Origin of the sequence: Streptomyces violens (assembly GCF_000717745.1) — a bacterium.
Classification (GTDB): Bacteria; Actinomycetota; Actinomycetes; order Streptomycetales; family Streptomycetaceae; genus Streptomyces; species Streptomyces violens.
The window spans coordinates 285,196-342,866 of the sequence record NZ_JOBH01000010.1; the positions used below are offsets into that span (position 1 = coordinate 285,196).

Genomic DNA, 57,671 nt, shown 5'->3' on the forward strand with positions numbered 1-57,671 from the left:
CCAACGAGAACCCCTACCCGCCGCTGCCCGGCGTGCTGGAGACCGCGGTGGCCGCCGCCGGCGCCTTCAACCGGTACCCGGACATGGCCTGCACCGGGCTGATGGCGGAGCTGTCGGAGCGGTTCGGGGTGCCGGCCGAGCACCTGGCGACCGGCACCGGCTCGGTGGGCGTGGCCCAGCAGCTGATCCAGGCGACGGCCGGGCCGGGCGACGAGGTGATCTACGCCTGGCGCTCCTTCGAGGCGTACCCGATCATCACCCAGATCTCCGGCGCCACCTCCGTGCAGGTCCCGTTGGACGACAACGAGGTGCACGACCTCGACGCGATGCTCGCGGCCGTCACCGAGCGGACCCGGCTGATCTTCGTGTGCAACCCGAACAACCCCACCGGCACCGTGGTGCGCCGCGCCGAGCTGGAGCGCTTCCTGGACGCGGTGCCCTCGGACGTACTGATCGTGCTGGACGAGGCGTACCGCGAGTTCATCCGCGACGCCGACGTGCCGGACGGCATCGAGCTCTACCGCGACCGCCCGAACGTCTGCGTGCTGCGCACCTTCTCCAAGGCGTACGGGCTCGCCGGGCTGCGGGTGGGCTTCGCGGTGGCGCACGAGCCGGTCGCGGCGGCGCTGCGCAAGACGGCGGTGCCCTTCGGCGTGAGCCAGCTCGCGCAGGACGCGGCGGTCGCGTCGCTGCGCAGCGAGGACGCGCTGCTGGAGCGGGTCGACGCGCTGGTGGCCGAGCGGACCCGGGTCGCCAAGGTGCTGACCGATCAGGGCTGGACCGTGCCGGAGTCGCAGGCCAACTTCGTGTGGCTGCGGCTGGGGGAGCGCACCGTGGACTTCGCGCGGGCGTGCGAACAGGCGGGCGCCGTGGTGCGGCCGTTCCCCGGCGAGGGCGTGCGGGTCTCGATCGGCGAGACCGAGGGCAACGACATCTTCCTGCAGACGGCCGAGGCGTTCCGCAAGGAGCTGTGACCGGCAGGCGTGAGTGCGGCGGGGTGGCCGCGGTCCTTGTGGGCCGCGGCCACCCCGCCGTTTTTCTTGGATGCAGCCTTACGCGCCTATGGAGGCGTCAGGCGCGCTCCACCCGGACGGGGTCGCCGTCGCGGACGGTGGCGAGGCGGCGCGGGTCGCCGTCGACGCGGCCGAGGATGTTGCAGGGGGAGGCGAGCCGGGACTCGTCCCCGCGGGAGATGGGCGTCGGGCCGTACGGCAGGGCCAGCGCGTCGCCGTCGGTCCAGAACGCGACCGTGCCCGGCTCGACGACCTGCTGGGCGCCGGGCTCCAGCGCGGGGGAGACGGGAGTGGCGAAGTAGACCTCCTCGCCCCAGGTGCGCGCGGTGGAGGCGAGCGGGAGCGCGGCCTCCAGGGCGGTGGTGGTCGGCGTGTCCTCCAGGGTGGCGGTCAGGTGACCTGCGGGCCATGAGATGCGTATCTGCATGGCGTCAAATTCAACAATATGTTGAAGGTCGGCGGAAGAGGGGCCGACGAAAAACGGCGTGTACACGTTCACTAACAGCCCGTCCGGCGGCCGTTCGGTAGGCCTTACCGGGGTTTTCCGCACCACGGAATACCGCGTGACCACGGTCACGTACCCCCCGATCCGCCGGGCGGAAAGCCATGGGCGATAATTGCTTGTGAATGTGAACGCGTTCACAAGCACCTCCCTTTTTATCCCTCTTTATGTAGGACAAAAGGTGCGGGAGGTGTGGCGAGAACGGCGACCGTAAGGAGACATCGACGTGGAACTGGCGTTGGCGCCAGAGACCCTGGCGCGATGGCAATTCGGCATCACGACCGTCTATCACTTCCTCTTCGTGCCCCTGACGATCTCTCTCGCCGCCCTGGTGGCCGGACTGGAGACGGCATGGGTCCGCACGGGCAAGGAGCGGTACCTCAAGGCGACGAAGTTCTGGGGCAAGCTCTTCCTGATCAACATCGCGATGGGTGTCGTCACCGGCATCGTCCAGGAGTTCCAGTTCGGCATGAACTGGTCCGACTACTCACGCTTCGTCGGTGATGTCTTCGGCGCCCCGCTCGCGTTCGAAGCCCTCATCGCGTTCTTCTTCGAGTCCACCTTCATCGGCCTGTGGATCTTCGGCTGGGACAAGCTGCCCAAGAAGATCCACTGCTTCTGCATGTGGATGGTCTCGATCGGCACGATCCTGTCGGCGTACTTCATCCTCGCGGCCAACTCCTGGATGCAGCACCCCACCGGCTACCGGATCAACAAGGCCACCGGGCGCGCGGAGCTGACCGACTTCTGGAAGGTGCTGACGCAGGACACCACCCTGGTCGTCGTCTTCCACACCCTCACGGCGGCCTTCCTCGCGGGCGGCGCCTTCATCGTCGGCATCGCCGCGTACCACCTGCTGCGCAAGAAGCACGTCAAGGTCATGCGGACCTCGCTCCGCCTCGGCCTGGTGACGCTGGTCGTGTCCGGCCTGCTCACCGCCGTCAGCGGTGACCTGCTGGGCAAGGTGATGTTCCAGCAGCAGCCGATGAAGATGGCCTCGGCCGAGGCGCTGTGGGACGGGCAGGCACCCGCGCCCTTCTCGGTCTTCGCCTACGGGGACGTGTCCAAGGGGCACAACACCGTGGAGGTGGAGATACCCGGCCTGCTCTCGTTCCTCGCCCACGACGACTTCTCCTCGTACGTGCCCGGCATCAACGACGTGAACAAGGCCGAGCAGGAGAAGTACGGGCCCGGGGACTACCGGCCCAACATCCCGGTCGCCTACTGGGGCTTCCGCTGGATGATCGGCTTCGGTATGGCCTCCTTCGCCCTCGGCGTGGCCGGCCTCTGGCTCACCCGCAAGAAGTTCTGGCTCTCGCAACGGCTGCGGACGGGGGACGACGAGGTACCGCACCTCGCGCTCACCAAGGACAAGGCGCTCGGGGACGGGCTCTCCAAGTGGGCCTGGCGGCTCGCCGTGGTCACCCTCGGCTTCCCGCTGATTGCCAGCTCCTGGGGCTGGATCTTCACCGAGATGGGCCGTCAGCCCTGGGTCGTCTACGGCGTGCTGCGCACCTCCGACGCGGTCTCCCCCGGCGTCTCGCAGGGCGAGGTGATCACCTCGATGGCCGTCTTCACCGCGCTGTACGCGATCCTCGCCTGGGTCGAGGTCCGGCTGCTCGTCAAGTACGTCAAGGCCGGACCGCAGGAGCTGTCGGAGTCCGACCTCAACCCGCCCACGAAGATCGGCGGCAATGACAGCGACGCCGACCGGCCGATGGCCTTCTCGTACTAGGGGGCAGCTGTGCACCTTCATGACGTCTGGTTCGTCCTCATCGCCTTTCTGTGGGTCGGGTACTTCTTCCTCGAAGGATTCGACTTCGGGATCGGCGTCCTCACCAAGCTGCTCGCCCGTGACCGGAGCGAGCGGCGGGTCCTCATCAACACCATCGGCCCGGTCTGGGACGGCAACGAGGTGTGGCTGATCTCCGCGGCGGGCGCGACCTTCGCGGCCTTCCCCGAGTGGTACGCCACGCTCTTCTCGGGCTTCTACCTGCCGATGCTGCTGATCCTGCTCTGCCTCATCGTGCGCGGTGTGGCCTTCGAGTACCGCCACAAGCGGGACGAGGAGCGCTGGCAGAAGAACTGGGAGAACGCGATCTTCTGGACCTCGCTGCTCACTCCGGTGCTGTGGGGAGTGATCTTCGGCAACATCGTCGGGGGCGTGAAGATCGACGCCGACAAGAACTACGCCGGGACCCCGCTCGATCTGCTGAACCCGTACGCGATCCTCGGCGGCCTGGCCATGCTGGCGCTGTTCACCTTCCACGGCGCGGTCTTCGCCTCGCTGAAGACGGTGGGCTCCATCCGGGAGCGGGCGCGCGTCACGGCCTCGTTCCTCGGCATGATCGCCATGGGGCTGGCGCTCGCCTTCATGGTCTGGACGCAGATCGACACGGGCGACGGCAAGAGCGTGGTCGCGCTGGTCGTGGCGGCGGTCGCGCTGCTCGCCGCGCTGGCGGCGAACATGTTCGGACGGGAAGGCTGGTCCTTCGCGTTCTCCGGCGTCACCATCGCGGCGCTGATCGTGATGCTGTTCCTGACGCTCTTCCCGAACGTCATGCCGTCCTCGCTGAACGAGAGCTGGAACCTCACGGTCAGCAACTCCGCGTCCAGCCCGTACACCCTGAAGATCATGACTTGGTGCGCAGCCATCGCGGCCCCGCTCGTGATGCTCTACCAGGGCTGGACGTACTGGGTGTTCCGCAAGCGCATCGGCACGCAGCACATCGCCGACGCGCACTGACCCCCTTCCGTTACGCACGCCAGGACGGATGTTTCACGTGAAACCGATCGACCCGCGCCTGCTTCGGTACGCCCGTGCCACCCGGTTCTTCCTCGCCGCGGTGGTGATGCTCGGCCTTGCCGGAGCGGGCCTGGTCATCGGCCAGGCGATGCTCATCGCCGAGGTCGTCGTCGGCGCGTTCCAGCGCGACCTCGACCTCGGCGGCCTGAGCACGCCGCTCCTGCTGCTCGCGCTGGTCTCGGTCGGCCGGGGGCTGGTCTCCTGGCTGACCGAACTGGCCGCGCATCGGGCGAGCGCGGCAGTGAAGTCCGAACTGCGCACCCGGCTGCTGGAGAAGGCGACCGGGCTCGGCCCGTCGTGGCTCGGTACCCAGCGGACCGGCGAGCTCACCACCCTCGCCACCCGCGGCATCGACGCGCTGGACGACTACTTCGCGCGCTACCTCCCGCAGCTCGGCCTCGCGGTCGTCGTACCCGTCGCCGTGCTCGTCCGCATCGTGACCGGCGACTGGATCTCCGCCGCGACCATCGTCGTCACGCTCCCGCTCATCCCGCTGTTCATGATCCTCATCGGCTGGGCGACCCAGTCGCGGATGGACCGGCAGTGGAAGCTGCTGAGCCGGCTGTCCGGCCACTTCCTCGACGTCGTCGCGGGACTGCCCACGCTGAAGGTCTTCGGCCGGGCCAAGGCCCAGGCGGACGCGATCCGCACCATCACCGGCGAGTACCGCCGGGCCACGCTGCGCACACTGCGCATCGCCTTCCTGTCCTCCTTCGCCCTGGAACTGCTCTCCACGATCTCGGTCGCGCTGGTCGCGGTCGGTGTCGGTATGCGGCTCGTCCACGGCGACCTCGACCTGTCCACCGGGCTGATGGTGCTGATCCTGGCGCCCGAGGCCTATCTGCCGCTGCGGCAGGTGGGCGCGCAGTACCACGCGGCGGCCGAGGGGCTGGCGGCCGCCGAGGAGATCTTCGCGGTACTGGAGACCGAAGCGGCGGCCGGCCACGGCGGTACACGCGAGGCGCCCGCCGGCACCGGGATCGTCGTGGACGGCCTGGTCGTACGCCACCCCGGGCGCCCCGAACCCTCCCTCGCGCAGACGTCGTTCGAGGTCGCGGCGGGAGAGACGGTGGCGCTCACGGGCCCGTCCGGTGCCGGCAAGACCACGTTGCTGAACGTCCTCCTCGGCTTCACCGCACCGGCGGCGGGCCGGGTGCTGATCGACGGCGTGGACCTCACCGACCTCTCCCCCGGCGACTGGCGCAGCCGTATCGCCTGGGTGCCGCAGCACCCGTACCTCTTCGCCGGCACGGTCGCCGAGAACGTGCGGCTGGCCCGGCCGGACGCCGACGACGCGGCGGTGCGGGCCGCACTGCGCGACGCCGGCGCGCTCGGCTTCGTCGACGCGCTCCCCGACGGCCCCGACACCCGGCTCGGCGAGTCCGGCGCCGGCCTCTCCGCCGGCCAGCGCCAACGACTCGCGCTCGCCCGCGCGTTCCTCGCCGACCGCCCGGTACTCCTGCTCGACGAGCCCACCGCGAACCTCGACGGCGCGACCGAGGAGTCCGTAGTGGACGCGGTAAGCCGCCTGTCGGAGGGCCGCACGGTCCTCCTGGTGGCCCACCGCCCGGCCTTGCTGCAGGCGGCGGACCGAGTCGTCCACCTCGCCGCCGGACACCGCAACGCACCTGCACCCGCCGTGACAACGGGAGGGGCCGGGGCGGAGGGGGCCGTCGCCGGACGACAGGCGAAGCAGTCCGACGACCACCCCCGGAGCCCCGGCACCGACCACGACGCCGAGACGCAGGCGCAGGCCCCCGCGCTGGCCCGCCTCCGGCGACTGGCCCGCGCCCACCGCAGCCGCTTCGCCCTCGCGCTGCTGCTCGGCAGCTGCGCGCTGGGCAGTGCCGTAGGCCTGATGGCCACCTCCGGTTGGCTGATCTCCCGGGCCTCGCAGCAGCCGCCGGTGCTGTACCTGATGGTCGCCGTCACCGCGACCCGCGCGTTCGGCATCGGCCGGGCCGTCTTCCGGTACGCCGAGCGGCTGGTCGCGCACGACGCGGTGTTCCGGATGCTGGCGGACGTGCGCGTGGCGGCCTACCGGCGGCTGGAAAAGCTCGCGCCCGCCGGGCTGCGCGACCGCAGCCGCGGCGACCTGCTGTCCCGGCTGGTCGCGGACGTGGACGCCGGGCAGGACTACTTCCTGCGCTGGCTGCTGCCGGCGGGCGCGGCCGTCGTGGTCGGCGCGGGTTCGGCCGGGTTCACCGCCTGGCTGCTGCCCGAGGCCGGCGCGGTGCTCGCCGCCGGGCTGCTGCTGGCGGGCGTCGTCGTACCGCTGGCGTCCGGCGCGCTGGCGCGGCGGGCCGAGCGGCGGCTGGCCCCGGCCCGCGGCGTGCTCTCCGCGCGCGTCGTCGACCTCCTCACCGGTACGGCCGAACTCACGGTCGCGGGCGCGCTGCGGGAGCGGCTGGCCGGCACCCGGCGCGCGGACCGCGACCTGACGGCGGTGGCCTCCCGGTCCGCCGCGGCGGCCGGTGCCGGCGCCGGGCTGATCGCGCTGCTGACCGGACTGACCGTCGCGGCCGCCGCGGTCGTCGGCGTACAGGCCGTGCACGACGGGCGGTTGAACGGGGTGAGCCTGGCGGCGGTCGTACTGACGCCGCTGGCCGCGTTCGAGGCGGTCGCCGGGCTGCCGCTGGCCGTGCAGTACCGGCAGCGCACCCGCCGCGCCGCCGAGCGGGTCTTCGAGGTACTGGACGCGCCGGCGCCGGTCAGCGAGCCGGCCGAGCCGGTGGCGGTACCGGAGTCGCCGTTCCCGGTGGTGGTGAGCGGGCTGACGGCCCGGCACCCCGGGCAGGCGCGGCCGGCGCTCGACGGGGTGGGCTTCACGCTCGCGCCCGGCCGCCGGATCGCGGTCGTCGGCCCGTCGGGCTCGGGCAAGACCACGCTCGCGCAGGTGCTGCTGCGCTTCCTGGACCGTGAGTCCGGTGCGTACACCCTCGGCGGGGTGGACGCGCAGCAGGCGGACGGCGACGCGGTACGGCGGCTGGTCGGGCTGTGCGCGCAGGACGCGCACCTCTTCGACAGCTCGGTGCGGGAGAACCTGCGGCTGGCCCGGCCGGACGCCGACGAGGCGGCCCTCTGGGCGGCGCTGGCGGGCGCCCGGCTCGCGGACTGGGTGCGTGGGCTGCCGGACGGGCTGGACACGCTGGTCGGCGAGCACGGCGCGCGGCTGTCCGGCGGGCAGCGGCAGCGTCTCGCGCTGGCCCGTGCGCTGCTCGCGGACTTCCCCGTGCTGGTGCTGGACGAGCCGGCCGAGCACCTGGACCTGGCCACCGCCGACGCGCTGACCGCCGACCTGCTGGAGGTGACCAGCGGCCGGACGACGGTCCTGATCACGCACCGGCTGGCCGGTCTGGAGGCGGTCGACGAGATCCTCGTACTGGACCGCGGGCGCGTGGTGCAGCGCGGCCCGTACGAGGAGCTGGCCGCGGCCGACGGACCGTTCCGGCGGATGCGGGACCGGGAGCGGGCGACGGACGCGCGGTACGCCGCGGCGGCCCGCCCCTAGGGCAGCGGGCGAGCCGTGCAACGGCCGCGACTTTCCCTGACAAAAAGGACTTACTAGGCTCGGGGCATGGCAGCCACGGCAGGTTCAGCGAGCGGGCCCGGAGCGCCGGAGGGCCCCGCGCGGGACTCCGATGGCGACACCATGGACGCCGCCACGGAGGCGACGCGCAGCCTCCAGGGGGTGGCCCCGCAGATCACCGCCCGGCTGCCGCGCCTCCTCGAGGCCATGCGGACCGTCGGCGCGGGCCTGGACCTGCACGTCACGCTGGACCGCATCGTGGAGACCGCTGCCGAGCTGGCCGGCGCCCGGTACGCGGCCATCGGCATCGTCGACGAGGCGCGCGAGGGTCTGTCGGACTTCGTGACGTACGGCGTGACCGGGGAGGACCACCGGCGGATCGGCGCGCTGCCCGACGGCCAGAAGGGCCTGCTCGGCGCGCTCATCCACGATCCCCGGCCGGTGCGCCTGACCGACCTCACGCAGGACCCGCGCGCGGCCGGCTTCCCGCCCGGGCACCCGCCGATGCGCACGTTTCTCGGGGTGCCGATCCGCGTACAGGGGGAGATCTTCGGCAACCTCTACCTGACGGAGAAGCGCGGCGGCGGCGAGTTCACCGAGGGCGACCTGCACATGGTGCGGGTGCTCGCGACCGAGGCGGGCCTGGCGATCGGCAACGCCCGGATGTACGCGGCGACCCGGCAGCGCGAGCGCTGGATCGACGGCGCGGCCGCCGTCACCACCGCGCTCCTCGCGGGCAGCAACGTGGACGAGTCGCTGGCGGTCGTCGCCGAGCAGGCCCGGCGGCTGGCGGACTCGGCGGCCGGGATCGTGCTGCTGCCCGAGGCGGACGGCGGGCTGGAGATCGTGGCCGCGGCCGCGGACGACCCCGTACGGCTCACGGGGACGCACATCCCGCCCGACAGCCCGGTGACCGCCACCCTCCTCGCCGGTGAACCGGTGTTCGTGGAGGACTCGGCGACCGATCCGCGCATGGTCACCGAGGTCGCGCCGTACTTCGGGCCCAGCATGCTGCTGCCTCTGAAGAGCGGCGGCCGCGTCCTGGGGACTCTCGCCACGCCGCGGGCCCGGGGCGCGCGCCAGTTCACCGCCGCGGAGCGCACGCTGGCCACCCAGTTCGCCCAGCAGGCCGCGCTGGCGCTGGTCCTGGCGGACGCGCGGCGCGACCGCGAGCGGCTGGCGGTCTACGAGGACCGCGACCGGATCGCCCGGGACCTGCACGACCTGGTCATCCAGCGGCTGTTCGCGACCGGGATGATGCTGGAGGGCGCCGCGCGCAAGGCCGTGGTGCCCGAGGTGCGGGAGGGCGTCGGCAAGGCCGTCGACGAGCTGGACGTGACGATCCAGGAGATCCGTACGGCGATCTTCGCTCTGCAACAAGGGCCCGCCGAGGCGCCCGCGGGGCTGCGCACACGGGTGCTGCGCGAGATCGGCACGGCGGCGGTGCCGCTGGGCTTCCAGCCGTCGGTGAACTTCGTCGGCCCGGTGGACGCCAGGGTCGGCGAGTCGGCCGGCAAGAACCTGATCGCCGCGCTCCGTGAGGCGCTGTCCAATGCCTTCCGGCACGCCCACGCCTCCCGTATCGAGGTCGTCGTGGACGCCACGGCCACGCTGCCGGACGGGCGGGACGCAGTACGGCTGACGGTCGCCGACGACGGCGTGGGCATCCCCGAGGGCGGCCGGCGCAGCGGCCTGAAGAACCTCGCCCGGAGGGCGGAGGCGCTGGGCGGGTCCAGTACGTACGGGCCGGGGCTCGGCGAGGAGGGTGCGGGCACGATGGTCACATGGGAGGCGCCGCTCTAACGGGCTGCGCTGTCGCTGCTCCAGGTGGTGCGTACGTCCGGCTCCCCCAGGTGGCCGGACGCGTGTGCTCCGTTCGGTGGCTTACGCGCGGGAGCAGGAACCACGCTCCCTCGCCCCGCGTCCTGATCGCGCCACTATCTGCCCATGCATCCAGGTCTGTCGTGCCGTCCGGAGGCACGCGCGCCACGTAGGGGCCGCGCCGGCCGGCCGCGCGCCCGCCGGCGCGGTGCCGTCGTGTGCGCGTTCACGATCGTGCTGGGCGGGCTGCTGCCCGGTGGTCTGCTCACGGGCGGCGCGCCCGTGGGCCCGGCCGTGGCCGCCACCGCGTACGAGGGCGCGGCGCCGCCGGGGCACGTGTCGCGCCACGAGAGCGCGGCGCGACACGGTACCGAGGTACAGCGCGCAGGCGGCGCGCGGTACGAGAGCGGCGGGTCCGGCCGCACGGCGGCGCGCGACCGTACCGCCGCGCGCGGGCGAGCCGGTCGGCTGGTCCGGGCGCGCCTGGAGGTGCAGCGGCTCGACGCGGCCGCGAGCCGGGCCGGCCGGTCGTACAAGGAGGGCCTGCGCGCCGCCAGGGCGGAGCGGGCCCGCGCCGGGCGGCTGGCCGAGCGGCTGCGCCGGGAACGCCGTACCGCGGCGGCGCTGCGCCGTACCGCCGGGCGGATCGCGGCCGAGCAGTACCGCACCGGCAGCGGGCTGTCCTACGCCGTGCGCGTGCTGGCCGCGGCGTCCCCGGAGGACCTGCTGCGCGGCCACCGGCTTGCCGAGCGGCGGGAGCGCGCCGTGGCGGCCCGGGCGCGCACGGCGCTGCGCGCGAGCCGGGAGCTGGCGGCGGGGAGCGCGGCGGCGGCCGGCCGTACGCGGGCCCTGGACGCACGGCAGCAGCGGCTGGCCGGCGAGCGGGCGCGCATCGGGCGCAGCCTGGACCGGGCGCGCGGGCGGCTGTGGCGGCTGGTGACGGGCGCTGCCGGGTCCGGCGGCTGCGCCGGTCCGCCGGACCGGGTGGCCTCGGCCGCGCGGCTCCTCGCGCCCGCTGCCGCGCCCGGGCGGGGGTGGACCCGGCCGGTGACGGGGTACGCGCTGTCGGCCTCGTACGGCGGCGCCGGTGCGCACTGGTCGCACCGCCACACGGGACAGGACTTCGCGGTGCCGGTCGGCACGCCCGTGCGGTCGGTGGGCCGGGGCCGGGTGACGGCGGTGGAGTGCGGGGGCCCGTTCGGGATCAGCGTGGTCGTGCGGCACGGCGGGCGTACGTACACGCAGTACGCGCATCTCTCGGCGGTACTGGTGCGCCCGGGGCAGCGGGTCCGCGCCGGGCAGCCGATCGCCCTGTCCGGGAACACCGGGAACTCCACCGGGCCGCATCTGCACTTCGAGGTGCGGCGCGGCCCCGGTACCGACGAGGCGATCGAGCCGCTCCACTGGCTGCGCGGGCGCGGCGTACGAGTGTGATGCGCTGACCGTCAGCGGTACGAGCGGGTCAGCCGGGAGCCGGCGTTCCGCCGGATCGTTCCTTCAGCAGTCGGTCGATCAAACGTTCGATGACGAGGGCGACGCCGTCCTCGTTGTTGCCCGCCGTGCGGTGGGTGGTCGCGGCCAGTACGTCCGGATGCGCGTTGGCCATGGCGTACGACGTACCCGCCCAGGTCAGCATCTCGAGGTCGTTCGGCATGTCGCCGAACGCGACCACCTCGTGCGGCGCGATGCCGCGTTCGGCGCAGCAACGGGCGAGCGTGCCGGCCTTACTGACGCCCGCGCCGCTGATCTCCAGAAGCGCAGTGGGGCTGGACCGGGTGAACGACGCGAGGTGGCCGGCGGCCTCGCGGGCCAGCGCGAGGAACGCGTCCGGGTCCAGCTCGGAGTGGTGCGCGAGGACCTTCAGGACGGGCTCGCCGGCCTTCTCGAACCCGTCGTCGAGCAGTTTCTCGATGGGCGCGATCAGTGCACCCGGGTCGAGGTGGAACGGCGGGTACTGCGGCTCGTAGTGGATGCCGCCGGTGCGCTCGACGGCGAACGACGTACCCGGTGCCGCGGCGCGCAGCGCCTCCACGACGCCGAGCGCCGCGGTCCGCTCCAGCGCGCGTACCTCGACGATGCGGCGGCCGCGGTGCAGGTCGACGACGGCGGCGCCGTTGGCGCAGATCGCCAGGCCGTGTCCGTGCACATGGTCGCTGACCACGTCCATCCAGCGGGCCGGCCGGCCGGTGACGAAGAAGACCTCGATACCGGCCTCCTCGGCGGCGGCGAGCGCGGCGATCGTACGGTCCGAGACGGTCTTGTCGTCGTGCAGCAGGGTGCCGTCGAGGTCCGTGGCGATCAGCCGGGTGCGGCGGCCGGGCAGCGGTGGCTCGGCGGCGGGATCGTCTGTCACAGGGCCATCAGTCACCAGGCCATCTTCCCGCATATGCGCGCACAGGCGTGCGCTGGGTTGCCCGCATGAGCTTTACGCGCTCTTGGTCCGTGCCCACCGTAGGCTCGGTGACATGCGACTGAGCACCGTGATTCTGCCCGTCCGCCGCTGGTCCGAAGGCGGGCGGGAGGTGTGGCAGCGAGCCGAGGAGCTGGGCTTCCATGCCGCGTACACCTACGACCACCTCTCCTGGCGGGTGCCCTTCCGGGACGGGCCGTGGTTCGGCGCGGTGCCCACGCTGACCGCGGCCGCCGCCGCGACCTCCCGTATGCGGCTGGGCACCCTCGTGACCTCCCCCAACTTCCGGCACCCGGTCACCCTCGCCAAGGAGCTGATCTCGCTGGACGACATCAGCGACGGCCGGATCACGCTGGGCATCGGCGCGGGCGGCAACGGCTTCGACGCGTACGCCCTGCTCGGCGGCGGCGAGGAGCCGTGGACGCCGCGCGAACGCGCCGATCACTTCGCCGAGTTCGTCGCCCTGCTGGACCGTCTGCTCACCGAGGACGCGGTCACGTACGAGGGCGAGCACTACAACGCGCACGAGGTGCGCAACGTCCCCGGGTGCGTGCAGCGGCCGCGGCTGCCGTTCGCGGTGGCGGCCACCGGGCCGCGCGGACTGCGGCTTGCGGCGCGGTACGGCCAGGCGTGGGTCACCACGGGTGACCCGAAGGTGTCCGCCGCCGGGACGCCCGAGCAGTCGCACGCCGCGATCGCCGGGCAGATCGAGAAGCTGGGCGCGGCGTGCGAGGCCGTCGGCCGGGACGCCGGGAAGCTGCCGAAGACCCTGCTGACCGGCTTCACGCCGGACCGGCCGCTGGACTCCGTCGACGCGTTCGTGGACTTCGCGGGGCGCCATGGCGAGCTGGGCATCGACGAGATCGTGCTGCACTGGCCGATCGACGACACGATCTTCGCGGCGGACCTGTCGGTGTTCGAGCGGATCGCGACGGAGGGCATGGCACAGCTGGCGGCGTAAGGGCGCCGACGGGCGAAAGCCCGCCGAGGGCGGCGAAAGGGCCGCCGGTGGCGGTGCAAGGGCCGGGAAGCGCCCGGAGCGAGGGAAATGATCACGGCCCTTTGCCCCGCCAAGAGGAACCAAAGCGGAATCAAGAGGGAGAATCGGGGCAGAGGCGTCGTCGTACGGGTGGCCCGCTGGACCGTCCGGCTGGAGGACCTCATGGCAGAGACCCGATTCGCCCCGGACCGCGGGCTGACCTCGCGCATGGTCGTGACGATGTTCCTCATCGGCCTGCTGTACGTCGTGGTCGTCGGCGTGCTGGTGGTGCTGCTCAAGGGCGCGTGGCTGTTCGTGCTGTTGATCTCGGCTGTGCTGTTCATCGGGCAGTTCTGGTTCAGCGACCGGATCGCGGCGTTCGCCATGGGCGCGCGTGAGGTCACCCCCGAGCAGGCACCCGAGCTGCACGGCGCCGTGGACCGGCTGTGCGCGCTCGCGGACATGCCCAAGCCGAAGGTCTGCATCGCCGACAGCGACGTACCGAACGCCTTCGCCACCGGGCGCAACCAGAAGAACTCCCTGGTCTGTGCCACCACCGGGCTGCTGCGGCGGCTGGAGCCCGAGGAGCTGGAGGGGGTGCTCGCGCACGAGCTGTCGCACGTCGCCCACCGCGACGTGGCGGTGATGACCATCGCCTCGTTCCTGGGCGTACTGGCCGGGATCATCACCCGGGCGGCGCTCTGGAGCGGTGTGGGGCGCAGCAACCGGGACAACAACGCCGCCCTCGCCATCGTGATCGTCACGGCGGTCAGCGCGGTGGTCTATGTCATCAGCTTTCTGCTCACCCGGCTGCTGTCCCGCTACCGCGAGCTGTCGGCAGACCGGGCCGCCGCCCTGCTCACCGGGCGGCCGTCCGCGCTGGCCGCCGCGCTCACCAAGGTCACCGGCCAGATGGCGAAGATCCCGACCCGTGACCTGCGCAAGGCCGAGCCGTTCAACGCGTTCTACTTCGCCCCGGCGTTCTCCAAGGCGAACGCCGTCCAGCTGCTCTCCTCCCACCCGACGCTGGAACAGCGCCTGGACCAGCTCGGCCGTATCTCCGCCCAGCTGGGTCGCCCGTGAACGGGCCGGGACGGCACCACTCCTCCAGCCTCTAGGAGCCACCGCATGGGTTTTCTGGACGTGATCCTCGGCCGCAGCAAGGCGGTGCGCCCCGACCTCGACCAGCTCTTCGCGTTGCCGTCCGCCGCGATCACCCTGCAGGCCGCGACCGGGTTCACGCCGACCGGCCGGGGATCGGTCTGCTTCGCGAGCGTCGAGGGCGGGGCGTTCGCCCGCATCCGGGCCGATGTACGGGCGCTGCTCGGCCCGCCGGTGGAGTTCAGCCAGGACCAGTACGGCTACACCTGGATGCTCGCCCGGCACGCCGCGGAGGACACCGCGGGCCTGGTCAACGACCTGCACGCGGTCAACACCACGCTCCAGGACGGCGGCTTCGGACCGCAGCTGCTCTGCTCGCTGATCGGCTTCCGGGACGAGCGGGACCGCTCGCTGGCCCTGGTCTACCTCTACAAGCGCGGCACGTTCTATCCCTTCGCCCCGCTCTCCGGCTCCGGCGAGAAGCGCGACAACCCGCTCGAACTCCAAGTACGGTCCCTGCTCGGCGACGACCTGACCGTGGAGAAGGACCTGAGCCGCTGGTTCCCGGTGTGGGGAGCGCCCGGGCTGTAGATCCGCAGGCGGATGTTTCACGTGAAACGGACGGGGCCCGGCCCTCTCATCAGCCGTCCGCCGGGCCGGCGGGGCCCGTGCGGTCGGCGTGCGACACCAGGGAGTCCATCCGGCGGGCGTTCACCTCGCGCTCGGTGGCCGCGGCAATGAAGGCCGCGACGCCCGCCGGGCCGACGAGGTCGCGGACGGACTGCACCGTGGCGGCCGGCAGCGCCACCTGCTCGGTGGCGGCCTGCCGCTCCGGGACCTTGCTGTGCAGCTGATGGCGCAGATAGCGGCTCGCCAACGTCCGCATGGCACGCGCGAGTTCGGCATCAACGGTCTGCTGGGCCAGCGGCCGCAGCCGACGGACCAGGCCCGCCGCCTCCTCCGCCTCGGCGTCGCTCGGCGGGTGGTCGAAGTACTGGTGGAAGACATGCTCGGTGGTGAAGTCCAGAAAGCGCGAGGCTATGTGCTCCACCTGCACCCGCAGCTCCCGCAGATGACCTGAGATGGCGGGCAGTGGCACGCCCGCGGAGTGCAGCTCGGCCGCGACCGCGAGCTCCTGCGGGCTGGGCACGAGGAACTCCTCCGGGCTGCCCGGCACCGGCTCCAGCACCCCCAGCTCCACCGCGTCGGCCACCGCCGCCTCGTCGGGGCTGCCGCCGAAGGCCGCGTTCAGCTCCTCGCGGGAGATCCGGCCGGTCTCCTCGTCCGTCCATGGCCCGTCGATCTCGGCGACCAGGCCCAGCACCCCGCTCAGCCCCCGACCCGCGTCCCACGCCTCCAGCAGGTCCTTGATGCTGGCCAGGGTGTACCCGCGGTCCAGCAGGTCCGAGATCTGCCGCAGCCGGGCGAGGTGCGCGTCGGCGTAGACGTTCGCCCGGCCCCGGCGCTCCGGCTTGGGCAGCAGCCCACGGTCCTGGTACGCGCGGATCGTACGGACCGTGGTGCCGCTCCGGTGCGCCAGCTCCTCGATGCGGTACTCGGCCGCGGGGCCGTGCTGCTCGGTCAATGCGGTGCTCCTCACGAGATGGCCGCGCGCCCACCGTGCCCGCGCCGCCCGGACGGCCGGGGAGTACGCGCGGTACCGGGCGGCCCTGCGCAGCGACCCTTCCTGCGAAGGATCGTACGACCGTGTGCGGCGGCGCGGTAACGCCCCGGCCGACTCTCGCCACCCCGGCAACAGCCCCTCCGGGCCCGCCGCCATCGCACGGCACCGGCCCCTCCGGCCGGTGCCGTGGCGACGCCTACAGCGGCTCTATCCGGGCTATCGCGCGCAGGGCGCGCGGCGCGAAGCGGGACAGGGCGCGGGAGCCACGCGCCTCGGGGGTGACCGGCACGACCGCCTGATTGCGGACCACCGCGCGCAGGATGGCGTCGGCGACCTTCTCCGGGGGGTAGTTGCGCAGACCGTAGAGGCGCGCGGCCTTGGACCGGCGGCGCTGCTCCTCCTCGGCCGAGACCCCGGCGACGTGCGAGGTGGTGGTGATGCTGGTGTTCACCAGGCCGGGGCAGATGGCACTGACCCCGATGCCCTGCCCGGCCAGCTCGGCGCGAAGGCACTCGCTGAGCATCAGCACCGCCGCCTTGGACGTGCTGTACGCGGACAGCGTCCGGGAGGGCTGGAACGCGGCGGCCGAGGCGGTGTTGACGATATGGCCGCCCTGGCCGCGCTCGGCCATCTGCCGACCGAATATCCGGCAGCCGTGGATGACGCCCCAGAGGTTGACGTCCAGGACCTTCTTCCAGTCCTCGGTGGTGGTCTCCAGGAACGAGCCGGACAGGCCGATGCCGGCGTTGTTCACCAGAACGTCGACCGTGCCGTACTCGGCGGCGACCTTCTCGGCGAGCTTTTCCATGGCCGCCTCGTCGCTGACGTCCACCGCCTCCGACCAGGCGGCACCCGCCCCGATCAGCCGCGCCAGGTCCGCCGTACGCGCCGCCCCCTCGGCATCGCGGTCCACCGCGACCACCCGCGCGCCCGCCTCGGCGAACGCGAACGCCGTGGCCCGCCCGATGCCGCTCGCCGCGCCGGTCACCAGCACCAGGCTGCCGCCGAACCGGTCCGCGTACCGCCCGCGCGGGGCGGCCCCTCTGGCCGGATCGCCCTCCTCCTTGGCCGTGACGAACTCCTCGATCCAGGCGGCCAGTTGGTCCGGGCGGGTCCGCGGCACCCAGTGCTTGGCGGGCAGCGTGCGGCGGGTGAGCTGCGGGACCCACTGCTCCAGCTCGTCGTACAGCCGCTCCGACAGGAAGGCGTCACCGGTCGGGGTGATGAGCTGGACCGGGCAGTGCGCGAACGCGTCCGCGCGCGGGCGGCGCAGCCGGGACCGGACGTTGTCCCGGTACAGCCAGGCGCCGTGCGCGGCGTCGGTGGGCAGGGACGCGGTCGGGTACTCCCCGGCCGGGACCTTCTCGACGCGCTCCAGGATCTTCGGCCAGCGCTTGCCCAGCGGGCCCTTCCAGGCCAGCTCGGGCAGCACCGGGGTGTGCAGCATGTAGACGTACCAGGACTTGGCGCCCTGGTTCAGCAACTGGGCCGCACGGCGCGGGGTGGGCCGGGCCATGCGCTTCTTGATCCAGTGCCCGAAGTGGTCCAGGGACGGGCCGGACATCGAGGTGAAGGACGCGATCCGGCCCTGTGTGCGCTCGACCGTCGCGAACTCCCAGGACTGCACCGAACCCCAGTCGTGCCCCACCAGATGGACGGGCCGGTCCGGGCTGACGGCGTCGGCCACCGCCAGGAAGTCGTCGGTCAGCTTCTCCAGGGTGTATCCGCCGCGCAGCGGCTGCGGCGCCGTGGACCGGCCGCAGCCCCGGACGTCGTACAGCACCACATGGAAGCGCTCGGCCAGCAGCGGCGCGACCCGCGACCAGACCTCCTTGCTGTCCGGATAGCCGTGCACCAGCAGCACCGTGGGCCGGGACGGGTCGCCCAGCTCCGCCACGCACAGCTCCACGCCGCCCGTGCGCACCCAGCGCTCCCGCGCGCACTCGAGTCCCGTACTCATCGCTTCCCCGCTCTCACCACGTGCCCTGCTCACGCCGCCTTCTCCTCCTGCCAGCGCCGCACATGCGGCAGATCGTCGTCCAGCCAGAAGGCGCTCTCCTCGGGGTCCCGGGAGTCGGTGACGACCAGGATCTCCTCGAACTTCGCGCCGGTGCCCCGGAATCCGAGGTGCGGTTCGACCGCCCACAGCCCGGGCTGCGGCGGATGGTCGGAGAAGCGGTACGGGCTCCACAGCGGGGACCAGCCCTCGCGGTGACCGTGCAGCGCATCGGACGCCAGGCCCTTGAGCGACTGGGTGCCGAACCCGAACAGCGTGGGCGACCAACGACGTTCGCGCACGCGGTCGACCTTGTGGGCGATCACGCCGAAGGGGTACGCGCGGTGCCTGTTCGCATATCCCTGGCGGATCATGAGGCGCTCGACGTCCTCGTATATCTCGCGCAGCGGCCGGCGCTCGCGCACCTCGCGCAGGATCAGCTCGCGGTGCGCCTCCAGGTCGGCCAGCAGCCGGTCGTGCAGCGGGCTGAGGCCGAGGCAGCCGGAGTACCCGATGTCCGCGGTGTATCCCTTGTACACCGGAGCCATGTCGAGGATGAACGGCATCCCCGGCTCCAGCACTCGATTCGTCGGGAAGAACTGCAGCGGGACGCGGAAGTTCGCGAAGGCCGTGCGGTCGCCGAACCAGGCGAAGGGCAGGTGGAACCAGTCCGTGACGCCCCGCTCGCGCAGCCAGCGGCGCTGCATGCGGGCCGCCTCGCGCTCGGTCACCCCCGGCTTCAGCTGCGCGGCCACCGCCTCGGCGCAGGCGTACGCCAGCCGCTGGACCTCCCTGAATCCCTGGAGATCCGCGCCCGGTCCCGGGGCTGCGGCTCCGCTCCTGGTCGCTGCTGTGCTCGCGGTCGCTGCTGTGGTCATCGCCAACCGTTCCGTCGCGGTACGTGCGCGTAACTTGACACTGATGAATGTGACAATGGTCGACGGCTGCGTCAAGGGTCCGTCACGGCCTGTGGAAAACTCCGCAGCGGCCGCGAGAGATCACCACGGTCCGCACCACCGGCCCGGCTCGCCTCAGCCCCTCAGCCCCTCGCAGGACCCCCTACGGGGCGCTACGCCTGGAGTCGGACGGACATCCAGCCGTCTGGGGTGACGCCCGGTGTGGCGCGCGACACTAGCGTCGACTGCGTGACTGTGATCGCGACCGAAAGCCTCAGCAAGCGGTTCCTGCGGGTGACCGCCCTGGACCGGCTCTCCGTTGACATCGCCCCCGGCGTGACCGGCCTGGTGGGTGCCAACGGCGCCGGAAAGTCCACCCTGATCAAGATCCTGCTGGGCCTGTCGCCCGCCAGCGAAGGCACCGCCGCGGTCCTCGGCCTGGATGTGGCCACCGAAGGCGGCGCCATCCGCGAGCGGGTCGGCTACATGCCCGAGCACGACTGCCTGCCACCGGACGTCTCGGCGACCGAGTTCGTCGTCCACATGGCGCGGATGTCCGGGCTGCCGCCGACCGCCGCCCGGGAGCGGACCGCCGACACCCTGCGCCACGTCGGCCTCTACGAAGAGCGCTACCGCCCCATCGGGGGCTACTCCACCGGCATGAAGCAGCGCGTCAAGCTGGCCCAGGCGCTCGTCCACGACCCCCAGCTGGTCTTCCTGGACGAGCCCACCAACGGTCTGGACCCGGCGGGGCGCGACGAGATGCTCGGCCTGATCCGCCGCGTCCACCGCGACTTCGGCATCTCCGTGCTGGTCACCTCGCATCTCCTCGGTGAGCTGGAGCGCACCTGCGACCACGTCGTCGTCATCGACGGCGGGAAGCTGCTGCGCTCCTCGGCCACGGACGAGTTCACCCAGGCCACCACCTCGCTGGCCATCGAGGTCACCGACTCCGACGCGTATCCGGACGGGCTGCGCGCGCTGCGCGAGGCGCTGACGGCCGCCGGCGCGGTGACCGGCCCCGCGGCCGGCCCCGGAGAAGGGCGGCCGGCCGCGACCGGCCGCCTGCTGTACGTCGAGGCCGCCGGCGAGGAGACGTACGACCTGGTCCGGGACACGGTCGCGGAGCTCGGTCTCGGCCTGGTCCGCATGGAACAGCGCCGGCACCGCATCGCGGAGGTCTTCCGCGACCGCGACCACGAGAGCGGCCACGAGGGCGACCGCGCCGCCGCCCCCGCCCGTACGGACGCCACCGTGCGCCCCGCAGCCCCCGAAGCAGCCCCCGCAGGAGCCCCCGATGCCTGAGTCCACCACCGCCCCCACGGGCGGCCCGGGCCCCGCCGCCTCGATCCACGACATCGGCTACCGCCACTACGACGGCGCCCGGCTGGGACGCGCGTACGCCCGCCGCTCGCTCTTCTCCCAGAGCCTGCGCGGTGCCTACGGGCTGGGCCGCTCGGCGCGCACGAAGGTGCTGCCGATGATCCTGCTGGCGGTGATGTGCGTACCGGCCGCGATCCTCGTGGCGGTCACGGTCTTCACCAAGGCGCGCGACCTGCCCCTGGACTACACCCGTTACGCGGTCTACCTGCAGGCGGTCATCGGCCTCTTCCTGGCCGCACAGGCACCCCAGTCGGTCTCCCGCGACCTGCGATTCAAGACCGTGCCGCTGTACTTCTCACGGCCGATCGAACGCGCCGACTACGTAGCGGCCAAGTACGCCGCGATGAGTGGCGCGCTGTTCCTCCTCACCGCAGTGCCGCTGCTGATCCTGTACGCGGGCGCGCTGCTGGCGAAACTCGACTTCGCCGAGCAGACGAAGGGGTTCGTCCAAGGCCTGGTGTCGGTGGCCCTGCTCTCGCTGCTCTTCGCCGCGATCGGGCTGGTCATCGCCGCGCTCACGCCCCGCCGCGGCTTCGGTGTCGCCGCCGTCATCGCCGTACTGACCATCCCGTACGCCGCGGTCAGCGCCATCCAGGGCATCGCCTTCGCCCAGGGCAACACGGACGTCATCGGCTGGCTGGGGCTGTTCTCCCCGATCACCCTCATCGACGGCGTACAGAGCGCCTTCCTGGGCGCGACCTCGGCGGCCCCCAATGGGATCGGCCCGTCCACGGGCGCCGGATTCGTGTACCTCCTCGTCGTGCTGGGCATCATCGCCGGCTCGCTCGCCCTGCTGATGCGCCGCTACCGAAAGGCCGGACTGTGACCTCGGTCAAGATGGAAAATGTCTCCCGCTGGTTCGGAAATGTCGTTGCCGTGAACGACATCACGATGACCATCGCGCCTGGAGTGACCGGTCTGCTCGGCCCCAATGGCGCGGGCAAGTCCACTCTGCTCAACATGATGGGCGGCTTCCTCGCGCCCTCCAGCGGCACCGTCACGCTCGACGGCCGCACCGTCTGGCGCAACGAGTCGATCTACCGTGACATCGGCATCGTGCCGGAGCGCGAGGCGATGTACGACTTCCTCACGGGGCGCGAATTCGTGCGCGCCAACGCCGAACTGCACGGTCTGGGCCGGAAGGAGGCGGCCCGTGCGCTGGCCACGGTCGACATGGAGTACGCCCAGGACCGCCGCATCTCGACGTACAGCAAGGGCATGCGGCAGCGCGTGAAGATGGCGTCCGCGCTGGTGCACGAGCCGTCCGTGCTGCTGCTCGACGAGCCGTTCAACGGCATGGACCCGCGCCAGCGCATGCAGCTGATGGAGCTGCTGCGGCGGATGGGCGACGAGGGCCGCACCGTGCTGTTCTCCTCGCACATCCTCGAAGAGGCCGAGCAACTGGCGTCCCACATCGAGGTGATCGTGGCCGGTCGGCACGCCGCCTCCGGTGACTTCCGCCGAATCCGCCGGCTGATGACGGACCGGCCGCACCGTTACCTCGTACGGTCCGACGACGACCGGGCGCTGGCCGCCGCGCTGATCGCCGACCCCTCGACGTCCGGCATCGAGGTCGACCTCGAAGAGGGCGCACTGCGCATCCAGGCCGTCGACTTCGGCCGCTTCACCACCCTGTTGCCGCGCGTCGCCCGCGACCACGGCATCCGGCTCCTCGCCGTCTCGCCCTCGGACGAGTCGCTGGAATCGGTCTTCTCCTATCTCGTAGCGGCCTGAAGCCGTACCGAAGCGGTCGCATACGACCTGAAAGGAGCCCTGACGCGATGTCATCGCTCGTCCATCCCACCGTCGCCCGGCTGACCTACCGGGCGCTGCTCGGCCGCCGCCGCGCCGCCATCCTCTTCGCGCTGCCCGTCCTGCTCATCGTCATCGCCATCGCCGTACGGGCGCTGACCGGCGCCGACGACACCACGGCCAACACCGTCCTGGGCGGCTTCGCGCTGGCCACGATGGTGCCGCTGATCGGTGTGATCGCCGGTACGGGCGCGATCGGCCCGGAGATCGACGACGGCTCGGTGGTGTACCTCCTGTCCAAGCCCGTGCGGCGGTCGACGGTCATCGTCACCAAGCTGCTCGTCGCGATCGGCGTGAGCGTCGTCTTCTCCGCCGTGCCCGTACTGATCGCGGGCTTCGTACTGAACGGCAACAGCCAGCAGCTCGCGGTCGCCTACGCGCTGGCCGCGGCGGTGGCCTCCGTGGCCTACAGCGCCCTCTTCCTGTTCCTCGGCACGGTCACGCGGCACGCCGTCGTCATCGGGCTGGTCTACGCGCTGGTCTGGGAGGCGGTCTTCGGCAACCTCGTCCCCGGGGCACGCACCCTTAGCGTCCAGCAGTGGGCACTCGCGCTGGCCCAGAAGGCGGGCGCCGAGGGCGCGGTCACCTCGGACGTGGGCCTCGTGCCCGCCGTCGTACTGCTCGTCGTGGTCACCGGCGCGGCGACCTGGTACGCGGCCCGCCGGCTCAAGTCGCTGACGCTGGCGGGGGAGGAGTAGGCCCGCTGCACCCGAGGGGGTGATGCCTACCGGCTCTCCTTCTGGGCCGCGTTGAACTCCCGGACATTCTTACGGTGTTCCTCGTAGTCGGCGGTGAAGCGGGTGTCGCCGGGCCGGACCGTGACGAAGTACAGCCAGTCGCCCTTCGGGGGCGAGACCGCGGCCCGCGTCGCGTCCTGGCCCGGATTGCCGATCGGCGTCGGCGGCAGCCCCTCGTGCCGGTAGGTGTTGTACGGGCTGTCCGTACGGGTGTCCGCGTGGCTGGTGCGCAGAGTGGACCGGCCCAGCCCGTAGTTGAGGGTCGAGTCCATCTGGAGCGGCATGCCCTTGGCGAGCCGGTTGCGGATGACCCGGGCGACCTTGCCCATGTCCTGCGGGGTGTCCGCCTCGGCCTGCACGACGGAGGCCACCACGACCGTCTCGTACGCGCTCAGGCCCCCGGGCCGTGCCGTCGGCGGCAGGCCGTCCGCCGCGTACCTCTGGCGCGCGGTGTTCACCATGAAGGACAGCAGGCTCTTCGGGGTGGTGTCCTCGTCGACCGGATACGTGGCCGGGTAGAGGTACCCCTCGGGGTTGCCCTTCGCCTCGGCCGGGAGGCGCAGCCGCTTCGCCGGGTTCCGGGGCGTGGCGGCCTTCTTGGCGGCCTTCTCGGTGGTCCCCGCGGCGACGTGGAGGGCCTTGTCGACGGCCGCGTACGCCTGGGAGGCCCGCTGGCCCTCCGGGAGGGTGAGCTTCTCGGCCCGCGCCGGCCGCTCGTCCCCGGGGAGGAGCACCAGGAGGAGGACGAGGCCGACCACGAGAACCGCGCCGCCGATCAGGAGAAGCCGCGCCCTCCGGGTGAGGCGTGCGCGGCGGCGGCCACCGGAGTGCTGCGTATCGTGCACATCGCTCATGAGGGCACGGTAGGCCAGACCGTAGGGTGGCGTGGGTGACCACGCTCATACCGCCGCTCCCGGTGCGCACCGTGCGGCACCGCGACACCACGGACGGCCGGGCCCTCCCCGCCCTCTTGTGGCGACCGGGACCGGGCCACCGGATGATCTCCAGCGCGGTGCTCGGCGGCGGCATCGGAGCCCGCTCCTGGGTCCTCAACGCCCAGGTCGCGCACGGCTATACGCGCCACGACCCCCAGGCGCACCTCGCGGAGATCGCCGCCGCTGCAGGGGCGACGGGGCCGGGCGTCGGCATGATGACGGCCGCGGACATCCTGCGCACCCGCTCGTCGGCGTACGACGGGGGCGCACAGGCGCTCGTCACGGCGGGAACAGGCGTGCACGGCTGGGCCGCGGACGGGGCACCGGGCGCTGCGGACGTAACACCGGGCGCTGCGGGTGTGGCACCGGGCGGAGAGGACGCGGCACCGGGTGCAGCACAAGGCGCCTACCGCCCCGGCACGATCAACATTCTCGTCACGCTGCCCGTCGCCCTCTCCGACGCCGCGTTGGTCAACTCCGTGATGACGGCAACCGAAGCGAAGGTCCAAGCCCTGCTCGATTACGGCCTGGACGCCTCGGGCACCCCCACGGACGCGGTGTGCGTCGCCGCGCGCGTACCGCAACCGGGCCGGCCCGCCGAGGACTTCGCGGGGCCGCGCTCCCTCTGGGGTGCCCGACTGGCGCGCGCGGTGTACGGGGCGACGCTGCGCGCGGTGCAACGGGAGCGCGGGAGCACGCCACAGGACGGCCGTAACGGCGATCAGGCGCCGATGCGGCGGTCCCGCCCGGCACCCAGCCCCAGCAGTACCAGCGCCGCGCAGACCACGAGCAGCAGCGTGATCGGCAGCGTCCAGCCGCCCGTCGCCTGGTGCACCGCGCCCAGCGCCAACGGACCGACGGCGGCGAGCAGATAGCCCCACGTCTGTGCCATGCCGGACAGCCGTGCGGCGGTGTGCGGATCGCCGGCCCGCAGCACCATCATCGTCAGCGCCAGGCCCAGCGCACCTCCCTGCCCGATGCCGAGCAGCGCGGCCCACACCCAGGCCCCGGCCACCGGGGCGACGAGCAGGCCCGCGCAGGCGAGCGCCATCAGCAGCGCGACACACGCCGCCAGCAGCCGCTGCCGCCGCATCCGCCCGGCCAGTACCGGCACCACGAACGAACCGGCCATCTGCAGCAGCGTGCTGAACGCGAAGACCAGTCCGGCCTGCGCCTTGTCCATGCCGTGGTCGGTGAAGACCGTGGGCAGCCAGGCGATGGCCACGTAGGCGATCAGCGACTGCGAGCCCATGAAGAGCGTGACCTGCCAGGCCAGCGGTGAGCGGCCGAGCTTCGGGCCGGTCTCGACGCTGTGCTTCGGGGTCGCGGCGGCCTCCCCGTGGCGCGCGCCGCGCCGTGCGAGGACCACCTGCGGAATCCACACGAGCGCGGCCACCGCGGCGAGCAGCCCCCAGGAGACCAGCGAGCCCTGCCAGCTGCCGAGCGCGTTCTCCAGGGGCACGGAGGTGGCCGCCGAAACGGTTGCGCCGAGGATCATGGCCGTCGAGTACAGCGCGGTCATGGGCGCGGCCCGATCGGGGAAGTCCCGCTTGATCAGGCCGGGCATCAGCACGTTGAGCAGGGCTATGGACGCGCCGACCAGCGCACAGCCGGCGAACAGCGCCACCAGAGGTGGCGCGACGCGTACCACGATGCCGGCGCAGAGCAGCACCAGCGCGCTGAACAGGACGGTCTCGGTACCCCAGCGACCGGCCAGCTTCGGTGCCACGTAGGAGCCGAGCCCCATGAAGACCAGCGGGATTACGGTCACCAGGCTGCCGGCGGTCGCGTTCAGCCCGAAGTGCTCGCCGATCTCGCCGAGCAGCGGCGAAACACCCGCGAGCGCGGCCCGCATGTTGAGCGACGCGAGGACGATACCGAGGAGGAGCAGTGCCGGATGCGTCCGCAGCCGTCGGCGGGCGGCGGCGAGCTGCGGTGCCGGGGTCAGGTCCTCCTCGGCGTCGATCAGCGGTGCGCCGTCGTGCGACGACGCACCGGCGGTCGGCGGGGCTTCGGGGCTGGTCCCGGGCATGGTGGGGTGACTCTCCTGTCGGTAGGTGCGTGCGGTGCGAGTGGGGCGGCGGGGCCTGCGTACGGGCAGTGGGGCGGGTACGTCGGGCCGGACGGCTCACCGTCCGGTACGTCGGGCAGTACGGCTCACCGTCCGGCGAGCAGCGCCTCCACCGCACGTTTCGGCCGGTCCAGCAGCGTGCGGGCGGCCGCCTCCGCGGCGTCCGGGTCGCCCGAGGCGATCGCCTCCAGGACGGCGTGGTGATCGCCGTGCAGGATCTGCGGCATCTCGCGGTCGCCGAGCCCCGATACCAGCGCCTCGCGCACGGAGCTGCTGAACCATTCGTACGTGGCGCTCAGCGCGGCGTTGTGCGCGGCGGCGACGACGGCCCGGTGGAAGGCGACGTCGTGGTCGGCGTACAGCTCCAGGCTGTCGGCCAGGGGCTGCCCCTCGGCGTCCTCCAGCGCGCCCTGTGCGTCCAGCGCGGCCCGCATCCGGTCCAGGTCCTCCGGCTCGTGCCGCAAGGCCGCGAGACGGGCGGCCTCGGCCTCCAGCGCGATCCGTACTTCGAGGACGTCCCGTACGCCCGACCGCTGCACCCCGCGCATGACGGCGGCCGGGTCGGCGGCCGAGACGACGAACGTGCCCTCGCCCTGCCGCGACCGCAGCATCCCGGCGTGCACGAGTACGCGCACGGCCTCACGCACGGTGTTCCGCCCCACCTGGAGCTGCTCGGCGAGCGCGTGCTCCGTGGGAATGCGGTCGCCGACCTTCCACTCCCCGGCGCTGAGCTGCGCCCGGAGCGCGTCGACGACGGTGTCCACCAGTGACTGCCGACCCGCGGCCTGCAACGCCATCCCCGCTCCTCAGTTCTCAGCCGGTTACCCGGTCATCCTACAACTGGCGCTGCGCGGCAGTTGTCCACAGAGCCCTGTGGACAACTCGATGTCAGGTCGCGGGAAACCTCAGGCCGCGAGAAACCGCTCCAGTACCGCCGCGATCCCGTCGTCCTCGTTGGACGTGGTGATCTCGTCGGCGACGGCCTTCAGCTCTTCGTGCGCGTTGGCCATGGCCACACCGTGGGCGGCCCAGGCGAACATCGGGATGTCGTTCGGCATGTCACCGAAGGCGATGGTGTCCGCGGCCTTGACGCCCAGCCTGCGGGCCGCGAGGGAGAGGCCGGTGGCCTTGCTCAGGCCGAGCGGGAGCAGTTCGACTATCCCGGGGCCCGCCATGGTCACGCCGACCAGGTCGCCGGCCACCTCGCGGGCGGCCGCGGCGAGCGCGTCGTCCGAGAGCTCGGGGTGCTGGATGTAGACCTTGTTGATCGGGTCGGCCCACAGGTCGGCCGGGTTGTCGATCATGACGTTCGGCAGCGGGCCCTCGTGGACCCGGTAGCCCGGCGCCACCACTACGGCGCCGTCCAGCCCGTCCCGGCTCGCCGCCAGGTACAGCGGGCCGACCTCCGCCTCGATCTTGGCGACCGCCAGCCCGGCCAGCTGGCGGTCCAGCGTCACCGAGGTCAGCAGCCGGTTCTCGCCCGCGTGGTAGACCTGCGCCCCCTGCCCGCACACCGCGAGGCCCTGGTAGTCCAGGTCGGTCAGTATGTGCCGGGTCCAGGGGACCGCACGGCCGGTGACGACGATGTGCGCCGCGCCCGCCGCGGTGACCGCGGCGAGCGCCTCTCGGGTGCGCGCCGAGACGGTGTCGTCGGGACGCAGCAGCGTGCCGTCGAGGTCCGTCGCGACGAGCTTGTACGGGAAGGGGGAGGCCGGGGCGGGGGTGAGGGTCACTTGGAGACGGGCTCCAGGACCTCGCGGCCGCCCAGGTACGGACGCAGCATCTCGGGGACGCGCACCGAGCCGTCCGCGAGCTGGTGGTTCTCGAAGATCGCCACGATCGTGCGCGGGACGGCGCACAGCGTGCCGTTCAGCGTGGCCAGCGGCTGCACCTTCTTGCCGTCGCGCATCCGGACGGACAGGCGACGGGCCTGGAACTCGTCGCAGTTCGAGGCGGAGGTCAGCTCGCGGTACTTGCCCTGGGTCGGGATCCACGCCTCGCAGTCGAACTTGCGGGAGGCGGAGGAGCCCAGGTCACCGGTGGCGACGTCGATCACCTGGAAGGGCAGCTCCAGGCCGGTCAGCCACTGCTTCTCCCAGTCCAGGAGCCGCTTGTGCTCGTTCTCCGCGTCGTCCGGCGCGACGTACGAGAACATCTCGACCTTGTCGAACTGATGCACGCGGAAGATGCCGCGGGTGTCCTTGCCGTACGTGCCGGCCTCGCGGCGGAAGCACGGCGAGAAGCCGGCGTACCGCAGCGGCAGCTTGGCCGCGTCGACGATCTCGTCCATGTGGTACGCGGCGAGCGGGACCTCGGAGGTGCCGACCAGGTAGTAGTCGTCCTTCTCCAGGTGGTACACGTTCTCCGCGGCCTGGCCGAGGAAGCCGGTGCCCTCCATGGCGCGCGGGCGGACCAGCGCGGGGGTCAGCATCGGCGTGAAGCCGGCCTCGGTGGCCTGCGCGATCGCGGCGTTGACCAGCGCGAGCTCCAGGAGCGCGCCGATGCCCGTCAGGTAGTAGAAGCGCGAGCCGGACACCTTGGCGCCGCGCTCGACGTCGATCGCGCCGAGCAGCTCGCCGATCTCCAGGTGGTCCTTGGGCTCGAAGCCCTCGGCGCCGAAGTCGCGGATCGTGCCGTGCGTCTCCAGGACCGTGAAGTCCTCCTCGCCGCCGACGGGGACGTCGGGGTGGACGAGATTGCCCAGCTTCAGGAGCAGCGCCTGGGTCTCTTCCTTGGCCTCGTCCTGGGCGGCGTCGGCGGCCTTGACGGCGGCGGAGAGCTCGCCGGCCTTCTTCAGCAGCTCGGCCTTCTCGTCGCCGGTGGCCTTGGGGATGAGCTTGCCGAGCGACTTCTGCTCGGCGCGCAGCTCGTCGAAGCGGACGCTGGAGGTCCTGCGCCGCTCGTCGGCGGAGAGGAGCGCGTCGACGAGCGCGACGTCCTCTCCACGGGCGCGCTGGGACGCGCGCACACGGTCGGGGTCCTCACGGAGCAGGCGAAGGTCAATCACCCCACCAGGCTACCGGGGCCGGACCGGGGCGCTCGACGCGATATTCCCCTGCGGGGCAATTTGTCCGGTTTAGAGTTGTTTCTGTGATGTTCTGAGAACGCGGGGAATTGCGGGAAAGAATTCCCGCGGAGTGCCGGTCGTGAGTGCCGTTCGTTGTTGTCGGGGGAGTGGCGCGGGGGTGTTTCCGGGGTGTTCCGAGGGTGTCCGTGACGCGTCGGGCGGGCGTACTCGAGCGGCGTCCGGGCCTGCCCGAGCGGGGAGTTGGCGGGCTGTGCACAGCCACTTGTCCACAGCTCCGGCTCGCTTGCAAAAGTTATCCACAGGCTGTGCGTTGCCGCTGTGGAAGTCGGAAAGCGCAGGTCCGTTTCATGAATCCCCGGCGAAGAAATCCTTGCTGAAACCCCGTTCGGGTACTCTTTCGTGTGGGATTTCCTCGCCCTAAAGGATTGTTCCCGGGAATTATGCTGACGGGCCCCATGGTGGGCGGCTGTGCGTACCTGTGGACGGGTGTGGGGTCGGTAGGGCGATTTGTCGACTGTGCGACGCCCCGGAATCGACTTGTCCCCAGGTCGAGAACCGCGCCTGTGGATAACTCTGTGGACAGGGTTGTGGGCAACCTGGGGACAACTGCGCGTGGCCCGGTCAGGCCCGCCCGTCCAGGCATCGGGTCAGCCAGTCCGTCGCCGCCATGAAGGCGTCGTCGGCGGTCTCCGGGCGGACCTCGGCGGTGACTTCGTCCGCACGCGGGTACGAGCCGAGGAAGCGCACGTCCCGGCAGATCCGCTTCAGCCCCATCAGCACCTCGCCCACCCGCCGGTCGGTGATGTGCCCCTCGCAGTCCACGGAGAAGCAGTACTGGCCGATGCCCTCGCCGGTCGGCCGGGACTCGATCCGCATCATGCTGACCCCGCGGCTGGCGAACTCCTGCAGCAGCTCCAGCAGCGCACCGGGGTGGTTCTCGCGCAGCCACAGCACGACCGAGGTCTTGTCGGCGCCCGTACGGGCCGCCGGCCGCGCGGGCTTGCCCACCAGGACGAACCGGGTCGCCGCGTTCTGCGCGTCGTGGATGTCCGTGACCAGCGGTTCGAGGCCGTACGTGGCCGCCGCGAACTCGCCCGCGAACGCCGCGTCGTACCGGCCCTCCTGCACCAGCCGCGCGCCGTCCGCGTTGGACGCCGCCGACTCCCACACCGACTCCGGCAGGTGCGCGCCGAGCCACTTGCGCACCTGGGCCTGGGCCGCGGGGTGCCCGGTCACGGTCTTCACGTCCGAGAGCGTCGTACCGGGCCGGGCCAGCAGCGCGAAGGCGATCGGCAGCAGCACCTCGCGGTAGATCATCAGGTGCCCGCCGGCGGCCAGTTCGTCGAGGGTGGTGGTGATGCCGCCCTCGACGGAGTTCTCGATCGGCACCAGCGCGCCGGCCGCCTCGCCCGCGCGGACGGCGTCCAGCGCGGCGGGCACGGACACCATCGGCACCAGCTCGCGGGTCGCCGCCTCGGGCAGTGTGCGCAGGGCGGCCTCGGTGAAGGTGCCCGCGGGTCCGAGGTACGTATAGCGGCTGGCCGACATCCGTGCACTCCTTCTCCGGGCTTCGCTGCTGTCCCGGGGGCTGGGGAACCTTTACGGTACTCGCCCCCCGAGAGGCCGACCGCCGCCACCGGCGATCTCCCGCCGACGCCCGCTCACCCGCCTCCCGAGCGCCGACCGTCGCAGCTCCCGCTCACCCCTCCAGCAGCGTCTGCCCCACATACCCCGACGGCTCCAGCGCCGGTACCGCGTACAGGCCGCTCGCCTCGTGGCGGAGGAACGGCGAGAGCGCGTCCCCCCTGTCCAGCTTGCGCTGGATCTGGGTGAAGGCGCGCAGCGGGTCGGCCTGCCAGGCCATGAAGAGCAGCCCGGCGTCCGGGGCGCCGTCGTCGCGGAAGCCGTCGTGGTACGAGAACGGGCGGCGCAGCATCGCGGCACCCTGGTTGGACTCGGGCGCGGCAATACGGGCGTGCGCGTCGGCCGGGATCACGGGGAAGCCGTCCGGCCCGTTCTTGGTGAGGTCCATCGGGGTGTGCTCGTCGCCGCCGGTCAGCGGCGCCCCGTCGGACTTGCGGCGGCCGATGACCTTCTCCTGCTCGGCGCGGGACTTCTTCTCCCAGTCGTCCAGCAGCATCCGGATGCGGCGCACGACCACGTACGAGCCGCCGCGCATCCACTGCTGGTCCGTGTCGCGCCCGACGAAGATCCGCTTGTCGAAGTCCGGGTCCGACGGCTTGGGATTGTTCGTGCCGTCGATCTGGCCCATGAGGTTGCGCGTGGTCATCCGGTGCGCCGTGGCGCCGGGGCTGCGGTTGAAGCCGTTCATCTGCCAGCGCAGCCGCGCGGTGTCGCCCGCCTCCTTCTGGAGCGTACGCAGCGCGTGGAAGGCGACCAGCGCGTCATCGGCGCCGATCTGGACCCACAGGTCACCGTTGCTGCGCTTCGGGTCGAGCGCGTCGGCCGAGAAGTGCGGCAGCGGGTCGAGCTGCAGCGGGCGGCGCGCGGTCAGCCCGGTACGGCCGAAGAAGCTGTGGCCGAAGCCGAAGGTGACGCTGAGCGAGGCGGGGCCGGCGTCCAGCGCCACGCCGGTGTCGTCGGCGGGCACCTCCCCGGCCATCAGCTTCTCGGCCAGCGCCGACCAGCGGCGCATCAGGGCGGCCGCCGCCTTGCGCCCGGCGCCCGGCGCCAGGTCGAAGGCGACGAGGTGGCAGCGGGCCTGCATCGGGGTGGTGATGCCGGCCTGCGGCGTACGGCGGTCGGCGCGGAAGGCGACCTCGGTGGCGCCGAGCGTACTGAGCGCGGGCACGTCGTCCTGCGCCGCGGAGACGCCGAACGCGCCGCCCGCACCGCCGACGACGAGCCCGGCCGCGCCGGCGGCGCCGACGGTGCCGAGGAGGCGGCGGCGGGAGATCTCCATCGGGGGAGTGGAGTCGCTGCCGGTGGTTTCACGTGAAACACGGTCCGACCGGGCTGCCGTGCTGGTGTTTCTGGACGCGTTCTCGGTCATCAGCTGATCTTCACGTTCCTGGTCTCGGTCACCTGATCGATGTCGGAGGTGCGGACTACAAGGGAGAGCTGCCAGCTGCCCGCCGCAGGCAGCTGGACGTTCCGCGCAGTCCAGTGTCCGGTACCGGTGCGCTTCAGCGCGGCCGGGAGCGGGCCGAGGTTCTTCGCCTTGGAGGTGAAGGACACCCGTACCTCGGGAACGTCCCGCGCGGTGCCGTCCGGGCTGGAGATCCGCAGGTGCAGATCGTTGGGCTGGCCGCTGCGCGCCGGGTCGAGGTCGAGCCGCGCGGTGCCCTTGCCCTTCGGGCCCAGCGTGTCGAACGGGATGGTCACGGAGACCGGCCGGGCGGCCGCGGCGAACTGACCCGAGTCCTTCACCGCCTGCTCCGTACGGGCCGGTTCCGTGGTGGTCAGGACGGTGGTCACGGCCAGCAGGACGACGGCGACGCAGCTCTCGGCGAGGACGGAGCGGCGCAGCCCGTACCGCACCGGATCGGCGTCCCGGACGCGTTTGCGCCGCGCGTCGGCTACGGCGGCCCGCTGCCGGGCGAGCTGCGCGGCGCGCTCGGGGGAGTGCGCTGCGTCGGCCGTCTCCTCGGTGGCCGTCTCCTCGGCGGCGGAGGACACCGGTACCGGTTCGGGCGCGCCCTCCCGCGTACCTTCCTGGGCGGGCACGGCACCCGCAACCGAGCCGCCCAGCCGCCCCGTCCACCGCCGCGACACCCCCGCGACACCGACGAGCACGGCGACCAGACCGACCTTGAGCAGCAGGAGCTGCCCGTACGAGGTGTCGGTCAGGGCACGCCAGCTCCCGACCTGGCGCCAGGACTGGTAGACGCCGGTGGCGACCAGGACGAGTACGGCCCCGAAGGCGACCTTGGAGAAGCGGCGGACGGCCGCCCCGGAGACGGCGGCCGGGTCGCGGTAGAGGGTGACCAGCAGGGCGGTCAGGCCGCCGAGCCAGCCGGCCACGGCCAGCAGGTGCACCACGTCGACGGGCATCGCGACGGCGGTCTGCAGGCCCGTGGAGGCGTGCTCGGCCATCGCCCACGTAGCGGCGAGGCCCGCCGCGACGACCGACCCGCCGACGCCCAGCCCGAAGGCGAGGTCCTTGCGGCGCTTGTCGTCGCCCTGCTCGCCGGCCCGGGCGTACGCGCCGAAGAGGACGGCCATGAAGAGGGCGGCCGCGGCGAGCAGCAGCAGCCGGGAGACCAGCGCCCCGCCGGGCTTGGTCCCCAGTACCTCCTTGAGACCGCCGAGGTCGAAGGCGTCGGCGAGATCGCCGGACCCCGTGTACGGGGCGCGCAGCAGGAGCAGCACGATCGTGGCAGCGGTGAGCGTCGCCCAACTCAGGACGACCAGCCGCTGCACCGGACGGCTGCGTGCCGCTTCGGGACGGCAGGCCAGTACGAAGCACGCACCGCCCACGAGCAGCGCGAACGCCGCGTACGCCACGTACCGCGCGATCCCGTACAGCGCGCCGACCAGCCCGCCCCCGGCCTCCTGCTGGGGCACCACGGCGGCGGACTTCGAGGGCGCGCCGACGGAGAAGGTGAACGCGCCCGAGACCGGGTGGCTGTCGGCGGAGACGGCCTGCCAGGCGACGGTGTAGGTGCCGTCGGGGAGGCCGGGCGGCAGCCCCGTGCCGTACTTGACGGTGTTGCCGCTGCACAGGTCGAGCAGCTTGCCGCGGTCGACGCGCTTGCCCTTGGGGTCCAGTACGCGGATGGAGTCGTCGCCCATCGCGACGCCTTCGGAGAAGGAGAGCGTGACCTGCGGGGGCGCCTTCTGCACCACCGCTCCCTGCGCCGGTGAGCTGCCGGTCAGCGCGGCGTGCGCGGACGCCGGCGCGGCGCCGCCCAGCAGGACGCCGAGCAGCGCGGCGGCGAGTACCAGCAGGCGCAGGGCGGCAGTCCGGGCCGGGGGCGCGGCGCGGCGGCCGCGGTACGGCACGGAGCGCCGGCCGGCGCGGGGAACGGTGAGCGGCATGGCGGTTCTCCCCCTACTGGTGCCCGGCGTGCTGCGGGTCGTAGTTGGTGGCCTTGACGGGCAGTACGGCCTTGATCGGCTTCGCCTTGCCGAAGTGCAGCTCGACGGAGACCTTGTCGCCGTTCTCGGGCTTCTTCTTCAGCGCCATGAACATCAGGTGGTTGCCGCCGCGGGAGAGCTTCAGCTCGCCGTGCGCGGGGATGTTCAGGGACTTGACCTGCTCCATCTTGGCGCCGACGGTCCGGTGGATCGTCACGTCGTCGGAGACGTCGCTGGTGACGGAGGTCAGCTTGTCGGCGGTGTCCCCGGAGTTCTTGATGACGAGGAAGCCGCCGGCCATGTCCTTCATGACGGGCTGCGGCATGTACGCGCCGGAGACCTTCAGCTCGGGCGCGCTGTCCCCGCCGCATCCGGCGAGGGCGAGTCCGGCGGTGGCGGCGAGCGCGGCGGCGAATGCGGTACGGCGGTTCACGGGTTCTGCCCCTTGATGATCTTGGGAAGTGCGCGGGCGTAGTCCTCGGGCCCCGCGTCCTTCATGCCGAGCCAGTGGATCCTGTCGTCCTTCGGGGAGGCCATCAGCACCTGCAGCCCGTGGTCGACGAGGATGTCGCCGTTCTTCTTCTTGACCGGCTTGGAGACGCCGACGTTCACGGCCGAGGCGGCGCCCTGGATGGTGGCGAAGTCGCCGGTCAGGCCGACGATGTCGGCGCCGAAACCGTTCAGCCAGGACTTCAGCCGCTCCGGGGTGTCCCGCTTCGGGTCGGTCGTGACGAAGACGATCCGGAGCTTCTTCTGATCGGCCTTGGGCAGCTGCTTGCGGGCCACGTCGATGTTGCCCATGACGGCCGGGCAGGCGTCGGGGCAGTGGGTGTAGCCGAAGTAGATCAGCGTCGGCCGCCCCTTGGTCTCCTTGATCAGGTCGTACTTCTTGCCGTCGCTGTCCGTGAGGACGAGGTCCGGCTTCTCCATCGCGTCGTCGAGCGTGACGACCGGCTTCGACTGGGTGCCGGAGACGCTGGCGGCGGGGGCGCCTTCGGCACCGCCGCTGTCGCTGCCGCAGGCCGTGAGGGTGAGGGCCGCGGCCGCCACGAGGGCGGCGGCGAGCTTGGGTGTTCTGCGCATTGCTCAGTGATATCCCGTGTATCCGTGGTGGGTGCCGACCGGGCGCACCGTGCCGTGCCGGCCGGCACAGGGGCCGGCCGGCTGGTCCGAGTACGACCGGTTTCAGGTGCGACCGGTCCGCGTACGATCGGTTTCAGATGCGACCGGTCCGCGTACGACCGGTTCAGGCGGTGCGGCGGCGGCCCGCGAAGAGGCCGAAGCCGACACCGATGACGCCGACGACGATGCCGATCACGCCCAGCACGCGGGCGGTGTTGTCGGTGCTGTCGGCAGCGGCGGTCGTGCTGCTCTTCCCGGCGTCCGCGCCGCTCTCGGCGTCCTTGGCGCCCGCGGTGTCCGTACCGCCGCTGCTGCCGCCCTGCTCAGCGGCGCCCGCGTCGACGAGCTTCAGGACCGGCGCGGGGTTCTCCGGCTCCGGCGCGCCCTCCTTCGCGGGCTCGATCCAGCGCACGACCTCCTTGTTGTCGTACGTCTGCAGCGCCTTGAAGACGAGCTGGTCGGCGTCCTCGGGGAGGGCGCCGATCGAGACCGGGAACTGCTGGAACTGGCCGGGCTCGATCTTGCCGCCGGTCCAGGTGATCCTGGTGACCGCTTCCGTGAGCTTCTCGCCGTGCGACTCGATCGGCTTGTCCAGCTTGGACTTGGTGACCTTCACGTCCCAGCCGGGCACCGGCTGCGGCATCGCGGACGCCAGCGGGTGGTCGGCGGGCAGGTCGACCTCCAGCTTCACGGTCGAGGCGTCGTCCCGTTCGTTGGGGACCTTGAAGTCGACGGTCGCGTAGTCGCCCTTGGCGGCCTGCCCCGGCTGGATCGTGACGTGCGCGAACGCGGGACCCGCGAGCAGCAGGACGGCGCCCGCGGCGGCGCCGCCGACGACGGGAAGGCGGCGCAGGACGGTACGGCGCCGGGAGGGGGCAGCGGCCGGGCTGTCGCTCGGCAGGGTGTGGTCCGACATGTTGTTCGACATGGGGGGACACTCCTCAGGCAGGAGGGAAGGGGCTGATGGGTGGCGCGCGTGCGGCGACGACACGTCAGCCCGCCCGGACCGCGTCCGGGGTCCCGCCCTGCGGGTGTACTGGTGCTGCGCGTGACGTCAGGCCGCGAGGGCGAAGCGCGGCGGTCCCCGCCTGACGACACTGTGCTGGAGCGCGAGCTCTTCGGGCCGGGCTTTGGCATGCCCGTACGAAACGGAAGCGCGCGGAGTACTGTCCGCGGCGCCCAGGAGCCCGGCGCACAGCGCGCACACGAGGCGCAGCGCGGTACGCAGCGCGCCCAGCAACGCGGTCGTCACGGCCGTCGCCGCCTCCCGGGCGGCCGGCGCGGACAGCCGTACCAGCCGCCACAGCGCGGCCTCGCCGCGGCGCAGCAGCCAGCCGGCGGCCAGCGCCGCGAGCAGGTGCCCGAGCAGCATGGGCAGCGAGGGCAGCAGCCCGACGAGGGAACCGAAGTCGAAATGGTGCAGGGCGGCGGACAGTCCGGAGCCGGTACCGCCACCGCTCCCGCTGTGCCCGGCCATGTCGTGCATGGCCATGCCGTGCCCGGCCGCGTCGTGCGCCGCGTGGGTGGCGCCGGGCCCGATCCCGGCCCCGGCGAGGATCTCCCGGGCCTCCGCGGCATCCAGCCGTCCCGTGCCGAACCCGCAGGTCATCTGGCGGGCGAGCCCGATCGCCGCGCGGTCGCTCAGTCCCCGCGCGCCATCGGCAGGCAGCTGTACCGCCATGCCGCGCTGCCCGACCATGAAGAGCGCGTGCAGCACGAGCTGTCCGAAGGCGAGGGCGACGGCGATGCCCGGCAGCGTGCGTTCGCGGCCGGCGAGGGGGACGGCGACGGCCAGTACGCCGACGCAGCCCGCGCCCAGCGTCCACAGCGGGACGGTGGCGCAGGAACCGATCATGTGTCCCGCGGCGGCCAGCGCGACGCAGGCCGCGGTGAACACCGCGGCCCTGAGCAACCGCAGATCGGCCGCGGCGCGCCCCTCGGGAGTATGCATGGCGGCCGCCATCATCCCACTGCGCGTACCGGACGCATACGGCAGGGCGGGCGGTCCCGGACAGGACGGCGGGCGACAGGGGCGCTCAGGATCGGGTACCGGGCGGGGTACGTGGGCCAGTACCCGGCGGGGTATCCAGTACCCGGCGGGGTATAGGGAAAAGAGCGAACGCACGCGGCCGTCCAGAGGCCGTAGCCGCTTCCGGACATTCCGGCGGCCGCCGAGCAGACGCCCCGGCGGTGGCTACGGGCATCCAGACGGCAGTACCGCGCTCGCTTTCGCGCGGGTGTTCCCGACCGCCCGCACGCCGACAATCAGTAGAAAGATGCAAACGGTCTTAGACGGACAGTAAGCGGTTTCAAACGGTCATCCGATGCGGGGCGCACATGCCCCGTGACCAGGGTGGTCGGCGCGACAGTGCCCCGTCCGCCCGGAGAACCCGCGGGAGATCGGCCGGAGTCCGGCTACCGCAATTGCAGGGGCGCGCGCAGGGGCGCGCCCACGGGCCTTTTACACCGGTACGCTCAATGGCCGCGTCCGCCGAATGGGCGGAGTCACGTCAAACCCACGCTTACCGACCATGGAGCGCGGCAATACGTATCGATATGTCGAGCCGCGGCCAGGAGGCTGGAGCGATGAGCATCTGGTGGTCCCTCCATCTTCGGCGGGAGGCAGCGAGCGTGCCGCTCGCGCGCCGGCTGCTGCTGGGGACGATGGAGACCGCGGGCGTCGACCCGGACGTCTGTTACGACCTCTCGCTCGCCCTCTCCGAAGCCTGCGCGAACGCCGTCGAGCACGGCGACGGCGCCGCCGAGGAGTACCGCGTCACGGCCTTCATCGACGGCGACACGTGCCGCATCGAGGTCACGGACTCCGGCCCCGGATTCCAGGACCGGCCCTCGGGCCCCGGACCCCACGACCGCTCGCCGCGGACGGAGCCCGCAGTACCCCGCCGCCACACCCCCGCCCCCGCCCAGGCCGAGCACGGACGGGGGCTCTTCTTGATCGAGGCCCTCACCGACCAGGTCCGCTACCGCAACCGAACGGGCCGCCGGGGCGCGGTGGTCAGCTTCGACAAGATCCTCAAGTGGCGCGAGGGCGCGCTGCTCCAGATGCCGTGACGTTTCGTCAGTCCCGGTGACGGCCGCGCGCGCCGGCTTCCCGTAATGCCCTGACCAGGCATCCCGTAGTGATCTACGCTGAACTCCCGTGCCGTACAAGGCAGAAGGCGGGAGGGGGACCCCCGATGAGCGGGGCACAGGGCGGCAGCAACGACGCCCGAGCCATGGGCCGGGGCCGCGTCTACCAGGCGTCCGGCGATCAGCACATCATCGAGCACCACTATCACGACGGCGGCTCCGACCGCGGTCGCGAGTGGTCCGGCCTGGACTCCGTCCGCTGGCCCTCCGTGGGCCGCGCACCGTCCGTCCTGCGTGACCGCACCGAACTGATGGAGCGCCTGCGGGCCTCGGTCGGCCCCGACGCCCCGGGCAGCCAGGTGTACGTGCTCCACGGCCTCGGCGGCTGCGGCAAGACGGCCGTCGCGTACACCCTCTTCCAGTACGCGACGGGCCCAGCAGGCCGCATCGGCCTCTGGGTCAACGCCTCGGACACCGCCTCCCTCCGCACGGGCATGCTCGCGGTCGCCGCCGACCGAGGCGCGAGCGACGGCGAACTGACCGCCGCCCGCAGCGGACTACGCGCCGCCGCCGACCTCGTCTGGGACCACCTCGACCGCTCCGACCGCCCGTGGCTCCTCGTCCTGGACAACGCGGACGACCCCGCGGTCCTCCGGGACGGCGGCTGGCTCCGCACCAGCCCCCGAGGCACAGTGCTGGTCACCACCCGCCAGGCGGCCCGCCACTGGTGGCCGGGCGCCGAACTGCTGCAACTGGGCGTACTGCCGCGGGAGGACGCGGCACGGGTGCTGTGCGATCTCGCGCCGGAGGCAGGTACGGAAGAGGAAGCCGCCGAGGTGGCCGACCGCCTCGGCCGCCTCCCCCTGGCCCTGACCCTGGCGGGCGGCTTCCTCTCCCACCAGGTGATCGATCCCTGGACGATGGCCCAGTACGGCGCCAACCTCGTCGGTGACGAAGGTACCGACCCGATCGACCTCCTGGACCAGGGAGCTCTGGTCACCGGCGGCAGCGACTCCCGCCATCTGATCAGCAGCACCTGGCAGTTCTCCCTCACCGCCCTCGAACGCCAGGGCCTGCCGGAGTCCGTCACCCTGCTCCACCTCCTGTCCTGCTGGTCGAACGACCCGCTCCCCCTCTCCGTCCTCTCCGGCGTGGACATATCCGCCGGCCTCCCGCCCCACCGCGTGGAGGTGTCCCTCCGCGGCCTCCTGGACCAGTCCCTGACCGAACTGGTCGGCGGCGGGGTGCGCTGCCTCCGCACCCACGGCGTGCTCCTGGACAGCGTCGCCCGCACCATCCCGCCCGAACAGCGCGAGACCCTCGCCGCCACGGCCGCCGGTCAGCTTCTGAAGGCCCTGCCGAAAGTACCCCAGCGCGGCGAGCCGGATCCCCGCACCACGCTCCTCGTACCGCATGCGATCGCGCTGCTGCGCCGGATCGCCGCATGGCCGGAGGTGAGCCGGCCGACCGTCGAGGCGGTCGCCGAATCGCTGCTGCGGCTGGTCACGGCCCTGCACCGGGCGGGTGACTACGCGCCCGCACTGACGGTGGCCCAGGAGGCGGTGGAGCGGGCGACGCGCCGGCTCGGTGCGGACGATCCCACCGTCATGCGGCTCCGGGAGCGGATGGGCCGGGCGCTCTTCCGCCTCGGCCGCTACGAGGAGTCGGAGGCGCTGCACCAACAGGTGCTCGCCGACCGCGAGCGCGTCCTCGGCCCGGACGCGCCGGACACCCTCAGCAGCTGCATAGCACTGGCTTACCCGCTCCAGCCTCTCGACCGGGTGCCCGAGGCCATGGCGTTCGTCCGCCGCGCGGTGGCCGGCCGGACCGCGGTACTGGGTACCGACCACCCCCTGACCCTCCTGGCCCGGGGCTTCCTCCTGGACGTACCGACCGGCCCGGAGCTCGCATCGGAGGCCGACAACGCCGCGTCCCTCATCACGGACTGCCACCGGGCCCTCGGCCCCGACCACGCCATCACCGCGGCCTGCGAGGCGTCCTGCGCCCGCGGCCTGTTCTACGCCGGCCGTCCCCACGAGGCCCTCCCCGCCGCCCGCAGCGCCGTCGCTCTCGCCGAACGCCTCTACGGCCCGGACTACTGGCTCACCCTCAACACCCGCTCCCTCCTGAGCTCCGTCCTCGACGCACTCGGCGAATCGGCCGAGGCGATCGAACACGGCGAGGCCGTGGTCGAGGGCCGCGCCCGCACACTCGGCCCGACCCACCCCTGGACCCGCGAGGCCGAAGACTTCCTGGCCGACTTCCGCGAGGGGCGGGAAGCCGAGTAAATCCCCGCTGTACGTGGTGGGTTCACCCATTTAGGCTGAACCCCCGTGTCGTACGGGGGCATTGGGGCCGGAGGGGGAACGGTGAACGGCGGCAACGACGCACGGGCCGACGGCCGGGGCCGGGTCTACCAGGCGTCCGGCGACCAGCACATCATCGAACACCATCACCATGCCTCCGAGGGCGGTGCGTGGTCGGGCTTGGACTCCGTCCGCTGGCCTTCGGTGGGCCGCGCCCCGGCGGTGTTGCGCGACCGCACCGAACTGATGACCCGCCTACGGGCCTCGGTCGACTCCTCCGCAGGCGGCCAGGTATACGTCCTCCACGGCCTCGGCGGCTGCGGCAAAACGGCCGTCGCCTACACCCTCTTCCAGTACGCAACGTCCGAAGCGGACCGCATCGGCCTATGGGTTAACGCTTCCGACACGGCGTCCCTCCGCACGGGCATGCTCGCGGTCGCCGCCGACCGAGGCGCGGGCGAGGGCGAACTAACAGCGGCCCGCAGCGGCCTCCGCGCCGCGGCCGACCTGGTCTGGGACCACCTGGACCGCTCCGACCGCCCCTGGCTCCTGGTCCTGGACAACGCGGACGACCCCGCTGTCCTCCGGGACGGCGGCTGGCTCCGCACCAGTCCCCGAGGCACGGTCCTGGTCACCACCCGCCAGGCGGCCCGCCATTGGTGGCCGGGGGCGGAGCTGTTGCAGGTGGGGGTGCTCCCGAAGGCGGACGCCGCGCGCGTGCTCTGCGATCTCGCCCCGGCGGCCGGCACGGTCGAGGAGGCCGAGGCCGTCGCCGAACGCCTCGGCCGCCTCCCGCTCGCCCTCACCCTCGCCGGCGGTTTCCTCGCCCACCAGGTCATCGACCCCTGGACGATGGAGGAGTACGGCCGCAACCTGGACGGCGGCCCCGGCGTCGACCCGATCGACCTCCTCGACCAGGGCGCGGTGTCCGCGGGCGCGGACTCCCGCCACCTGGTGAGCAGCACCTGGCAGTTCTCCCTGAACGCCCTCGCTGCCCAGGGCCTCCCGGAGTCCGTCACACTGCTGCGGTTGCTGTCCTGCTGGTCGGGGGATCCGCTGCCGCTGTCCTCGTTGTCAGGGGTGGAGGTCGGGGACGAGCTCCCGCGGGGCCGGGTAGAAATGGCGTTGCGCGGCCTGCTCGATCAGTCTCTGACCGAACTCGTCTCCGGTACGGTGCGCTGCTTGCGGACGCACGGAGTTCTGCTGGACAGCGTGTGGCGGGGTACGCCACCGGAACAGCGCGAGTCACTGGCCGCGGCAGCGGCCCGACAACTGATGGCGGCATTGCCGGAAGTCCCGCAGCGCGGCGCCCGGGATTCCCGTGCGAGTCTGCTGGTGCCGCATGCGGTAGCTCTTCTGCGGCGGGTGACGGACCGACCGGACAGCGATCGGGCGGTCGTGGAACAGGCTGCCGACGCCGCGCTGCGATTGGTGATCACATTGCACAGGGGCGGTGATTACGCACCGGCGCTGACCCTGTCGGAAACCGCCGTCGAACTCGGCACGCGTCGGTTGCACGTGGACCACCCAGTAGTACTGAGACTCCGGGAGCGTGTTGGCCGTGCCTTGTTCCGGCTTGGACGGTTCGAGGAGTCTGAGCTGGCCCACAGACAAGTGCTTGCAGACTGCGAACGAGTGCTCGGGCCTGATGCACTGGACACGTTGGTGTGTTGTCTGGGCTTGGTGCGTCCGTTGTATCCGCTTGGCCGGAGTGCCGAGGGCGTGTTGCTTGCGCGGCGGGCAGCGGCAGGTAGGGCATCTCTCCTGGGACCCACTCATCCGTTGACGTTACTCGCGAAGTTGCCGCTGCTCGCCCGAGGAGACCTGCCTGAAAGTGAATGGGCGTCATTCGTCGAGGACTGCCGCCAGGAGTTGGGGCCGGATCACGGAATTACGCTCAGTGCGGTCCTCGATCACGCGTACGCCTTGCTCTCGTCCGGACAGCCGCACGAAGCCCTCCCGGTTGCCCGAGAGGCCGCGGCGGAACTCGAGAGGTGCTGCGGCCCCGATTACCCGCTTACCTTGAACGCGCGTACGACGCTTAGTCGGACGCTCCATGCTGCCGGCAAGCGGATGGAAGCCATCGAGCAAATGAAAGCCGTGGTCGAAGCACGGACCAGGGTGCTCGGCCCTAAGCATCCCTGGACGCTACTGGTCCAGAACGACCTCGCCCGCTACCGGGACGCCTGAGCGACCCGCGCCCCAGGGCGCGCCCCCATGCCGAGTCCCCCGTGCTCGGCGTCCCCCGGTGGGCGCGCCTCAGGGCGCATCGCTGCTAACGCGAAGTGACTCGCGTTAGCGGTCTGGACAATACTTGTTGTGATCGATCGCTGGCAATCCGGAGCGCCTTCATGAGTACAGCGCAGCAGCCCCCGGGCCGGGCCCGTCCCGGGGGCCGTACCGCACGTACCCGTGCCGCCGTGCTCGCCGCCGTCTTCGACGAGCTGGGGGACAAGGGGTTCGCCGCGCTGACGATGGAGGGCGTCGCGCAGCGGTCGGGCGTGCACCAGGCGACGATCTACCGCCGCTGGCGCACCGTGGAGGTGCTCGTCTGCGCGCTGCTCACGGAGCGCAGCGCGGTCATCCCCGTACCGGACACCGGCACCCTCTGCGGCGACCTGCGCGCGCTGGCACGCGGTATCGGCGTGTTCTACGAGGACGCGCGCAACCGGGCCATGATCGAAGCGGTGGTCTCCGCGGCGGCCCGCGACCCACGGGCGGAGGAAGCACTGCGGGAGTTCTTCGACGACCGCCTGGACATGGCGGGCGTCATGGTGCGGCGCGCGGTGGACCGCGGCGAGCTGCCGCCCGGTACGGACGCGGAGGCGGTCGTCGGCGCCCTCGGCGCGCCGTTCTACTACCGGATGCTGCTCGTGCGCCGGCCGGTGGATCTGGAGCTCGTGGAGTCGGCCACGCTCGCGACCTACGCGGCGGCCAAGGCGGGCGCGTACGTCCGTAGCAGGGAAGCCCAAACCGGCCCAGCCCAAACCTGCCCAGCCCAAACCTGCCCAGCCCAAACCGGCGAATCCCAGATCGGGGAAGCCCAGACCGGGGGAGCTCAGACCGACGAAGCCCAGACCGGCGAAGCCCATGCCGGGCAAGCCCACACCGGGCAAGCACAACGGGTGGGCGTTCAGGCGAACGCCCACCCGTGAGTGCGCCGGCCGGCGGCCGTACGGCTGTCGGCGAAGCTCAGCCCTTCAGGCCGGCCATCCACGCCTCGACCTCGTCCGACCGCCGCGGAAGGGCCGCCGAAAGGTTCCGGTTGCCGTCCTCGGTCACGAGGATGTCGTCCTCGATGCGGACGCCGATGCCGCGGTACTCCTCCGGCACGGTCAGGTCGTCGGCCTGGAAGTACAGCCCGGGCTCGACGGTCAGGACCATGCCCGGCTCCAGTGTGCCGTTCACGTACGCCTCGGTGCGCGCGGCGGCGCAGTCGTGGACGTCCAGGCCGAGCATGTGACCCGTGCCGTGCAGGGTCCAGCGGCGCTGGAGGCCCAGCTCCAGTACGCGCTCGACCGGGCCCTCGACCAGGCCCCACTCCACGAGGTGCTCGGTGAGGACGCGCTGCGCGGCGTCGTGGAAGTCGCGGAAGCCGGCACCCGGCTTCACGGCCGCGATGCCGGCCTCCTGCGCCGCGTACACCGCGTCGTAGATCTTGCGCTGGAGGTCGGAGTAGCGGCCGTTGATCGGCAGCGTGCGGGTGACGTCGGCCGTGTAGAGGCTGTTCGTCTCCACGCCGGCGTCCAGGAGCAGCAGGTCGCCGGAGCGGACCTCGCCGTTGTTGCGTACCCAGTGCAGCGTGCAGGCGTGCGGGCCCGCGGCGCAGATCGAGCCGTAGCCGACGTCGTTGCCCTCGACGCGGGCACGGAGGAAGAACGTTCCCTCGATGTAGCGCTCGCTGGTCGCCTCGGCCTTGTCCAGGACCTTCACGACGTCCTCGAAGCCGCGGACGGTCGAGTCGACGGCCTTCTGCAGCTCGCCGATCTCGAAGTCGTCCTTCACGACGCGCGCCTCGGAGAGGTACACGCGCAGCTCTTCGTCGCGCTCGGCGGTGACCTTGTCGGTCAGCGCCGCCTCGATGCCGGCGTCGTGGCCGCGGACGACACGCACCGGACCGGTGGCCTCGCGCAGCGCGTCGGCCAGCTCGCGCACGTCCTTGCAGGGCATGCCGTACAGCAGTTCGGCCTCGGTGAGGCTGTGCCGGCGGCCGACCCACAGCTCGCCCATGCCGTTCAGCCAGAACTCGCCGTTCTCGCGGTTCGAGCGGGGGAGGCGGTACAGCGTCGCGTCGTGACCGTCCGCCCCGTCCGTCCCGTCCGCGCGCGGCTCCAGGACCAGGACGCTGTCGTCGGTCTGGTCACCGGTGAGGTAGACGTACTCGGTCGCGGCGCGGAAGGAGTACTCGGTGTCGTTCGAGCGCGTCTTGAGATTGCCCGCGGGGATCACCAGGCGCTCGCCGGGGAACCGGCGGGAGAGCGCGGCGCGCCGCTCGGCGGCATTCGCGGCCTGCTCGATGGGCTTCAGGTCGCGCAGTTCCGTGTCGGCCCAGCCGGACTTCATGTTGTCGGCGAGCTCGTCGGATACGCCCGGGTAAAGGCCGTTCTTGCGCTGCTTGATCGGCTGCTCGTCCTCGTCCGGGGTCTCCGGAATGAGCTCGTCGGCCACGGTGCCTCCTCGTCGTTTTGGACCTTTCCATCGTATGTGCGAGCGGAAAGCGGTCCAGGGGCGGGAAGCTGTGACTTGTCAGGCACTCCGGCCCGGGAGGGGATGACTTTGGTCCCGGAGGGCCCGGCCCTCCGCCTGCCCACGGGCTCAGCCCTCGAAGCGCACCGCCAGCACCACCACGTCCTCCGGCGAGCTCTCGTCCGCCAGGCCCTGGGGCAGCAGCGCGCGGACGAGGTGGTCGACGAGGGCCTCCGGGTCCTGGCGTACGGATTTCGGCAGGCCGGCCGCCGCGGCGTGCAGCCGGGAGAAGGCGCGGTCCACCGGCTCCCCGGTGCGGTGCAGCAGCCCGTCGCTGTACAGAAGAAGGGTTTCTCCAGGGAGCGGTTCGAGCTCCACGCTCGGCGCCTCCCAGCACGCGAGCATGCCCAGCGGCGCGGACAGCGAGGTCTCCACGAACTCCGTGCGGTGCTCGCCGATGATCAGCGGCGGGCAGTGACCCGCGCCGGCCAGCACGATCTTGTGGGCCGGCGGCCCGCCGAGCGGATCGGCCACCGGCGGCTCGGCGAACGCGAACAGCGCGGTCGCGCTCCGCGCCGGCTCGGTCAGCCGCAGCAGCAGTTCGAGGTCGGAGAGGACCGCGACCGGGTCCTCGCCCTCCATGACCGCGTACGCGCGCAGCGAGGCCCGCAGCCGCCCCATCGCGGCGACCGCGCTCGGCCCGGAGCCGGTGACGGAGCCGACGGACAGGCTCAGCGCGCCGTCCGGGAGCGGCAGCGCGTCGTACCAGTCGCCGCCGCCGTACGGCCCGGCGGCGTGCCGTACGGCGAGCCGCACGCCGGGCGCCCGTGGCAGCCGGGCGGGCAGCATCTCGGTGCGCAGGGTCTGCTCGGCGTGGCGTCTGCGGTGCAGTTCGATCAGGCGGGAGACGTGCTGACCGGCGTAGGCGCGGTACAGGGCGAGGAGGCGGCGCCCGCGTTCGCTGGGCTCGGCGGGCTCGTCGTAGAGCCAGACCGCGGCCCCGAGGGGACGGCCCGCTCGCTCGGCCCCCTCGGGACCGTCGGCCGGCGGGTCGGTGACCAGCGGTACCGCGTAGCTCGCCGCGTACCCGAGACGGGCGGCGACCTCGCGCAACCGGGGGTCGAGCCCGGGGTCGCCGGCGAGATCGGGCTGCGCGAGCTCGGTGGGGAGACCGGTACTGCCACCGGGCAGCGGTCGGGTACTCCTACCGGGCAGCGGTTGCCCGGCGACGCCCGCGTCCGGGGCGACGGCCGGGTCGATGGCCGCGTCCGTGGCCGTACTCCCGTCCGCGCCCGCGCCGGCGCCCGCTCCTGCGCCGGGGTCCGCGCCCCCGCCGGAAGCCCCCCGCACCCCGTCGAGGAGCCGCCCCACCGGCGTCGCGCGCCGCGGGACGGTTTCCAGGTGGCCGAGGTCCGCGGCACCGAGGCCCAGGCCGACGGTGGTCTCGGGGCCGAGGCCGTCGGTCGGTTCGAGGGTGACCAGGCCGCGGCGGGCGCCGACCAGGGCGGCACCGGCCCGCAGCACTTCGTGGAGCGCCGCCTCGAGGGTGTCCGTACGGGCCAGCCGGCCGGTGAGGTCGTGGAGAGCGGTGAGGTCGGAGAGGCGGGCGGCCAGCCGCTCATGGGCGGCGGCGAGTTGAGCGAACGGACGGGTTTCCGGGGCCACGGGGGCCGCAGTGTGCGCCGGGGCCGGAAGAGTGGGTTCGATTCCGGCCACTTTCGGAACGTGGGGGGTCGTCATGGCCGGCGACTTACGTCGAGCCGGACGTCATCCGAGGTGGCGGCGTCGTCCGGGGAGGTTCGCAGTGGTTCTGTGCGGGCATATGTCTGATTTGCCCGCCAGTTGTTTACGCTCAATAGCATCGCAAACCCCCATGTCATGCTGCTCCGCTATCAATGGGATCCACATGTACACGCCCCGTTGTTGCGTGTCCAGCATTGCCCTGGTGAGGATTGTGGTGTCAGTGTGGCGAACAGGTTGGCCGAAAAATAGCCCCTGGAAGGTCAATTTGCGGTCGACTGACGGCGATCAACAGCGCGTCATCTCCACCATGGGGGTACGTACTCGGATAGGTGCGGGGCCAGTTGGGGCCGTGCCGGAACTCTCCGAAGGGCGCGGGCGTCTTACGCGGTGACGACCGAGCCGCACCCCCACGTGGCGGGATTGCACCACAGGACAGCAAGCGCCATGCGCGCGCCACCCCCCGCCATGTTCCACGCTCGGCGTACGGCGTGATGCGCTGCCTTGTACGCGCAGTGACGAGTGATCCAAGTGGTGTGGTCCGCGCCTCCGGCGCGGCGGCGCACCGCACAGCGGCATGAACCTGCATGTAATTGCGATGGACATGGCCCTCGGCGTTTACGGAAAGGAACGAGCGCTCATGCGCGAGATCCTCGGAAGGCGACGCAAGTTCCAGCTCCGGCGCGGCGGACGATCGGCACTGCTCGGCGCGGCGCTCCAGTGCGCCACCGAGTGGCACTGGCCCGTGCTCCCCGGCGTCGGTCTGCGTTCGGGCGGCAAGGCCGCCCGCGGTGCGCAGCAGCAGCGACCCTGCGGCTGCCCCGACCCGGACTGTGCGGTGCCCGGAGCGCATCCCTTCGACCCCGGCCTGCTGGCCGCGACGACCGACGCACGGATGGTGCGCTGGTGGTGGACGAACCGCCCGGACGCGCCGGTCGTACTGGCCACGGGCGGCAAGGCGCCCTGCGCCGTGAGCCTGCCGGCCGTGGCGGGCGCGCGGGCGCTCGCCGAGCTGGACCGTACGGGCGTCGCGGTCGGCCCGGTGGTGGCGACCCCGACCCGCTGGACGCTGCTGGTCGCGCCGTACTCCCTGCCCGAGCTGGGCGAACTGCTGTACGCGCAGGACCTGGTGCCCAGCTCGCTGCGGTTCCACGGAGAGGGCGGCTATGTCGTCCTGCCGCCGTCGCAGACGGGCGCGGGCAAGGTGCGCTGGGAGCGCCCACCGGCCACGCGCGCCTCCGCGAAGCGCGCCGGCGCACCCTGGCTTCCGGACGTCGCCACGCTGGTGGACGCGCTGGTGGAGGCGAGCGCCGGCGCACCGGGCGGCGGCAGCCGGCTCGCGTACTGACCGCACGCCCGCTTCCGCACCCCCCACAGCACGGTTGCAGGCGCCGCGGCACAGAACCGTTTCAGTTGCCCGGCACCACCCACTCGTCCCTCTCACGGATGTCACGGCGCGCGGAAGATTCACTCGTACGGGTGTGAGCGAGGCGTCCATTCCTGGGAAACGGGTGTGAGGCCCCCGGAAGGGCGCCCCGTCCTCGATATGTTCGGCCCACCGTCCAGCCGTTCGGGGGGCCCGGCGGCCCTCCGTGCTTGTGGCGGAGGCCCACCGGACTTCCCGGAGGCGTCTCCAGAGCCCGTGCGCGCTCCCCCGGCCACCGGGGCGGCGCGCGTGCTCTCAACCGCAGGTGGGTCCCATGGTTCGCGAGTCGAACGTCCGCATGATCGCGCTCGCGAGCACCATTGCGCTCGCCCTCACCCTGCCGCTGGCCGCCGCCATCGCCGGCCCCTCGGAGCCCGGCGAACCGTCGCCCGGGGCGAAGCCGTCCGCGTCGTCGCAGTCCCGCGGCGAGGCCGCCGGGCGGGCTGCCGGGCAGACCACCGCTGAGCAGGCCGCTGAGCTGCCGTCGGGCGCCCCCGAGGGCTCGGCCCAGGACGCCCCGCTGCCCGCCCGTCAGGGGGCCGCGCAGGACGGTGCCCGGCACAGCACCATGGCGGGGAACGGCGCGGCGCGGGACGGCGACAAGCCCGGCGCTCTGCTGAGGAGCCTCGGACTCGGCGCGGACGCCGGCAACGGCCGCACCGCCCACTGCGGCCCCGAACTCTCCTCGCCGCATGGCATCCGGGCGCAGACCTGCGTGGTCTCCGAGGACGGCCGCACGAGGGGCGTCCTGTACTACCGCAACGCCTCGGGCGGCCCGCTGCGCGCGGTACTGACCCTGATGCGGCTGGACGGCCGGACCGTACAGACGCACTGCGCGCTGTCGGCGGCGGACGAGCCCGGTACGTGTGCGACGCCGTCCGGGGCGACCGTGCGGGGGAGCGCGCCGTACGCGGCGGTCGCGGAGGTCGCGGACGTACGGAGTGATCGGCTGCTGCTGCGGGCGGGGAGCAACTCCGCGCCGCCCGAAGCGGATTCGGCCCGCTGAGCGAGCCCGGTCCGAAGCCGGACCGGGTCCGGACATGGAAGCGCCCGGTCGCTGGCGACGGGGGATGCACCAGCGACCGGGCTCCTAGAACGGTAACAAGAGATCGGCCGTTCGCAAATTCGATCGCGAAATTCCGGACGCTTATTTACCCGTGAGTACGGTCGGTGTGACCGGAGTCACCGCAAACGTTTCATGCGCGGTTACTGTCAGCTCAGCGTCACCTGACGGTTGGTGAGCCCGCCGCGCGCCCGGCGCTCGGCCGGCGTGAGGGGCGCGTCCGTGGCGAGCGCCTCCGCCAGTCGCTCGCCGAACTCCGTGGCCGGCTTGGTGATCTCTTCGGCAGTCAGGTCCGCGGGCAGGTCCCAGACCGGTACGACCAGACCGTGCGCCCGGAACGAACCGACCAGCCGGGTGCCCTCGCCCAGCGAGGAGGCATCCGCGGCGTGCAGCCGGGCGAGCGCGTCCAGCAGCTGCTCCTCGGGGTGGTCCATCACCCAGCGCAGGTGGTTCTTCTCGCCCGCGTCGCACCAGTACGCGCCCGGGAGGCCGGCCAGGCGGGCGGTGGGGAGGGCGGCCGCGTTGGCCCGCTCCAGAGAGGCGGCGACCTCGGGCGTGGCGTTCTCGGCGTCCTCGATCCAGAACTCGAAGCCGCTGTGCACGGTGGGCTCGAACGCCGCGTCCTGGTCCAGCAGGTCCTGCAGACGCGGGCCGTCCACGGGGGCCCGGCCCGCCGCGACCGGGGTGCCCGGCTCGGCGGCCAGCGCGCGCCGGAGCGTGTCGGCGAGGTCGCGGCTGAGGTCACCGGACGCGGTGTCGTTCTGCAGGCCGAGCAGTACCGAACCGTCGTCGCGGCGCAGCGCGGGCCAGGCCATCGGCAGTACGGTCGCCAGCGTCACCGAGGGGACGCTCTCGGGCAGGCCGCCCTTCAGGGACAGCGCGGCGGTGGCTGCCGGGACCAGCTCGCGCAGCGCAACCCAGTCGCACTCACCCGGCAGGTCCTCGAAGGGGCGCTGCACCAACTCGGTCACCGCGTGCGCCGCGGCCCGTCCGTGGCAAGCCTTGTAACGGCGGCCGGACCCGCAGGGGCAGGGCTCGCGGGCGCCGACGACCGGCACCTCGCCGTCCGTGATCTGCGGGGTGGCGGCCTTGGTCTGGGGACGGCGCTTCTTGCCCATGGCGAGGGGTTCTCCTGGTCGTTCCGACGCGTATCGGCGCGAGCCTAGGGCATGTGCCGCGTCGTGGCCCGGCGTCGGCCGTGGGGCCCGAGCGTCGCGCTACGGGCCCCATGCGGCGCGCTATGGGCCCCGTGCGGCGCGCTACGCCGGCTCGTCCAGGTCCGCCAGGGCCTTCGTCAGTTCGGCCGGGAGACCGGCAGCCAGCTCCATGCGGGTCGCGAACGCGTCGTGCAGCGACAGCGTCGCCCAGACCGTGACCTCGCCGTGCCCGTCCCGCACGCCCCAGTCCTTGGCGAGCGAGCGGATGATGGCCAGCCCCCTGCCGCCGCGAGCGGTGACCGAGGGAGTGGCTGGAAGTGGTCGGGTCGGGCCACCGCCGTCGGTGACCGAAACGGTCAACTGGCCCCGCGCGTCGATGCGCCAGGCGGCCCGGACCGAATTGCCTTCGCCATCCGGTGAGCCATCCGCGCATATCGGACGCGCATGTCTGCAGGAATTGCTGAGCAGTTCGGAAAGAATGAGTACGGCGTCGTCGACGACCGTGTCCTGAACCCCACTTGTCAGCAGCTCATCGCGCATACGCCGCCTGGCCGAGCCCACGCCCGCAGGACCATGGGGTACGGCCATGGTCGACGACGTCGGCACCTCCTGTGCCACCACCAACGCCACCCCCGAGACCTCCTTTGCCCCACGCCACGGGATGAATGCCCCATTGGGATGGACCGGAAACCGGCCAATCCGTGTCCGGTGACGCACTCGGGACGATCAGACACGTACTGAATGCGCCGGTGCACTCCCTGTGAACAATGGGCCACCGATAAGTCCGCTCGGGGTTTTCCGGGCCACCGTTTATCAGCCCTCGCCCCTTACGCCAGTTTCAGCAGATTCCTCACCTGCTTGGGGCGATTCGTAATGATTGCGTCCACTCCGAGCTCGCGGCAGAGGGCGACGTCCGCCTCCTCGTTCACCGTCCACACGTGCACCTCGTGGCCCGCGTGGTGCGCCTTGGCCACGTAGTCGGGGTGCGCGCGCAGTATCCGGATACTCGGCCCCGCGATCTGTACTCCAGGGGGCAGCCGCCCTTCCCGGTGCCGGGGGAGGATGAACTGCATGAGGTACACCGCGGGCACGGCCGGGGCCGCGGCCCGTACGCGCTGCAGTGAGCGGGCCGAGAAGCTCATGACGCGGACGGCGGACGGCGTACCGGCCGACGGCTTGGTGTGCCCGAACCGCTCCAGCAGCTCGACCAGCCGCTCCTCGACCTGGCCCGCCCACCGGGACGGGTGCTTGGTCTCGATGGCCAGCTCCACCCGGCGGCCGGCGTCGGCGACCAGTTCCAGCAGCCGCTCCAGGGTCAGTACGGACGTACGCTCGGTATCGCCCGCGGCTTCGTGGACGCTGCCCAGCTCCGGGTGGCGGCCGTCCGGCGCCTCGCCGGCCGCGTCGTCCTTCCAGGAGCCGAAGTCCAGCGCGGCCAGATCGGACAGCTCCAGGGCGGAGACGGCGCCGCGTCCGTTGGAGGTGCGGTTGATCCGGCGGTCGTGCACGCACACGAGATGGCCGTCGGCGGTCAGCCGGACGTCGCATTCCAGGGCGTCCGCGCCGTCCTCGATGGCCTTGCGGTACGCGGCCAGAGTGTGTTCCGGGGCGTCCTCGGAAGCCCCGCGGTGTGCGACGACGGAAATGGCGGGCGGGTCCGGGTGGACACCTTGTACCGAGCGCGCAGTGGTCACCGAGTTATCGTGCCATCGCGCGGTGATGAGCCGTCCGGTCGGCACCCGAAGCATTCCCCGGGGATGCGCCGCAAATGTCCGGGATAAAGGATGAAGACAAGGTCACAGCCTCGGCTTACGGTGCCCTGACGCCCCGTGGGAAAGGCTTGAACCGGACACTCCCGTATAACGTCACGCCGACATGTCACCGTCAAGCCGATACGCCACGCATCGCTCGAACATGCCGGCCCCGTCATCGGGCCGGAATGGTCAGGAAGCTGAGGAGAGAGCTGTGAGCACCGAGAACGAGGGCGCCGCCGTCCCGCCGGAGGCGGAGCCGCAGGCACCCGCCGGGGCCCAGGGGTCGGCCGCGCCTGCGTCCGGCGCGCAGGCTCCGCACACGCCCCAGGACGCACCACCCCCGCCGGCCTTCGCGCCGTCGGCCGCCTCTGCCCCCGCGCCCCAGCAGCAGCCGAGCGCCGGCGCTCTGCCGCCTGCGGCCACGGGCACGGACACCGGCGCTCTTCCGCCTGCGGCCGCCGGTGCTCTGCCGCCTGCGGCCGCCGGCGCGGGCTCCGGCGCTCAGTCGGCGTCGGGCGCCGGTCCCGCCTCCGGTACCGCCCCTGGTCCGCAGGGCGGCGGCTCCTCCTCCGGCTGGTCGCAGGACCCGCAGCACACGGCGGCCTTTCCGCCCGTCCCGCCCGGTGACGGTGGACCGCACGGCGGCGGCGCTCCGTACGGTGGCGGCGCGGGCGGCTGGGGCGGTCCGCCGCAGCCCCCGTACGGCGGTGGCGGCTGGGGTGCCCCGGCCGGTCCGCCCGCCGGCAAGCCGAGCCGCCGCGGCGGCCTGATCGCCGCCGTACTGGTGGCAGCACTGGTCGCGGGCGGCGTCGGCGGCGGTATCGGCTACTGGGCCGCGGGCCAGGACGACACGGCCTCCACGACCGTCTCGGCCTCCGGCGACCCCCAGGCGCTGAACCGCAAGCCGACCTCCGTCTCCGGCATCGCCCAGCGCGCGCTGCCCAGCGTCGTGACGATAGACGCGCAGGGCGCGGGCGGCGAGGGCGGCACGGGCACCGGCTTCGTGTACGACAAGCAGGGCCACATCCTCACCAACAACCACGTCGTGGCGAGCGCCGCGGACGGCGGCAAGCTGACGGTGACGTTCTCCAACGGCAAGAAGTACGCCGCCGAGGTCGTGGGCCGCGCCCAGGGCTACGACGTCGCCGTCATAAAGCTCAAGAACCCCGACGACGCCACGCTCACCCCGCTCCCGCTCGGCAAGTCCGCGAACGTGGCCGTCGGCGACGCGACGATCGCCATCGGCGCCCCGTACGGCCTGTCCGGCACGGTCACCACCGGCATCGTCAGCGCCAAGGACCGCCCGGTGGCCTCCAGCGACGGCGGCGGCACGAACGCCTCGTACATGTCCGCGCTGCAGACCGACGCGTCGATCAACCCCGGCAACTCCGGCGGTCCGCTGATGGACGCCTCCGGCAACGTGATCGGCATCAACTCCGCGATCCAGTCGGCGGGCAGCGGCGGCAGCGACCCGTTCGGCGGCGGCAGCCAGTCCGGCAGCATCGGCCTGGGCTTCGCCATCCCGATCGACCAGGCCAAGCGCGTCGCCGACGACCTGATCCGCACCGGCAAGCCGATCTACCCCCAGATCGGCGTACAGGTCGGCATGCGGGAGGCCGGCGACGGCGCGACGATCGCCCAGCGCGGCAACGGCGGCACGGACGCCGTCACCCCGAACGGCCCGGCCGACAAGGCCGGCCTCGAGCCCGGCGACAAGATCACCAAACTCGACGACACGGTCATCGACAGCGGCCCCACCCTGATCAGCGAAATCTGGCAGCACCGCCCCGGCGACAAGGTAACCCTCACGTACGAACGCGACGGCAAGCAGCACACGACGAAGGTCACCTTGGGCCAGCGGGTGGGGGACAGCTGACGCGTGCACCTGGCCCGCAGGGGAGGTGGCTGACACGCGCCCGGCCCGCCCGGGGACCGCTGACGTGCGCGGACAGCACGCCCACCGATCCCGGCGACCGTCCGCTCGGACAGCGCACGGAGCGGCCTGACGCGCTACCCTGATCCCCGCGTCACCGTCGGCCGGCCGCCGACAGGTGCCGCGGGGAGGCTTGCCCGAGCGGCCTAAGGGAACAGTCTTGAAAACTGTCGTGGCGGCAACGTCACCGTGGGTTCAAATCCCACAGCCTCCGCCACAGGCCACATAACTGCAGGCCAGAAGGGGTGCCCGAAGCGACCGGGCACCCCTTTCGCGTGCAAGGGCCGTCCCGAGCCCCCAGTCGCAAGCTCGTGACGAGTCGGGCGTTGGTCAGATGGTGGGTGGTGAGGGTTGCTGGGCCAGGTGGCGTTGCAGGTCTAGGTGGCGGAACTGGTAAACCGTTCCGACCTGGCGCAGCACGCCGCGATGCTCGTGCGCGTCCTGGAGGAACGTCATCAGGTGCCACGGGACTCGGCGTCGCAATGCCAGGTAGGCCTTGGTTATCACCCAGCCGCCCCATGCTGTCTGCTCGAGCCCGACCGCGAGGCCGGCCAGGAGCCCGAACCCGCCGCCCATGAACCCGAGCATGAGCCCGGTCACAAGTCCGCCCGTGAGCCCGGCCGCGAGTCCGAATCCGCCGCCCACGAGGCCGCCCACGAGTTCGATCACGAGGAAGGTACGGCGGTCCTGGGCGAGCAGTGCCGCGGGTCCGGTCATGGTGGTCAGGTCGGCCTTCTCTCCCCTGAGCCCGGCCATGAGACCGACGGTGGGCCCGCCCGCGAGCCCGAAGGCGAGGCCCGCCCGGAGCGCGTCTGGGAACCCGATGCCAAGCATGATCCCGAACGAAATGCCGGCCAGGTGGCCGGCCACGAGCTGCACCCAGAGTCGGCGGGGTGACCAGCGCTGACGTGTACTCGGGACGCTCGAGGGCGTGGACCTGATTCCGAACACGAACCCGAACCCGAGCCCGACCATGAGCCCGAACACGAGCCAGGTCGCGAGCCCGCCCCGGCCGGCGACGAATGCCCCGAATACGAGCGCGGTCACCACCCCGGCCACGAGCTGCCACCCGAGTCGGCGGGGTGACCAGCGCAGTCGCGTACTCGGGGCGCCCGAGGGCGTGGATCTGAGCCCGCGCATCAGCCCGAGCACGAGCCCGAACGCGATCCCGAACACAAGCGCGAACGCGAGTCCCATCACGATTCCGAACCCGAGCCCGGCCGCGAGCCCGGCCACGATTCCGAACCCGAGCCCGGCCGCGAGCCCGGCCACGATTCCGAACCCGAGCCCGGCCGCGAGCCCACCCACGAGTCCGAATCCGAGTCCGGCCACGAGCTGCCGCCCGACCCGGCGGGGTGACCAGTGCAGTTGTGTACTCGGGGCGCCCGAGGGCGTTGATCTGAGTCCGAGCAGGAGCCCGAATACGAGCCCGAGCCCGAGCCCGGACCCGAGTCCGAACACGAGCCCGAAGACGAGTCCCGTCACGAGTCCGAACCCGAGTCCGGCCACGAGCTGGCCCCCGAGCCGGCGGGGTGACCAGTGCAGTCGTGTACTCGGGACGCCCGAGGGCGTAGACCTGAGCGCGACCATGAGCCCGAAGACGAGCCCGGCCCCGAGTCCACTGATGAACCAACCCACGAGCACGACCACAACCCCGAGCATCAGGCGGCGGCCGGGCGCGGGGAGGGCGTGGGGGAGCTCCCACCAGGCCAGGTCGGGGCTGCCGCCACGCCGGGTCTCCAGGTGCCGGGCGAGGAAGACCAGGGAGCGGTGGGCTTGCGGGGTGGTCCAGCGGGACCGGCGCGGGTGGTGGGGGGCGTAGACGGCGGGGACGTAGGCGTTGAACAGGTGCGCATTGAGGGCGGCCCGGCTGGGGAAGGCCGCGGTGTCGCAGAGCTCGTTCGGGTGGGGGATGACGTCGGGCGCTGCTGGGGTGTGCGGGCGGGGGTTGTAGATGGTGCGGGCCAGGAACAGGCCCAGGGGGGTGCTCAGAGCTTGTCCGACGGGGGCGTCGGTTCCCAGGTGCGTGACCACGGTGTTCCAGCGGTCGGCAGCGGGAGTGCACTCGCCACCGGCATCGTGGCGCAGGTAGGCGCCCGCTTGGCTTGCGGTGAGCGGCAGGAGATGAATGCCGGCAGCCCCGTTCAGCCGCACCATGGCATCCGGCTGGGTGAGGACGTTCCGGTAGGCGGCAACACGGCTGGCCACCACCAGAGGTTGCTTGGCGGGCAAAGCCCGGTTGAGGGCGTCGAGGGCCAAGGCGTGCAGTACGGGAGGGAGTTCATCGAAGCCGTCGAGGAGCGGCAGGATCAGCCGGGCATCCAGCAAGGCCTGGGCCAGGTCGACCCGGGCGACACCGGGCGCGGCCGGCGGGGCCGGGGCGCGGAGTCCGGCATGGTCGCGTCGCAGCTGTTCGGCCAGCCAGTCCTTCAAGGGCTGGTGGGCGGGGTCCCAGGAGGCGAGCGAGAACAGCACCGGCACCGGGCCGCCACCCGTCCGCTGCGCGATCAGGTCGTGGAGCAGGCGAATGAGCAGCATGGTCTTGCCGGAGCCGGGCACGCCGAGGATCACCAGTCGGCGGGTGGGCACCCGCTGGGCGAACACCTCCCCGATCTGTCCGTCAGCGCCTGCCAGACCTGTGGCGTCCGTAGGCCACTGAGTGGGATCCCCCGGCGGCCCCCCGGGCCAGGCGCGGGCCACCTCGGTCAGCAACGCCCAGCGCTCGACCAGGTCCGCATCGGCGGCCCGCCAAGCGACCGGTAGCGGATAGGGGTCGTTCAGGCGGCGGATGGCGGCTTCGTCGTCCCACTGGTTTTTGACCGCTTGCGTGAGCTCGTCGGCGACCGTGTGCAGATCCACAAGGGGGAGGGCTTCGAATCGGTCGTGCTGGAAGGCCTTCCAGGCCAGGTAGGCGGGCGCCAACGTGGGGAGCAGCGTGGCCGCCGTCGTAGCTCTGCCCAACTCGAAGTACCAAGCCAGCGCCAGTGCGCCGCCCACGCCCAGCACCAGCGCCAGCAAGAACAGCACGCCCACATGGTTCGGCTTACGCTCGCGCCCCGCAGCTGTCACATTCAGTAACTATGGCGTGATTCAACGGGCCTTGTGGCCTGTTCGTGGACAGAGGGAGTACAGGAAGTACAGCGACGGGGCGCAGCTTTCTGACCATCGGCGACGCGTGAGACACCAGGGCCCCCGGAGCCGTATGTGCGTCGACGTACGGTGTGGGGGCGGTCGCCGCCCTATTCGCTGCAGCGGTGTGAGCTGTCGTGTGTGGCAATGCTGAGGGCGTGGGCGACGCAGTCCTCGGGGCGGGTTGCCAGTCCGGCCTTGTATGCCTGCTCGTAGGACGCGTCACCGATGGCCTCGCGAATCCGTTGTGCGCAGGCTTGCCGTGTGGCGATGAGCCCAGGTGTTCCCATCTGCGTCAGGCCGAAGGAGCGCCAGAGGGTGTCGGCGATGCCGAGCAGCCGCGCGGCTCGCTCCGGATCGATCGCGGCGACGGCCGGGGCCAGTGCGTCAAGGACCAGTGCGGCTCCCAAGGTGTCGTGCAGCCGCCACTTGATCTTGAGGGAGATGCGGGCGTGCCGGACGGCCGTGGCCGGATCGTCGTTGGCCAGCGCGGCCGTGGACAGGAAGTACAGGGCATAGCCCCGCATCCACTGCTCGTCGCGCTCCTCGGTCTCTTGGTGCAGGGTGGTGGCCGTCGTCTCG

44 protein-coding genes, 1 tRNA gene and 1 pseudogene (2 of these 46 only partly in view) are annotated in these 57,671 nt (G+C 72.2%); 22 read left to right on the plus strand and 24 right to left on the minus strand.

What is annotated here, in order from left to right:
• Positions 1–974 carry the 3' portion of a histidinol-phosphate transaminase gene (hisC, locus tag IF04_RS0120510; protein WP_030259616.1) on the plus strand. Its footprint begins 106 nt before the window's first position, so only the last 974 of its 1,080 coding nucleotides appear in the window; its start codon lies beyond the left edge, outside the window; the stop codon is at positions 972–974.
• A 97-nt stretch (positions 975–1,071) separates the two neighbouring features.
• On the opposite strand, the gene IF04_RS0120515 is transcribed toward hisC, so the two are convergent.
• Positions 1,072–1,440 (minus strand): cyclophilin-like fold protein, encoded by a 369-nt coding sequence (locus tag IF04_RS0120515; RefSeq protein ID WP_030259620.1) that lies wholly within the window; start codon positions 1,438–1,440, stop codon positions 1,072–1,074.
• Positions 1,441–1,741: 301 nt separating this feature from the next.
• On the opposite strand from IF04_RS0120515, the gene IF04_RS0120520 reads away from it, so the two are divergent.
• From IF04_RS0120520 to IF04_RS0120540, 5 genes are all read left to right on the plus strand, one after another.
• Entirely contained in the window at positions 1,742–3,250 is a 1,509-nt protein-coding gene (locus IF04_RS0120520; protein ID WP_030259624.1) for a cytochrome ubiquinol oxidase subunit I, read from the plus strand.
• Between the two features lie 9 nt (positions 3,251–3,259).
• On the plus strand, positions 3,260–4,261 hold the full coding sequence (gene cydB, locus IF04_RS0120525; protein WP_030259625.1) for a cytochrome d ubiquinol oxidase subunit II: 1,002 nt from the start codon (positions 3,260–3,262) through the stop codon (positions 4,259–4,261).
• Between the two features lie 28 nt (positions 4,262–4,289).
• Positions 4,290–7,832 (plus strand): thiol reductant ABC exporter subunit CydD, encoded by a 3,543-nt coding sequence (gene cydD / locus IF04_RS0120530; protein WP_245654448.1) that lies wholly within the window; start codon positions 4,290–4,292, stop codon positions 7,830–7,832.
• A 141-nt stretch (positions 7,833–7,973) separates the two neighbouring features.
• Positions 7,974–9,653: a GAF domain-containing sensor histidine kinase gene (locus tag IF04_RS0120535; RefSeq protein ID WP_030259628.1), complete on the plus strand. Its 1,680-nt coding sequence runs from the start codon at positions 7,974–7,976 to the stop codon at positions 9,651–9,653.
• A 234-nt stretch (positions 9,654–9,887) separates the two neighbouring features.
• Positions 9,888–11,105, plus strand: a complete 1,218-nt coding sequence (locus IF04_RS0120540) for a M23 family metallopeptidase (RefSeq protein ID WP_051831392.1) — start codon at positions 9,888–9,890, stop codon at positions 11,103–11,105.
• A gap of 28 nt (positions 11,106–11,133) precedes the next feature.
• On the opposite strand, the gene IF04_RS0120545 is transcribed toward IF04_RS0120540, so the two are convergent.
• Positions 11,134–12,057, minus strand: coding sequence for a Cof-type HAD-IIB family hydrolase (locus IF04_RS0120545; RefSeq protein ID WP_051831393.1), 924 nt, complete (start codon positions 12,055–12,057; stop codon positions 11,134–11,136).
• A 79-nt stretch (positions 12,058–12,136) separates the two neighbouring features.
• On the opposite strand from IF04_RS0120545, the gene IF04_RS0120550 reads away from it, so the two are divergent.
• From IF04_RS0120550 to pspAB, 3 genes are all read left to right on the plus strand, one after another.
• Entirely contained in the window at positions 12,137–13,042 is a 906-nt protein-coding gene (locus IF04_RS0120550; RefSeq protein WP_030259632.1) for an LLM class flavin-dependent oxidoreductase, read from the plus strand.
• Between the two features lie 201 nt (positions 13,043–13,243).
• Positions 13,244–14,143: a zinc metalloprotease HtpX gene (gene htpX, locus IF04_RS0120555; protein WP_030259634.1), complete on the plus strand. Its 900-nt coding sequence runs from the start codon at positions 13,244–13,246 to the stop codon at positions 14,141–14,143.
• Between the two features lie 45 nt (positions 14,144–14,188).
• Positions 14,189–14,752 carry a PspA-associated protein PspAB gene (pspAB, locus tag IF04_RS0120560; protein WP_030259636.1) on the plus strand — a complete coding sequence of 188 codons (564 nt, stop codon included), beginning with the start codon at positions 14,189–14,191 and terminating at the stop codon, positions 14,750–14,752.
• A gap of 49 nt (positions 14,753–14,801) precedes the next feature.
• Here the strand turns inward: pspAB and IF04_RS0120565 are convergent, their stop codons facing one another.
• The 3 genes from IF04_RS0120565 to IF04_RS0120575 all read right to left on the minus strand — a co-directional run bounded on the left by IF04_RS0120565 (position 14,802) and on the right by IF04_RS0120575 (position 18,659).
• Positions 14,802–15,746: a MerR family transcriptional regulator gene (locus IF04_RS0120565; RefSeq protein ID WP_037960029.1), complete on the minus strand. Its 945-nt coding sequence runs from the start codon at positions 15,744–15,746 to the stop codon at positions 14,802–14,804.
• 235 nt (positions 15,747–15,981) lie between these two features.
• Positions 15,982–17,745 (minus strand): SDR family oxidoreductase, encoded by a 1,764-nt coding sequence (locus tag IF04_RS0120570; protein WP_030259642.1) that lies wholly within the window; start codon positions 17,743–17,745, stop codon positions 15,982–15,984.
• 29 nt (positions 17,746–17,774) lie between these two features.
• A complete protein-coding gene (locus IF04_RS0120575) occupies positions 17,775–18,659 on the minus strand; it encodes a M24 family metallopeptidase (RefSeq protein ID WP_078600532.1) in 885 nt (294 codons plus the stop codon).
• Positions 18,660–18,926: 267 nt separating this feature from the next.
• Between IF04_RS0120575 and IF04_RS0120580 the strand changes: the two genes are divergently transcribed.
• Genes IF04_RS0120580 through IF04_RS0120595 form a run of 4 tightly spaced genes read left to right on the plus strand, consistent with a single transcriptional unit; the run spans position 18,927 to position 22,570 of the window.
• Positions 18,927–19,982 (plus strand): ABC transporter ATP-binding protein, encoded by a 1,056-nt coding sequence (locus tag IF04_RS0120580; protein WP_051831444.1) that lies wholly within the window; start codon positions 18,927–18,929, stop codon positions 19,980–19,982.
• On the plus strand, positions 19,975–20,886 hold the full coding sequence (locus tag IF04_RS0120585) for an ABC transporter permease (protein WP_051831394.1): 912 nt from the start codon (positions 19,975–19,977) through the stop codon (positions 20,884–20,886). Before IF04_RS0120580 ends, IF04_RS0120585 begins: the two co-directional genes overlap by 8 nt.
• Before the next feature lie 11 nt (positions 20,887–20,897).
• Positions 20,898–21,794, plus strand: a complete 897-nt coding sequence (locus IF04_RS0120590; RefSeq protein WP_425428434.1) for an ABC transporter ATP-binding protein — start codon at positions 20,898–20,900, stop codon at positions 21,792–21,794.
• Positions 21,795–21,841: 47 nt separating this feature from the next.
• Positions 21,842–22,570, plus strand: a complete 729-nt coding sequence (locus tag IF04_RS0120595; RefSeq protein WP_030259656.1) for an ABC transporter permease — start codon at positions 21,842–21,844, stop codon at positions 22,568–22,570.
• A 26-nt stretch (positions 22,571–22,596) separates the two neighbouring features.
• On the opposite strand, the gene mltG is transcribed toward IF04_RS0120595, so the two are convergent.
• On the minus strand, positions 22,597–23,463 hold the full coding sequence (gene mltG, locus IF04_RS0120600) for an endolytic transglycosylase MltG (protein ID WP_030259661.1): 867 nt from the start codon (positions 23,461–23,463) through the stop codon (positions 22,597–22,599).
• A gap of 35 nt (positions 23,464–23,498) precedes the next feature.
• Here mltG and IF04_RS37610 point away from each other — a divergent pair.
• Positions 23,499–24,221 (plus strand): annotated as a pseudogene (locus IF04_RS37610) (adenosylcobinamide amidohydrolase); the annotation flags it as partial.
• A 44-nt stretch (positions 24,222–24,265) separates the two neighbouring features.
• On the opposite strand, the gene IF04_RS0120610 reads toward IF04_RS37610, so the two are convergent.
• The 11 genes from IF04_RS0120610 to IF04_RS0120660 all read right to left on the minus strand — a co-directional run bounded on the left by IF04_RS0120610 (position 24,266) and on the right by IF04_RS0120660 (position 36,756).
• Positions 24,266–25,576, minus strand: a complete 1,311-nt coding sequence (locus IF04_RS0120610) for a CynX/NimT family MFS transporter (protein ID WP_078600534.1) — start codon at positions 25,574–25,576, stop codon at positions 24,266–24,268.
• 125 nt (positions 25,577–25,701) lie between these two features.
• Complete coding sequence (locus IF04_RS0120615) at positions 25,702–26,412, minus strand: FadR/GntR family transcriptional regulator (protein ID WP_030259671.1); 711 nt, start codon at positions 26,410–26,412, stop codon at positions 25,702–25,704.
• A gap of 108 nt (positions 26,413–26,520) precedes the next feature.
• Positions 26,521–27,348: an HAD family hydrolase gene (locus IF04_RS0120620; protein ID WP_030259674.1), complete on the minus strand. Its 828-nt coding sequence runs from the start codon at positions 27,346–27,348 to the stop codon at positions 26,521–26,523.
• A complete protein-coding gene (gene serS / locus IF04_RS0120625) occupies positions 27,345–28,622 on the minus strand; it encodes a serine--tRNA ligase (RefSeq protein WP_030259677.1) in 1,278 nt (425 codons plus the stop codon). Before serS ends, IF04_RS0120620 begins: the two co-directional genes overlap by 4 nt.
• A 642-nt stretch (positions 28,623–29,264) precedes the next feature.
• Positions 29,265–30,191: a prephenate dehydratase gene (gene pheA, locus IF04_RS0120630; protein ID WP_030259680.1), complete on the minus strand. Its 927-nt coding sequence runs from the start codon at positions 30,189–30,191 to the stop codon at positions 29,265–29,267.
• A gap of 151 nt (positions 30,192–30,342) precedes the next feature.
• Entirely contained in the window at positions 30,343–31,566 is a 1,224-nt protein-coding gene (gene efeB / locus IF04_RS0120635; RefSeq protein ID WP_030259681.1) for an iron uptake transporter deferrochelatase/peroxidase subunit, read from the minus strand.
• Positions 31,567–31,655: 89 nt separating this feature from the next.
• Positions 31,656–33,644: a copper resistance CopC/CopD family protein gene (locus IF04_RS0120640; protein ID WP_078600538.1), complete on the minus strand. Its 1,989-nt coding sequence runs from the start codon at positions 33,642–33,644 to the stop codon at positions 31,656–31,658.
• Between the two features lie 13 nt (positions 33,645–33,657).
• Complete coding sequence (locus tag IF04_RS0120645) at positions 33,658–34,116, minus strand: copper chaperone PCu(A)C (RefSeq protein WP_030259683.1); 459 nt, start codon at positions 34,114–34,116, stop codon at positions 33,658–33,660.
• A complete protein-coding gene (locus tag IF04_RS0120650; RefSeq protein ID WP_030259686.1) occupies positions 34,113–34,766 on the minus strand; it encodes an SCO family protein in 654 nt (217 codons plus the stop codon). Before IF04_RS0120650 ends, IF04_RS0120645 begins: the two co-directional genes overlap by 4 nt.
• A 163-nt stretch (positions 34,767–34,929) precedes the next feature.
• A complete protein-coding gene (locus IF04_RS0120655; RefSeq protein WP_078600540.1) occupies positions 34,930–35,733 on the minus strand; it encodes a YcnI family copper-binding membrane protein in 804 nt (267 codons plus the stop codon).
• A 126-nt stretch (positions 35,734–35,859) separates the two neighbouring features.
• Positions 35,860–36,756 (minus strand): hypothetical protein, encoded by an 897-nt coding sequence (locus IF04_RS0120660; RefSeq protein ID WP_030259690.1) that lies wholly within the window; start codon positions 36,754–36,756, stop codon positions 35,860–35,862.
• Between the two features lie 635 nt (positions 36,757–37,391).
• Between IF04_RS0120660 and IF04_RS0120665 the strand changes: the two genes are divergently transcribed.
• The 4 genes from IF04_RS0120665 to IF04_RS0120680 all read left to right on the plus strand — a co-directional run bounded on the left by IF04_RS0120665 (position 37,392) and on the right by IF04_RS0120680 (position 43,356).
• Entirely contained in the window at positions 37,392–37,877 is a 486-nt protein-coding gene (locus IF04_RS0120665) for an ATP-binding protein (protein WP_030259694.1), read from the plus strand.
• Positions 37,878–38,002: 125 nt separating this feature from the next.
• Positions 38,003–40,183 carry a tetratricopeptide repeat protein gene (locus tag IF04_RS0120670; RefSeq protein ID WP_051831395.1) on the plus strand — a complete coding sequence of 727 codons (2,181 nt, stop codon included), beginning with the start codon at positions 38,003–38,005 and terminating at the stop codon, positions 40,181–40,183.
• An 81-nt stretch (positions 40,184–40,264) separates the two neighbouring features.
• A complete protein-coding gene (locus IF04_RS0120675; protein ID WP_030259701.1) occupies positions 40,265–42,391 on the plus strand; it encodes a tetratricopeptide repeat protein in 2,127 nt (708 codons plus the stop codon).
• A gap of 161 nt (positions 42,392–42,552) precedes the next feature.
• Positions 42,553–43,356 carry a TetR/AcrR family transcriptional regulator gene (locus IF04_RS0120680; RefSeq protein WP_063829499.1) on the plus strand — a complete coding sequence of 268 codons (804 nt, stop codon included), beginning with the start codon at positions 42,553–42,555 and terminating at the stop codon, positions 43,354–43,356.
• Between the two features lie 37 nt (positions 43,357–43,393).
• On the opposite strand, the gene IF04_RS0120685 is transcribed toward IF04_RS0120680, so the two are convergent.
• Positions 43,394–44,869, minus strand: coding sequence for an aminopeptidase P family protein (locus IF04_RS0120685; protein ID WP_030259706.1), 1,476 nt, complete (start codon positions 44,867–44,869; stop codon positions 43,394–43,396).
• Positions 44,870–45,016: 147 nt separating this feature from the next.
• Positions 45,017–46,627: a PP2C family protein-serine/threonine phosphatase gene (locus tag IF04_RS0120690; RefSeq protein ID WP_030259710.1), complete on the minus strand. Its 1,611-nt coding sequence runs from the start codon at positions 46,625–46,627 to the stop codon at positions 45,017–45,019.
• A 640-nt stretch (positions 46,628–47,267) separates the two neighbouring features.
• Between IF04_RS0120690 and IF04_RS0120695 the strand changes: the two genes are divergently transcribed.
• Together IF04_RS0120695 and IF04_RS39855 are read left to right on the plus strand one after the other, a co-directional pair.
• The gene (locus IF04_RS0120695; RefSeq protein WP_030259714.1) at positions 47,268–47,975 is read left to right on the plus strand and encodes a bifunctional DNA primase/polymerase; all 708 of its coding nucleotides are present in this window, start codon (positions 47,268–47,270) and stop codon (positions 47,973–47,975) included.
• A 352-nt stretch (positions 47,976–48,327) separates the two neighbouring features.
• Positions 48,328–49,059 (plus strand): hypothetical protein, encoded by a 732-nt coding sequence (locus tag IF04_RS39855; RefSeq protein ID WP_037960034.1) that lies wholly within the window; start codon positions 48,328–48,330, stop codon positions 49,057–49,059.
• 206 nt (positions 49,060–49,265) lie between these two features.
• Here IF04_RS39855 and IF04_RS0120705 read toward each other — a convergent pair whose 3' ends face one another.
• The 3 genes from IF04_RS0120705 to IF04_RS0120715 all read right to left on the minus strand — a co-directional run bounded on the left by IF04_RS0120705 (position 49,266) and on the right by IF04_RS0120715 (position 51,967).
• Positions 49,266–50,234 (minus strand): DUF5926 family protein, encoded by a 969-nt coding sequence (locus IF04_RS0120705; RefSeq protein WP_030259723.1) that lies wholly within the window; start codon positions 50,232–50,234, stop codon positions 49,266–49,268.
• Positions 50,235–50,375: 141 nt separating this feature from the next.
• Positions 50,376–50,990 (minus strand): ATP-binding protein, encoded by a 615-nt coding sequence (locus tag IF04_RS37620; RefSeq protein WP_078600544.1) that lies wholly within the window; start codon positions 50,988–50,990, stop codon positions 50,376–50,378.
• Between the two features lie 110 nt (positions 50,991–51,100).
• On the minus strand, positions 51,101–51,967 hold the full coding sequence (locus tag IF04_RS0120715) for a glycerophosphodiester phosphodiesterase family protein (RefSeq protein ID WP_030259729.1): 867 nt from the start codon (positions 51,965–51,967) through the stop codon (positions 51,101–51,103).
• Between the two features lie 271 nt (positions 51,968–52,238).
• On the opposite strand from IF04_RS0120715, the gene IF04_RS0120720 reads away from it, so the two are divergent.
• Positions 52,239–53,903 (plus strand): S1C family serine protease, encoded by a 1,665-nt coding sequence (locus IF04_RS0120720; RefSeq protein ID WP_030259731.1) that lies wholly within the window; start codon positions 52,239–52,241, stop codon positions 53,901–53,903.
• Positions 53,904–54,087: 184 nt separating this feature from the next.
• Positions 54,088–54,177, plus strand: a tRNA-Ser gene (locus tag IF04_RS0120725).
• A gap of 113 nt (positions 54,178–54,290) precedes the next feature.
• On the opposite strand, the gene IF04_RS35895 is transcribed toward IF04_RS0120725, so the two are convergent.
• Both IF04_RS35895 and IF04_RS0120735 read right to left on the minus strand, forming a co-directional pair.
• Complete coding sequence (locus IF04_RS35895) at positions 54,291–56,987, minus strand: NACHT domain-containing protein (protein WP_157847684.1); 2,697 nt, start codon at positions 56,985–56,987, stop codon at positions 54,291–54,293.
• Positions 56,988–57,199: 212 nt separating this feature from the next.
• Positions 57,200–57,671, minus strand: the 3' end of a protein-coding gene (locus IF04_RS0120735; protein ID WP_063829500.1) for an ATP-binding protein. It continues 1,670 nt past the right edge of the window; only the last 472 of its 2,142 coding nucleotides appear in the window; the start codon falls outside the window, past its right edge; it ends in the stop codon at positions 57,200–57,202.

Excerpts from the sequence above, each read along its gene's own strand:
- IF04_RS0120550 (WP_030259632.1), top strand. The coding sequence starts at position 12,137 with ATGCGACTGAGCACCGTGATTCTGCCCGTCCGCCGCTGGTCCGAAGGC.
- IF04_RS0120665 (WP_030259694.1), top strand. The coding sequence starts at position 37,392 with ATGAGCATCTGGTGGTCCCTCCATCTTCGGCGGGAGGCAGCGAGCGTG.
- mltG (WP_030259661.1), bottom strand. The coding sequence starts at position 23,463 with ATGAGCGATGTGCACGATACGCAGCACTCCGGTGGCCGCCGCCGCGCA.
- cydD (WP_245654448.1), top strand. The coding sequence starts at position 4,290 with ATGTTTCACGTGAAACCGATCGACCCGCGCCTGCTTCGGTACGCCCGT.
- IF04_RS0120680 (WP_063829499.1), top strand. The coding sequence starts at position 42,553 with ATGAGTACAGCGCAGCAGCCCCCGGGCCGGGCCCGTCCCGGGGGCCGT.
- efeB (WP_030259681.1), bottom strand. The coding sequence starts at position 31,566 with ATGGAGATCTCCCGCCGCCGCCTCCTCGGCACCGTCGGCGCCGCCGGC.
- IF04_RS0120690 (WP_030259710.1), bottom strand. The coding sequence starts at position 46,627 with ATGACGACCCCCCACGTTCCGAAAGTGGCCGGAATCGAACCCACTCTT.
- pspAB (WP_030259636.1), top strand. The coding sequence starts at position 14,189 with ATGGGTTTTCTGGACGTGATCCTCGGCCGCAGCAAGGCGGTGCGCCCC.
- IF04_RS0120650 (WP_030259686.1), bottom strand. The coding sequence starts at position 34,766 with ATGCGCAGAACACCCAAGCTCGCCGCCGCCCTCGTGGCGGCCGCGGCC.
- IF04_RS0120595 (WP_030259656.1), top strand. The coding sequence starts at position 21,842 with ATGTCATCGCTCGTCCATCCCACCGTCGCCCGGCTGACCTACCGGGCG.
- IF04_RS0120585 (WP_051831394.1), top strand. The coding sequence starts at position 19,975 with ATGCCTGAGTCCACCACCGCCCCCACGGGCGGCCCGGGCCCCGCCGCC.
- IF04_RS0120575 (WP_078600532.1), bottom strand. The coding sequence starts at position 18,659 with ATGACCACAGCAGCGACCGCGAGCACAGCAGCGACCAGGAGCGGAGCC.
- htpX (WP_030259634.1), top strand. The coding sequence starts at position 13,244 with ATGGCAGAGACCCGATTCGCCCCGGACCGCGGGCTGACCTCGCGCATG.
- IF04_RS0120695 (WP_030259714.1), top strand. The coding sequence starts at position 47,268 with ATGCGCGAGATCCTCGGAAGGCGACGCAAGTTCCAGCTCCGGCGCGGC.
- IF04_RS0120660 (WP_030259690.1), bottom strand. The coding sequence starts at position 36,756 with ATGCATACTCCCGAGGGGCGCGCCGCGGCCGATCTGCGGTTGCTCAGG.
- IF04_RS0120655 (WP_078600540.1), bottom strand. The coding sequence starts at position 35,733 with ATGTCGAACAACATGTCGGACCACACCCTGCCGAGCGACAGCCCGGCC.
- IF04_RS0120515 (WP_030259620.1), bottom strand. The coding sequence starts at position 1,440 with ATGCAGATACGCATCTCATGGCCCGCAGGTCACCTGACCGCCACCCTG.
- pheA (WP_030259680.1), bottom strand. The coding sequence starts at position 30,191 with ATGTCGGCCAGCCGCTATACGTACCTCGGACCCGCGGGCACCTTCACC.
- IF04_RS39855 (WP_037960034.1), top strand. The coding sequence starts at position 48,328 with ATGGTTCGCGAGTCGAACGTCCGCATGATCGCGCTCGCGAGCACCATT.
- IF04_RS0120590 (WP_425428434.1), top strand. The coding sequence starts at position 20,898 with ATGGAAAATGTCTCCCGCTGGTTCGGAAATGTCGTTGCCGTGAACGAC.
- IF04_RS0120545 (WP_051831393.1), bottom strand. The coding sequence starts at position 12,057 with ATGCGGGAAGATGGCCTGGTGACTGATGGCCCTGTGACAGACGATCCC.
- IF04_RS0120610 (WP_078600534.1), bottom strand. The coding sequence starts at position 25,576 with ATGCCCGGGACCAGCCCCGAAGCCCCGCCGACCGCCGGTGCGTCGTCG.
- IF04_RS0120570 (WP_030259642.1), bottom strand. The coding sequence starts at position 17,745 with ATGAGTACGGGACTCGAGTGCGCGCGGGAGCGCTGGGTGCGCACGGGC.
- IF04_RS0120615 (WP_030259671.1), bottom strand. The coding sequence starts at position 26,412 with ATGGCGTTGCAGGCCGCGGGTCGGCAGTCACTGGTGGACACCGTCGTC.
- IF04_RS0120670 (WP_051831395.1), top strand. The coding sequence starts at position 38,003 with ATGAGCGGGGCACAGGGCGGCAGCAACGACGCCCGAGCCATGGGCCGG.
- IF04_RS0120705 (WP_030259723.1), bottom strand. The coding sequence starts at position 50,234 with ATGGGCAAGAAGCGCCGTCCCCAGACCAAGGCCGCCACCCCGCAGATC.
- IF04_RS0120640 (WP_078600538.1), bottom strand. The coding sequence starts at position 33,644 with ATGCCGCTCACCGTTCCCCGCGCCGGCCGGCGCTCCGTGCCGTACCGC.
- IF04_RS0120535 (WP_030259628.1), top strand. The coding sequence starts at position 7,974 with ATGGACGCCGCCACGGAGGCGACGCGCAGCCTCCAGGGGGTGGCCCCG.